Source organism: Streptacidiphilus sp. EB103A (assembly GCF_041261405.1).
Lineage (GTDB): Bacteria > Actinomycetota > Actinomycetes > Streptomycetales > Streptomycetaceae > Streptacidiphilus.
The window spans coordinates 335,763-390,499 of sequence record NZ_JBGCAQ010000005.1 but is presented as its reverse complement, the minus strand read 5'-3'; the positions used below and the strand labels follow the sequence as shown (position 1 = coordinate 390,499).

At 71.8% G+C, this 54,737-nt stretch carries 59 protein-coding genes (2 of these 59 cut by a window edge); 27 read left to right on the top strand and 32 right to left on the bottom strand.

Annotation, left to right across the window (positions count from 1 at the left end; genetic code table 11):
* The 18 genes from ABH941_RS11020 to ABH941_RS10935 form a co-directional block, all read right to left on the bottom strand.
* Positions 1 to 1,032: the 5' portion of a methyltransferase gene (locus ABH941_RS11020; protein ID WP_370128672.1), read on the bottom strand. Its footprint begins 51 nt before the window's first position; 1,032 of the gene's 1,083 nt are visible here — the first part of the coding sequence; the start codon lies at positions 1,030 to 1,032; its stop codon lies beyond the left edge, outside the window.
* Positions 1,033 to 1,236: 204 nt separating this feature from the next.
* Complete coding sequence (locus tag ABH941_RS11015; protein ID WP_370128670.1) at positions 1,237 to 1,566, bottom strand: TcmI family type II polyketide cyclase; 330 nt, start codon at positions 1,564 to 1,566, stop codon at positions 1,237 to 1,239.
* 22 nt (positions 1,567 to 1,588) lie between these two features.
* Positions 1,589 to 2,719, bottom strand: coding sequence for an acyl-CoA dehydrogenase family protein (locus ABH941_RS11010; RefSeq protein WP_370128668.1), 1,131 nt, complete (start codon positions 2,717 to 2,719; stop codon positions 1,589 to 1,591).
* A gap of 59 nt (positions 2,720 to 2,778) precedes the next feature.
* Positions 2,779 to 3,975: an acyl-CoA dehydrogenase family protein gene (locus tag ABH941_RS11005; RefSeq protein WP_370128665.1), complete on the bottom strand. Its 1,197-nt coding sequence runs from the start codon at positions 3,973 to 3,975 to the stop codon at positions 2,779 to 2,781.
* Entirely contained in the window at positions 3,972 to 4,454 is a 483-nt protein-coding gene (locus tag ABH941_RS11000; protein WP_370128663.1) for an SRPBCC family protein, read from the bottom strand. Before ABH941_RS11000 ends, ABH941_RS11005 begins: the two co-directional genes overlap by 4 nt.
* 2 nt (positions 4,455 to 4,456) lie before the next feature.
* Positions 4,457 to 4,714, bottom strand: coding sequence for an acyl carrier protein (locus ABH941_RS10995; RefSeq protein WP_133996024.1), 258 nt, complete (start codon positions 4,712 to 4,714; stop codon positions 4,457 to 4,459).
* A gap of 54 nt (positions 4,715 to 4,768) precedes the next feature.
* On the bottom strand, positions 4,769 to 5,989 hold the full coding sequence (locus tag ABH941_RS10990; protein ID WP_370128660.1) for a beta-ketoacyl synthase N-terminal-like domain-containing protein: 1,221 nt from the start codon (positions 5,987 to 5,989) through the stop codon (positions 4,769 to 4,771).
* The gene (locus ABH941_RS10985) at positions 5,986 to 7,248 is read right to left on the bottom strand and encodes a beta-ketoacyl synthase (protein ID WP_370128658.1); all 1,263 of its coding nucleotides are present in this window, start codon (positions 7,246 to 7,248) and stop codon (positions 5,986 to 5,988) included. Before ABH941_RS10985 ends, ABH941_RS10990 begins: the two co-directional genes overlap by 4 nt.
* Positions 7,245 to 7,634, bottom strand: coding sequence for a cupin domain-containing protein (locus ABH941_RS10980; protein ID WP_370128656.1), 390 nt, complete (start codon positions 7,632 to 7,634; stop codon positions 7,245 to 7,247). The genes ABH941_RS10985 and ABH941_RS10980 overlap by 4 nt, the downstream gene beginning before the upstream one ends.
* A 47-nt stretch (positions 7,635 to 7,681) precedes the next feature.
* Positions 7,682 to 8,680, bottom strand: coding sequence for an amidohydrolase family protein (locus tag ABH941_RS10975; RefSeq protein ID WP_370128654.1), 999 nt, complete (start codon positions 8,678 to 8,680; stop codon positions 7,682 to 7,684).
* Positions 8,677 to 9,561 (bottom strand): NAD(P)-dependent oxidoreductase, encoded by an 885-nt coding sequence (locus tag ABH941_RS10970; protein WP_370128652.1) that lies wholly within the window; start codon positions 9,559 to 9,561, stop codon positions 8,677 to 8,679. Before ABH941_RS10970 ends, ABH941_RS10975 begins: the two co-directional genes overlap by 4 nt.
* Positions 9,558 to 10,289 carry a SchA/CurD-like domain-containing protein gene (locus ABH941_RS10965; RefSeq protein WP_370128650.1) on the bottom strand — a complete coding sequence of 244 codons (732 nt, stop codon included), beginning with the start codon at positions 10,287 to 10,289 and terminating at the stop codon, positions 9,558 to 9,560. Before ABH941_RS10965 ends, ABH941_RS10970 begins: the two co-directional genes overlap by 4 nt.
* Positions 10,289 to 11,494 (bottom strand): FAD-dependent oxidoreductase, encoded by a 1,206-nt coding sequence (locus ABH941_RS10960; RefSeq protein WP_370128648.1) that lies wholly within the window; start codon positions 11,492 to 11,494, stop codon positions 10,289 to 10,291. Before ABH941_RS10960 ends, ABH941_RS10965 begins: the two co-directional genes overlap by 1 nt.
* Entirely contained in the window at positions 11,494 to 11,838 is a 345-nt protein-coding gene (locus tag ABH941_RS10955; protein WP_370128646.1) for an antibiotic biosynthesis monooxygenase family protein, read from the bottom strand. The genes ABH941_RS10960 and ABH941_RS10955 overlap by 1 nt, the downstream gene beginning before the upstream one ends.
* Positions 11,835 to 12,950 carry a Gfo/Idh/MocA family protein gene (locus ABH941_RS10950; RefSeq protein WP_370128644.1) on the bottom strand — a complete coding sequence of 372 codons (1,116 nt, stop codon included), beginning with the start codon at positions 12,948 to 12,950 and terminating at the stop codon, positions 11,835 to 11,837. The genes ABH941_RS10955 and ABH941_RS10950 overlap by 4 nt, the downstream gene beginning before the upstream one ends.
* Positions 12,947 to 13,654, bottom strand: coding sequence for a flavodoxin family protein (locus tag ABH941_RS10945; RefSeq protein WP_370128642.1), 708 nt, complete (start codon positions 13,652 to 13,654; stop codon positions 12,947 to 12,949). The genes ABH941_RS10950 and ABH941_RS10945 overlap by 4 nt, the downstream gene beginning before the upstream one ends.
* A gap of 179 nt (positions 13,655 to 13,833) precedes the next feature.
* Positions 13,834 to 14,622, bottom strand: a complete 789-nt coding sequence (locus ABH941_RS10940; protein WP_370128640.1) for an SDR family NAD(P)-dependent oxidoreductase — start codon at positions 14,620 to 14,622, stop codon at positions 13,834 to 13,836.
* 51 nt (positions 14,623 to 14,673) lie between these two features.
* Entirely contained in the window at positions 14,674 to 15,342 is a 669-nt protein-coding gene (locus tag ABH941_RS10935; protein WP_370128638.1) for an FMN-dependent NADH-azoreductase, read from the bottom strand.
* A gap of 99 nt (positions 15,343 to 15,441) precedes the next feature.
* On the opposite strand from ABH941_RS10935, the gene ABH941_RS10930 reads away from it, so the two are divergent.
* Positions 15,442 to 15,948, top strand: a complete 507-nt coding sequence (locus ABH941_RS10930) for a MarR family winged helix-turn-helix transcriptional regulator (RefSeq protein WP_370128636.1) — start codon at positions 15,442 to 15,444, stop codon at positions 15,946 to 15,948.
* An 8-nt stretch (positions 15,949 to 15,956) separates the two neighbouring features.
* Here ABH941_RS10930 and ABH941_RS10925 read toward each other — a convergent pair whose 3' ends face one another.
* The 3 genes from ABH941_RS10925 to ABH941_RS10915 form a co-directional block, all read right to left on the bottom strand.
* On the bottom strand, positions 15,957 to 18,755 hold the full coding sequence (locus ABH941_RS10925; RefSeq protein WP_370128634.1) for an AAA family ATPase: 2,799 nt from the start codon (positions 18,753 to 18,755) through the stop codon (positions 15,957 to 15,959).
* Positions 18,756 to 18,861: 106 nt separating this feature from the next.
* Positions 18,862 to 20,394 (bottom strand): FAD-binding oxidoreductase, encoded by a 1,533-nt coding sequence (locus ABH941_RS10920; protein ID WP_370128632.1) that lies wholly within the window; start codon positions 20,392 to 20,394, stop codon positions 18,862 to 18,864.
* Between the two features lie 69 nt (positions 20,395 to 20,463).
* A complete protein-coding gene (locus tag ABH941_RS10915) occupies positions 20,464 to 21,498 on the bottom strand; it encodes a methyltransferase (RefSeq protein ID WP_370128630.1) in 1,035 nt (344 codons plus the stop codon).
* A 512-nt stretch (positions 21,499 to 22,010) separates the two neighbouring features.
* Between ABH941_RS10915 and ABH941_RS10910 the strand changes: the two genes are divergently transcribed.
* Positions 22,011 to 23,045, top strand: a complete 1,035-nt coding sequence (locus ABH941_RS10910) for a methyltransferase (RefSeq protein ID WP_370128628.1) — start codon at positions 22,011 to 22,013, stop codon at positions 23,043 to 23,045.
* A gap of 18 nt (positions 23,046 to 23,063) precedes the next feature.
* Here ABH941_RS10910 and ABH941_RS10905 read toward each other — a convergent pair whose 3' ends face one another.
* The 3 genes from ABH941_RS10905 to ABH941_RS10895 form a co-directional block, all read right to left on the bottom strand.
* Entirely contained in the window at positions 23,064 to 23,288 is a 225-nt protein-coding gene (locus ABH941_RS10905; protein WP_370128626.1) for a hypothetical protein, read from the bottom strand.
* Between the two features lie 62 nt (positions 23,289 to 23,350).
* Entirely contained in the window at positions 23,351 to 23,599 is a 249-nt protein-coding gene (locus ABH941_RS10900; RefSeq protein WP_133996060.1) for an SCO4226 family nickel-binding protein, read from the bottom strand.
* A 128-nt stretch (positions 23,600 to 23,727) separates the two neighbouring features.
* On the bottom strand, positions 23,728 to 24,294 hold the full coding sequence (locus ABH941_RS10895) for a TetR family transcriptional regulator (protein ID WP_370128623.1): 567 nt from the start codon (positions 24,292 to 24,294) through the stop codon (positions 23,728 to 23,730).
* A gap of 84 nt (positions 24,295 to 24,378) precedes the next feature.
* Here ABH941_RS10895 and ABH941_RS10890 point away from each other — a divergent pair, with 84 nt between their 5' ends.
* A complete protein-coding gene (locus tag ABH941_RS10890) occupies positions 24,379 to 25,311 on the top strand; it encodes an SDR family oxidoreductase (protein ID WP_370128621.1) in 933 nt (310 codons plus the stop codon).
* A gap of 120 nt (positions 25,312 to 25,431) precedes the next feature.
* Positions 25,432 to 26,685 carry an amidohydrolase gene (locus tag ABH941_RS10885; RefSeq protein WP_370128619.1) on the top strand — a complete coding sequence of 418 codons (1,254 nt, stop codon included), beginning with the start codon at positions 25,432 to 25,434 and terminating at the stop codon, positions 26,683 to 26,685.
* A 27-nt stretch (positions 26,686 to 26,712) separates the two neighbouring features.
* Here ABH941_RS10885 and ABH941_RS10880 read toward each other — a convergent pair whose 3' ends face one another.
* Positions 26,713 to 28,104 (bottom strand): CoA transferase, encoded by a 1,392-nt coding sequence (locus tag ABH941_RS10880; RefSeq protein ID WP_370128617.1) that lies wholly within the window; start codon positions 28,102 to 28,104, stop codon positions 26,713 to 26,715.
* Positions 28,105 to 28,146: 42 nt separating this feature from the next.
* Positions 28,147 to 28,671, bottom strand: a complete 525-nt coding sequence (locus ABH941_RS10875; RefSeq protein ID WP_370128615.1) for a cysteine hydrolase family protein — start codon at positions 28,669 to 28,671, stop codon at positions 28,147 to 28,149.
* A gap of 143 nt (positions 28,672 to 28,814) precedes the next feature.
* Between ABH941_RS10875 and ABH941_RS10870 the strand changes: the two genes are divergently transcribed.
* Entirely contained in the window at positions 28,815 to 29,417 is a 603-nt protein-coding gene (locus ABH941_RS10870; protein ID WP_370128613.1) for a TetR/AcrR family transcriptional regulator, read from the top strand.
* Here ABH941_RS10870 and ABH941_RS10865 read toward each other — a convergent pair.
* Positions 29,383 to 30,189 carry a hypothetical protein gene (locus ABH941_RS10865; RefSeq protein WP_370128611.1) on the bottom strand — a complete coding sequence of 269 codons (807 nt, stop codon included), beginning with the start codon at positions 30,187 to 30,189 and terminating at the stop codon, positions 29,383 to 29,385. The genes ABH941_RS10870 and ABH941_RS10865 overlap by 35 nt on opposite strands.
* Before the next feature lie 225 nt (positions 30,190 to 30,414).
* On the opposite strand from ABH941_RS10865, the gene ABH941_RS10860 reads away from it, so the two are divergent.
* From ABH941_RS10860 to ABH941_RS10845, 4 genes are all read left to right on the top strand, one after another.
* The gene (locus tag ABH941_RS10860; protein ID WP_370128609.1) at positions 30,415 to 31,608 is read left to right on the top strand and encodes a sensor histidine kinase; all 1,194 of its coding nucleotides are present in this window, start codon (positions 30,415 to 30,417) and stop codon (positions 31,606 to 31,608) included.
* Entirely contained in the window at positions 31,605 to 32,267 is a 663-nt protein-coding gene (locus tag ABH941_RS10855) for a response regulator (RefSeq protein ID WP_370128607.1), read from the top strand. Before ABH941_RS10860 ends, ABH941_RS10855 begins: the two co-directional genes overlap by 4 nt.
* 78 nt (positions 32,268 to 32,345) lie before the next feature.
* Positions 32,346 to 32,819: a carboxymuconolactone decarboxylase family protein gene (locus ABH941_RS10850; RefSeq protein ID WP_370128605.1), complete on the top strand. Its 474-nt coding sequence runs from the start codon at positions 32,346 to 32,348 to the stop codon at positions 32,817 to 32,819.
* A gap of 188 nt (positions 32,820 to 33,007) precedes the next feature.
* On the top strand, positions 33,008 to 33,727 hold the full coding sequence (locus tag ABH941_RS10845) for a TetR family transcriptional regulator (RefSeq protein WP_370128603.1): 720 nt from the start codon (positions 33,008 to 33,010) through the stop codon (positions 33,725 to 33,727).
* Here ABH941_RS10845 and ABH941_RS10840 read toward each other — a convergent pair.
* Positions 33,636 to 34,271 (bottom strand): TetR family transcriptional regulator, encoded by a 636-nt coding sequence (locus tag ABH941_RS10840; RefSeq protein WP_370128601.1) that lies wholly within the window; start codon positions 34,269 to 34,271, stop codon positions 33,636 to 33,638. The two genes, ABH941_RS10845 and ABH941_RS10840, sit on opposite strands and share 92 nt — an antisense overlap.
* Positions 34,272 to 34,514: 243 nt before the next feature.
* On the opposite strand from ABH941_RS10840, the gene ABH941_RS10835 reads away from it, so the two are divergent.
* Positions 34,515 to 35,444 carry a ScbA/BarX family gamma-butyrolactone biosynthesis protein gene (locus ABH941_RS10835; RefSeq protein WP_370128599.1) on the top strand — a complete coding sequence of 310 codons (930 nt, stop codon included), beginning with the start codon at positions 34,515 to 34,517 and terminating at the stop codon, positions 35,442 to 35,444.
* Positions 35,445 to 35,466: 22 nt separating this feature from the next.
* Positions 35,467 to 36,441, top strand: coding sequence for an NAD-dependent epimerase/dehydratase family protein (locus tag ABH941_RS10830; RefSeq protein ID WP_370128597.1), 975 nt, complete (start codon positions 35,467 to 35,469; stop codon positions 36,439 to 36,441).
* A 1-nt stretch (position 36,442) separates the two neighbouring features.
* Here the strand turns inward: ABH941_RS10830 and ABH941_RS10825 are convergent, their stop codons facing one another.
* Positions 36,443 to 37,099, bottom strand: a complete 657-nt coding sequence (locus ABH941_RS10825) for an adenylate kinase (protein WP_370128595.1) — start codon at positions 37,097 to 37,099, stop codon at positions 36,443 to 36,445.
* Between the two features lie 80 nt (positions 37,100 to 37,179).
* Positions 37,180 to 38,604: an MFS transporter gene (locus ABH941_RS10820; protein ID WP_370128593.1), complete on the bottom strand. Its 1,425-nt coding sequence runs from the start codon at positions 38,602 to 38,604 to the stop codon at positions 37,180 to 37,182.
* Positions 38,605 to 38,984: 380 nt separating this feature from the next.
* Between ABH941_RS10820 and leuC the strand changes: the two genes are divergently transcribed.
* The 15 genes from leuC to ABH941_RS10745 all read left to right on the top strand — a co-directional run bounded on the left by leuC (position 38,985) and on the right by ABH941_RS10745 (position 51,242).
* Positions 38,985 to 40,424: a 3-isopropylmalate dehydratase large subunit gene (gene leuC, locus ABH941_RS10815; protein ID WP_370128591.1), complete on the top strand. Its 1,440-nt coding sequence runs from the start codon at positions 38,985 to 38,987 to the stop codon at positions 40,422 to 40,424.
* 2 nt (positions 40,425 to 40,426) lie between these two features.
* Positions 40,427 to 41,020 (top strand): 3-isopropylmalate dehydratase small subunit, encoded by a 594-nt coding sequence (leuD, locus tag ABH941_RS10810; protein WP_370128589.1) that lies wholly within the window; start codon positions 40,427 to 40,429, stop codon positions 41,018 to 41,020.
* 33 nt (positions 41,021 to 41,053) lie between these two features.
* On the top strand, positions 41,054 to 42,298 hold the full coding sequence (locus tag ABH941_RS10805; RefSeq protein ID WP_370128587.1) for a hypothetical protein: 1,245 nt from the start codon (positions 41,054 to 41,056) through the stop codon (positions 42,296 to 42,298).
* 66 nt (positions 42,299 to 42,364) lie between these two features.
* On the top strand, positions 42,365 to 42,787 hold the full coding sequence (locus ABH941_RS10800) for a heme-binding protein (RefSeq protein ID WP_370128585.1): 423 nt from the start codon (positions 42,365 to 42,367) through the stop codon (positions 42,785 to 42,787).
* 117 nt (positions 42,788 to 42,904) lie between these two features.
* A complete protein-coding gene (locus ABH941_RS10795) occupies positions 42,905 to 43,201 on the top strand; it encodes an acyl carrier protein (protein WP_370128583.1) in 297 nt (98 codons plus the stop codon).
* Positions 43,202 to 43,227: 26 nt separating this feature from the next.
* Positions 43,228 to 43,683, top strand: coding sequence for an acyl-CoA thioesterase (locus ABH941_RS10790; RefSeq protein ID WP_370128581.1), 456 nt, complete (start codon positions 43,228 to 43,230; stop codon positions 43,681 to 43,683).
* The gene (locus ABH941_RS10785) at positions 43,680 to 44,846 is read left to right on the top strand and encodes a beta-ketoacyl synthase N-terminal-like domain-containing protein (protein ID WP_370128579.1); all 1,167 of its coding nucleotides are present in this window, start codon (positions 43,680 to 43,682) and stop codon (positions 44,844 to 44,846) included. The genes ABH941_RS10790 and ABH941_RS10785 overlap by 4 nt, the downstream gene beginning before the upstream one ends.
* Positions 44,843 to 45,919, top strand: a complete 1,077-nt coding sequence (locus ABH941_RS10780; protein WP_370128577.1) for an NAD-dependent epimerase/dehydratase family protein — start codon at positions 44,843 to 44,845, stop codon at positions 45,917 to 45,919. The genes ABH941_RS10785 and ABH941_RS10780 overlap by 4 nt, the downstream gene beginning before the upstream one ends.
* Positions 45,916 to 46,320 carry a hypothetical protein gene (locus ABH941_RS10775; RefSeq protein ID WP_370128575.1) on the top strand — a complete coding sequence of 135 codons (405 nt, stop codon included), beginning with the start codon at positions 45,916 to 45,918 and terminating at the stop codon, positions 46,318 to 46,320. The genes ABH941_RS10780 and ABH941_RS10775 overlap by 4 nt, the downstream gene beginning before the upstream one ends.
* Positions 46,313 to 47,083, top strand: a complete 771-nt coding sequence (locus tag ABH941_RS10770; protein ID WP_370128573.1) for an SDR family NAD(P)-dependent oxidoreductase — start codon at positions 46,313 to 46,315, stop codon at positions 47,081 to 47,083. Before ABH941_RS10775 ends, ABH941_RS10770 begins: the two co-directional genes overlap by 8 nt.
* Before the next feature lie 37 nt (positions 47,084 to 47,120).
* Positions 47,121 to 47,972, top strand: coding sequence for an enoyl-ACP reductase (locus ABH941_RS10765; protein ID WP_370128571.1), 852 nt, complete (start codon positions 47,121 to 47,123; stop codon positions 47,970 to 47,972).
* Positions 47,965 to 48,345 carry a hypothetical protein gene (locus tag ABH941_RS10760; RefSeq protein WP_370128569.1) on the top strand — a complete coding sequence of 127 codons (381 nt, stop codon included), beginning with the start codon at positions 47,965 to 47,967 and terminating at the stop codon, positions 48,343 to 48,345. Before ABH941_RS10765 ends, ABH941_RS10760 begins: the two co-directional genes overlap by 8 nt.
* A gap of 8 nt (positions 48,346 to 48,353) precedes the next feature.
* Positions 48,354 to 49,103 carry a hypothetical protein gene (locus ABH941_RS10755; RefSeq protein ID WP_370128567.1) on the top strand — a complete coding sequence of 250 codons (750 nt, stop codon included), beginning with the start codon at positions 48,354 to 48,356 and terminating at the stop codon, positions 49,101 to 49,103.
* Positions 49,100 to 50,494 carry a class I adenylate-forming enzyme family protein gene (locus ABH941_RS10750; protein ID WP_370128565.1) on the top strand — a complete coding sequence of 465 codons (1,395 nt, stop codon included), beginning with the start codon at positions 49,100 to 49,102 and terminating at the stop codon, positions 50,492 to 50,494. Before ABH941_RS10755 ends, ABH941_RS10750 begins: the two co-directional genes overlap by 4 nt.
* 55 nt (positions 50,495 to 50,549) lie before the next feature.
* Positions 50,550 to 51,242 carry an L-threonylcarbamoyladenylate synthase gene (locus ABH941_RS10745; RefSeq protein WP_370128563.1) on the top strand — a complete coding sequence of 231 codons (693 nt, stop codon included), beginning with the start codon at positions 50,550 to 50,552 and terminating at the stop codon, positions 51,240 to 51,242.
* Between the two features lie 92 nt (positions 51,243 to 51,334).
* On the opposite strand, the gene ABH941_RS10740 is transcribed toward ABH941_RS10745, so the two are convergent.
* Both ABH941_RS10740 and ABH941_RS10735 read right to left on the bottom strand, forming a co-directional pair.
* Entirely contained in the window at positions 51,335 to 51,958 is a 624-nt protein-coding gene (locus ABH941_RS10740) for a ScbR family autoregulator-binding transcription factor (protein WP_370128561.1), read from the bottom strand.
* Positions 51,959 to 52,090: 132 nt separating this feature from the next.
* On the bottom strand, positions 52,091 to 53,041 hold the full coding sequence (locus tag ABH941_RS10735; protein ID WP_370128559.1) for an ornithine cyclodeaminase family protein: 951 nt from the start codon (positions 53,039 to 53,041) through the stop codon (positions 52,091 to 52,093).
* A gap of 212 nt (positions 53,042 to 53,253) precedes the next feature.
* Between ABH941_RS10735 and ABH941_RS10730 the strand changes: the two genes are divergently transcribed.
* Positions 53,254 to 54,737: the 5' portion of an ABC transporter ATP-binding protein gene (locus ABH941_RS10730; RefSeq protein WP_370128557.1), read on the top strand. 286 nt of this gene lie beyond the right edge of the window; only the first 1,484 of its 1,770 coding nucleotides appear in the window; the start codon lies at positions 53,254 to 53,256; the stop codon falls past the right edge of the window.

Below are 54,737 nucleotides of genomic sequence, written 5' to 3'. Positions count from 1 at the left end.
GGATCCGGGGCCGACCTCGGGCATCTGTACGTCGGTTGCGCTGAAGCCGGCCGCCTCCAGGAGCGCGGTGAGCTCCGCGAGGGTGCGCTCGCGGCCCCCGAGGACGACGAGCATCTGCAGGTCGGAGAACTTTCCGGGGTGGAACCCGGCAACCTGGGGAATGGCCTTGTCGATGAGAAGCAGCCTGGAACGCGGCCCCATGGCCACGCGGACCGTGTTCAGGATCCGCAGGGCATCGTCGTCATCCCAGTCGTGGATGACCCGCGACAGGATGTAGCAGTCTCCCCCCTGGGGGACGGACTCGAAGAAGCTGCCGCCGAGTACTTCGGCCCGGTCGAGAACGTTCCGCGCGGCAAGGAGGTCACGGGCCTGGGCCACGCCTGCGGGTGTGTCCAGGAGGATTCCCCTGAGGTGCTGGTGTCGCTCCAGCAGGTGCGCCAGGAGACCGCCCATGCCTCCCCCGACGTCCACCACCGTCCGGTCGCCGCTGAAGTCGTGGTGGGCGAGTACGTGTGCGGGTGCTCCCGTGCCGGCCATGGCGTTGAACGCGGCGCTCGGAGCCGCCTCCTTCGCGAGGAAGGCGAAGTGCGACATCCCGTAGACATGGTCGAAGGCTGCCTCTCCGGTGCGCACGGTGTGCATCACCTGGGCCCAGGCGCTGAAGCTCTCCTCCCCGTTGACGATGATGAAGTAGCGCAGGCCCCCCGGGGCGTCGGAACGAAGGGCCGCGCCGACGGGCGTGGTGGCGAAGGTGCGCCCGGGAAGCTCCTGCAGTACTCCCAGGGCCTCCAGCGCCCGGCAGAACCGGTAGAGGGCTCCGGGATGCGCGTTGCTCTCCTGCGCCAGGTCCTCGCTGGTCCGCGGGCCGTGGGCGAGCGCGTCGGCGAGGCCGAGCTTGGCGGCGACGTACAGGCTCTGGAACGCCCAGGGCGCCGTGGTGACCACCAGTTCGTTGAGTGCGGCGGTGTCGGGGGGCGGGGAGGGAGCCGCCTCGGGCGCGACTGCCGCTGCGGATGTGGTGGGGCTGTTCATGACTGGCCTTCCTCGGGAACAGGCTCTGGGGCCGCGGAATGGGGTATGGCCAGGCCGTACCACCAGCCCAGGTGGATGAGGCCGTGGGTCACGGCATGTCCGATACGTCGCAGGAATCCGCTCTGCGGAGCGGGGCTGAGGTAGTACCAGGGCGAATCCCCTGACGCGGGCGGGCCCATGGGGTGACGGGTGTCCCGCAGGTGCCTAGGCATTGCGTTCCCAGCGGTAGAACTCCTGTGCCATGGCGTCCTTGGGCTCGCGCCAGGTCGTCGGGTCGTAGGCCGCGACGAAGGGACGCAGTTCCTCGCTGATGCGCCGGAACTCCGGGTGGTGCCGCGCGTCGGTGACCGCGGACTCCACCGGCGCCTCCCCTTCGACCAGGTGCAGGTAGACCTCGCCGAACTGGAAGAGGCTGCGGGACCGGACGCCGATGGTCTGCGGCAGGTCCGTGGTCCGGTCGGAGTTCGCGAAGATCTCCGCGATGTCGGGCGCGGCGTCCGGCAGCATCCGGGCGACGATGAGGCTTCGGTACATCCGTCTCTCCTGTGGTCGTGGGTCAGATGAGGAAGTCGGGGACGTCCTGGCCGAGCAGGACGGATCCGGCCCGGCGCTGTGCCTCCAGGCCGAAGGCGATGTGCTGCGCGGCTGTCTGGACGTCGCGGAAGAACCGCTGGAGCGGCGCGCGGTCGTAGAGCTGGCTCGCCCCGCAGGCCCGCATCGCCGAGTCCGCCACGTCGATCGTCGTACGCATGGCGTGCTGCACCGAAGCGGTCAGCAACGCCCGGGTCCTGGGCGACGCGATGCCGTCCTGCGTCTCGGCCCAGACCTGTCGCACCGCGTCGTGGACAAAGGACCGGGCCGAACGGACGGCCGCCTCGCAGCGCACGATCTCGGCCTGAATGATCGGGGTCTGCGCGAGCAGGGTCCGTTCGGTGTTCCGCTTGACCAGGACGATGTCGCGGTACTCATCGACGATGCGCCGCGCCGTGCCCAGCGGGAAGCCGGCCATGGCGACCAGCAGATAGCTCATGTAGGGCAGGCGGTAGAGCGGACCGTCCTCCCGTGCGGGCCCGAACGGGTCGAACGTGAAGCGCTGGGGGACGACGACGTCGGTGGCCTCGATGTCGTGGCTGCCGGTGCCGCGCAGGCCGGCGACGTGCCAGGTGTCGTGTATCCGGACGTCGGCGCTGGGCAGCAGCGCGAACCGGGGCGCCCCGGCGTCCTGCCGGAACCCCGCCACCAGGTAGTCGGCGACCGAGCATCCGCTGGTGTACGGCCAGCGGCCGGTCAGTCGGATCGCATCGTCCCCGCTGGGCACCGCGCTTCCGTGCGGTGCCATCGACCCGGTGATCAGGGGTGCGGGCCGGGTGCCCACGACCTCCTCGGCCGCGTCCCGGTCCAGCCAGGCCAGGTAGCCGGCGCCCTGCCCGATCAGGACGGTCCAGCCGGTGGCGGCGTCGCCTCGGCTCAACTCCTCCACCACCCCGATCAGGGTCAGCGGGTCGGCTTCCAGGCCGCCGAGGGAGGCCGGGGCCATGAGGCCGAACAGGCCCGCATCACGCAGTTCCGCGACCAGGTCCGCGGGGACGGTGCGGCCGGATTCCACCTCCAGCGCCCGGCCCGGCAGGTCGGCCGCTATGCGGACGGCTGATTCGAGCGGGGAGCTCTGTGTCGTGGTGACGGACATGACGCCCTCTCTCTGCTTCATTGCTGCGGGGAAGTTGGCGGTGCGGGACGGGCAGCGACTCACACGCCGAAGAAGGCAGGGGCCGTCTGCAGACCGAGCCGGGCGTTGGCGATGCGTTTGCGCGAGTCGAAGGAGAACGCCACATGCTGCGAGCCGGCGACGAGGTCGCGCATACAGCGCTGCAGCGGGTTGGTGTTCAGGACCCCGGCGGTGCCGACGAGCCGGAACAGGGCCTGTACGGCTTCGCGGCCCACGTCGTAGGCGTGGATGACCGAGGCGGCGAGCCTGGCGCGCTCCGCGTAGTCGCCCTGGTCCTCGGCCAGTGAGCCGATCAGTTCCTCCACCGTCTCCAGGACGTGCCTGCGCGCAGCCGCCAGCGCCGTCTCGTGCCTGAGCAGCGTCACCTGGACCGCTGGGTCGTGGATCCACGGCCGGCCGGTCGACTGCTGGACGCGCTCGCGCAGTTGCGCGTCGGCCTCCTCCAGTGCCCGCTTGGCCACGCCCAGGGGAAAGCCGGCCATGACGGTGAGCAGGAGGTTGTAGGCGGTCAGCCGGTAGAGGGGGTCGGGGTGGGCCGCGCGGTCGAAGTAGGGGACGGACGTGTGGGCGGCGGGCAGGTCGAGGTCCTCCGCGACGATGTCGTGGCTTCCGGTTCCGCCCAGGCCGGCGACGTGCCAGGTGTCGTCCACCCGGGCCTCGGAGGCCGGGAAGTAGGCCACGCCCATGACCGGCATGCCCCAGTCGTTCGTCTTGGGCTGTCCGTCCTGCATGACGATGAAGCCGCCCATGAACCAGTGCGCGTGCAGGCTTCCGCTCCCGAAGGGCCACCGCCCGGTGAGCCGGTAGCCGGTGCCGTCGGGCCGCGGGACCGCCTGTCCCAGTGGGGCCTGGCCGCCTGCCACGACGAGGTCGGGAGTCCCCGCCAGGATGCTCTCGGCGACCTCGGGTTCGAGCCAGGCCAGGAAGGCGTTGCCGATGTTGCCGATGAGCAGCGACCAGCCGGTGGCGCCGTCACCTCGGGAGACCTCCTCGACGATCTCGATGATCGTCCGGGGTGCGACCGCCATCCCGCCCAGGTCCAGCGGCATGGCGAGGCGGAAGAGGTTGTTCTCGGTGAACTCCGCGACGAGGTCGGCCGGCATGGTGCCGGCGGACTCGATCTCCAGGGAGCGGGCGGGCAGGGTCGCGGAGATCCTGCGCGCGGCGTCGGACAGTGCCTGGTCGGATCCGGCCCGGGTGGGGACGTCGATGCTCATGACCGGTTCTCCTTCGGGGACACGAGCTGCTCCTGGGCCCGGCGTTCGAGCCGCTCCCGGATCAGCTCCATCTGCACGATGCTGTTGCGGTTGATGTTGTCGGTCATCCAGGCGTCGTCCACGGGCGCCTCCGGTTTCATCGCGAAGTCCTGAGTCCAGTCCATCCGCACGCCGCCGGGTGTCTCGGTGTAGGACCAGCGGATGTGCATGTGCGCGAAGGGCCCCGTCTCGATGCGGCGGGCGCGGACGGTGCGGGTCAGCGGGTCGGCCTCCCGTTCGGAGACCCAGCTCCAGACCTTTCCCTGCTCGTCCGGGTGCATGGTCAGCCGGAACCGCACACGCTGACCCTCACGCTCGAGGATCTCCACCGACGCGTACTCGCTGAACAGCTGCGGCCAGTTCTCCACGTCGTTGGTCACCTCCCAGACGGTGTCCAGGGGTGCCGCGATGACGACGGAGTTGCTCGTGTGCCCGCTCATGGTCATCCCGCCGATCCGTGTCGGGAGTTGACGAGGTCCCGCAGTTCGCCCGGGGACTCGCACTGCTCGGCGTCGGTGCCGAGGCGGACGCCGAGCAGCCTTTCCAGTTCGGCGACGATCCCCAGCACGCCGAGCGAGTCGACGTCGAGGTGGTCGAACGTGGGCTTCTCGGAGCTGAGGACGACTGCCTCGACCTGTGCCCCGGCGCACTGGGCGATGACACCGGCCAGTACCTCGTAGCTCAGAAGTGGATCGGACATGGTTCTCCTCCCGGATGGGTTCGTCGGTCGGTGGTGTGGGGCGATGACGACGGATCAGGTCGGCCGCCGGACCAGAAGCGCGGAGTTGCCGCCGGAGATCCCACGGGCGAGGACCAGGGCCGTCTGTGCGTCCGTCGCCCGGGGGGCCGCGGTGACCAGGTCGATGTCGAAGCAGGACCCGGTGGCGTACGGAGTGGGTGGGACAAGCCCGTCGCGCAGGGCCAGCACCGCCAGTGAGACGTCCAGCGCCGCGGCTCCCGCGTACGCGCGGCCGAACCCGGCCTTGGGGACGGTCACCGGGATTCCGCGCAGCCCGGAACCGAAGACCTCTTCCAGGGCTGCCACTTCCGCTCGGTCGGCGGCCGGGACGCCGAGCCCGTCGGCGAACACCATGCCGACCTCCTCGGGCGGGCACTGTGCCTCGTCGAGGGCGGCCAGGATCGCCTTCGCCAGACCCTGTGCGCTCTCCTCGTGCCTCAGCATGCCGGTGTACGTCGCTCCGTGGCCGGCGATCCTGGCCTGCGGCGCCGCTCCGCGGCGGACTGCGGCCTGCTCCTCCTCGAGCACGAGCACGGCACCGCCTTCGGCGGGGACATATCCGCAGGCGCCCGCACTGAACGGGAGGTACGCGTCGGCGGGGTCCTCCTTCGAGCTCAGCAGTCCGTGGCCGTACTGGCAGGCCATGGCGAACGGGGCGAACGGGGCCTCTGCCCCGCCTGCCAGCATCGCCGTCGTTCCGTAACGGATGTCCCGGGCGGCGTGGGCCAGCGCGTCCAGCCCCCCCGCCTCGTCGGCGACCAGGACCCCGCAGGGGCCCTTCAGGCCATGACGGATCGACAGTTGGCCGGTGCTGGCGGCATAGAACCAGGCGATGGACTGGTAGGGGCCCACGTGGCTGGGCCCACGGCTCCACAGCAGTTCGATCTCGCGCTGCCCGAATTCCACTCCCCCGGCGGCGCTCGCCGTGACCGCGCCGAAGGAGTAGGGCGGTAGGTCCTGGGGACGCAGCGCCGCGTCCTGCAGCGCCAGATCGGCCGCGGCCAGCGCGAACTGGGTGAACCTGTCGGTCTGTACGGCGACCCGGGGATCGATCACCTCGGTCGGCCGGAATCCGGGGACCTCCCCGGCGACCTTGAGCGGGTACGTTCCGGTCGGGTAGCGGGTGAGCGGGCCGAGGGCACCCCTGCCCGCGAGCACCGCCGTCCACAGTTCCCCGGTCCCGGTGCCGCTGGGCGCGATCACGCCGATGCCGGTGACGACGGTGTGCCGGCTCATCGCCTGCTCCCTTCCCGGGTGAGCACGACGGCGGACTGGAATCCGCCGAAGCCGCTGCCCACCGACAGCACATGGTCCAGCCGCGCCTGCCGCGCGTGGATCGGGACGTAGTCCAGGTCGCACTCGGGGTCGGGGATTTCAAGATTCGCGGTCGGCGGTATGGTCTCGTTCTCGATCGCCAGCACGGAGGCGGCGAGTTCTATCGCACCGATGGCGCCGAGAGAGTGGCCGACCATCGACTTGATGGAACTGACACTGGTCGCGTAGGCGTGGGAGCCCAGCGCCCGCTTGATCGCCGCGGTCTCGTGGCGGTCGTTCTGCTTGGTTCCGGAACCGTGGGCGTTGACGTAGTCGATGTCGTGCGGATCCACCCGGGCATGGTGCAGGGCCTGTTCGGCCGCCTCCGCCATCTCCAGCCCCTCCCTGGTCAACCCGGTCATGTGATAGGCGTTTCCGCGGGTCGCGAATCCGCTGACCTCGCAGCGGATCCTCGCGCCCCGGCGGCGCGCGTGGTCGGCCTCCTCCAGGACGAGGACGGCGGCGCCCTCCCCCATGACGAAGCCGTCACGGGTGAGGTCGAAGGGCCGGGAGGCGTGGGCCGGATCGTCGTTCCGGGTGGACGTCGCCCGGATGGCGTCGAAGCAGGCCACCGTGATCGGCGAGATGGGGGACTCGGCCGCCCCGGTGATCACCACGTCGGCCTTTCCCTCCTCGATCAGTCGCAGGCCGTACCCGACCGCGTCCAGCCCCGAGGTACAGCCGGTGGAGACGGTGTGCACCACGCCGCGGGCCCCGGCCAGGTCGGCGATCTCACCGGCCAGCGGCGCCGGCGAGAAGACCCGGAATAGGTCGCGTGAGACGCTGCGGTGGTCGACCGCCCATGATCTGCCCCGGTCGCTGGCCGCCACGTATTCGGTCTCCAGCCGGGTGGTGCCACCCACCGCGCTGCCCATGGAGACCGCCGTGCGCCAGGACCCGCTCTCGTCCAGGTCGAGTTCCGCGTCGGCCAGCGCCTCCGCCGCGGCGACCACGCCGAACTGCACATACCGGTCCATACGGGCGATCTGCGCCGGCTGCAGAGCACTGTCGGCGTCGAACCGGCACTCGGCGGCGATGCGGGACCGGAATCCGGTCGCGTCGAACAGGGTGATGGCGCGGGTGGCCGTACGGCCGGAGGTGAGCAGCTCCCAGAACGCCTTGGTCCCCGTCCCGCCGGGTGCCACCACACCGACTCCGGTCACCACCGCGCGCCGGGTCACGCCGGCTCCTCGGTGTCCACATGCCCGAGCTCGGGCTGCGGGGCCAACGGACCCAGGTGGAAGACGATGCGTGCCTCCTGCTCCCCGGTGTTGCGGACCCGGTGGCGGACGTTCACCGGCACCAGGAGCCCCTGACCGGCGCGGGCCCGGTGCGGCTGACCGTCCAGGTCGACCGTGACCTCACCACTCGTCAGGTACAGGAACTCCTCGGAGTAGGGGTGGTAGTGCTCGACCACCCGTTCTCCGGGCTGCAGGATGGCGACCCCCATGAACCCGGAGGTGCTGCCGACGGTGGCCGGGCTCAACAGGGTGCGCAGATCGCCACCGCGTTTGCGGTTGGCGGGGACCTCGTCGATGTCGACGACTCGGACGGGCTTGCTGGTCACGTGGGCTCCAGATCGCGAAGGGGTGTTGACGGTGCCGTGTCCTGCGTTCACACACGCGCCCGGACGGCGGCCGGGAGCTTGGATCCGAACAGCTTTCGGGCGTTGTCCTCACGTACGGCCTGCCGCTGCGGCTCCGCGACGTCGAGGCGACCGACGAGCTGCAGCCCCTCCTGAACCGCCGTTCCCGGCAACGGCGGGGAGTCACTGCCGTAGAGCACCTTGTCGGGGCCGAAGACCTTCAGTGCGAGTTCCAGCGCGGCCGCGCTGGGCGTGGCCGTGTCCACCCACAATCGGGGGAGGTAGCTGCTCGGCGGCGCCTTGAGCACCGGGGTGCGGTGACCGGCGGGGCCGTTTCCCGGCCGGCCCGGGCCGGCGCCGGCCCAGTGCTCGGGCGACCAGGCCCGGTCCAGTTTCTCGCCGAGCAGGGCCAGCGCCCCACCGGCGCCCTGGCCGATGAGCCGCAGGTCGGGGTGGTGGTCGAGCCAGCCGCCCAGGATGCAGCAGGCGAGGCCGATGGTGACGTCGCTGAACCTGCCGAGCTGCTCCACCGCCATCAGGTCCGCGAGTCCTGTCCCGGCTGCCGGAGCTGCGGGAGCATGCATGAGCACCGGAGCGGCGGCCTCTGCGGCCAGAGCGAAGAAGTCCTTGGCGTCGGGGTGGTCCAGATAGCGTCCCGCGACGCTGGTGTTCGCGATCAGGCCGACGAACTCGGCCTGATCGAGCCGTCGGGCTGCCGCGGCCAGGTGGGCGTCCCCCCCGAACGGGTTGACGTAGACGTAGGCGCGCAGCCGCTGGGGGTACCGTGCGACCAGTTCACTCGTCCAGTCGTGGAACCGGGCGAGGTCGTCCTCGCTCTGCGCGTAGTTGTCCACACCGGGCAGCGGGACCATCGCCCCGGCTCCCACCGGGCTTCCGATCACGGTCAGCTCCACCCCCGCGGCGAGCTTGGCCTCGATCATGCCTTCGGCGTCACCGAGCGATCGCGGCATGGGGAACCTGCGCAGCGACTCCGGCGGGCTGAGATGACCGTGCACGTCGATGGTCACAGCCGGGGGCCCTTCTCGTCCGCGCCGCCGACGGTGCGTGAGATCGCGGCGCAGTCCAGGTCTCCGTCGCCGCGCCGAACCGCTTCCGCATGGGTGGCCAGGGCGGCCTCGACCAGGGGAAGTCCCAGGCCGCCGGATTGCGCCTCGGCGACCGCGAGAGCGAGGTCCTTGGTCATCAGGCGCAGCCGGAAGTCCGGATCGCCGTACCTGCGCGAGACGAGGCGGCGCGCCTTGTACCCCATGACCGGGGTGGCGAAGCCGCCGGCGGTGATGGCGTCGAGTACCACCCCGCGGTCCAGGCCGGCGCTCTCGCCCAGGGCCGTGGCCTCGGCCATGGCCTGGACCTGGATCCCCATCAGCGTGTTCATCAGGAGCTTGAGGCGCATCCCGTCACCGGGGCCCCCGACGTGGAGCACCTCCTTCGCGAGCAGGTCCAGGGTGCCGCGCACTCGGGCGAGGTCCTCGGCCGAGCCGCCCACGTAGATCCGCAGTGCCCCGGTCCTGGCGTGCTCGCCGTTGCCCAGCAGGCCCAGGTCGAGCACGCGGGGTGTGCGTTCGCGGACGACCGCGAGCGACTGCGGCGCGATCGTGCTCGCCGAGGCGAGAACGGCGTCGACGGGACCCGCGGTCAGCACTCCGTTCGGGCCCAGCAGGACCTCCTCGGTCGCCGCGCCGTCGGCGACCGAGACCAGGACCAGGTCCGCCCCCTGGGCGGCGGCCCGCGGTGTCCTGGCGTGGACGGCGCCCCGCTGCTCCAGAGCCGCGCCGCGCTGGGCGGTACGGTTCCAGACGCGTACCCGGACCCCGCCGTCCAGCAGCCGGCCGGCGATGCCCCCGCCCATCACGCCGAGTCCCAGCACCGCCACAGTGGTCGCGCTCACGCGGGCACCCCCAGTCGACGGTCCGTCAGCATCCGCACGGTGATCCGCTGCAGGAAGGCCCGGAACCCCTGTGGGTCCTCCAGGTCCTCGTCCGCGGTCACCAGGGGGGCCAGCTTCGCGCCGCCTCCCGAGCGGACGGCTGCGAGGGCGATTCGGTCGAGTGCCTCGTCGGTGTCGCCGTGCACCTCGACCAGCCGGAGCACGACATCCATGCGCTGGAAGATCGTCGTGCGGGCGAGGATGGTGGCGGCGTCGGGCCGCAGCACACGGGTGGCCGCCAGAAGCTGCGCCACCTCGGCGCCGGCCCCCTGCCGCACCGGGTACAGCAACGCCAGCCGGCGCTCGTGCAGGTGCTCCGGGACCTCGGGGAGGAGCCCGGGGGGCGTTCGACGATCGTGCACCAGCGGCAGGACCGACCGCTCCTGGAACGCACGGATGCTCTGCGCGTCGGCCAGGTTCCGCGGGATCTCCAGGTGCGGGTTCAGTGCCTGCTCGACCGCCTGGATCTGGGGCTGTCCGGCGAGGTGGGCCAGGGCCTCGTGCAGGTCCCCCTCGACATCGATCACCCGGATCACCCGATTGCCCGCGAGGAACACCGAGGTACGCCTGAGCAGAGCCGGGCCGCCGGGGCGCCGACCGGCTGCCGGCCGGCCGTAGCTGGAGAGGATCTCGGCCACCTGCGGCTCGCTGCCCGGCTTGACCGTGAACGAGAGTGCGTGTCGTTCCATCAGGCGCTCCTGCGTGCGGTGTCGGATACGGGACTCAGCCCCATACGGCTGAGCCATTCGGCCTCAGAGGTCGCCTGGAAGCGGCGGTTGCGCAGCTCGACCTGCTCCGGATCCAGCTCGTGGTGCAGGCGCCCGGAATGCCAGGCCGCCTGTGCCGCTGCCGTCACCACGGGAAAGCGCTGTTCCTCGAAGGCCCGCAGTCGCCGGGCCAGATCGCCGCGGTCGCCCAGGTCGGCGTCCTGCAGCAGGTCCGCCAGCGCGACGGCGTCCAACAGCGCCTGGCCGGCGCCCTGACCGGTGGTGGGCACCATGGGATGCGCGGCGTCGCCCACCAGCAGCGTGCGTGCCGTGGCCCAGCCGGGGGTGGGCAGCCGGTCCAGGATCGGGGTGCGGACCACCTGGTCCGGCGGTGTGGCCGCCACGAGTTCCGCCGTCGGCTCCGGTGCGCCCTGGAAAGCGGACAGCAACCCGGCGTGCTCCGCTGCTCCGTGCACCCGCGTGCGGTCGTCGGCCCCGGGTGCCGACGCCAACTCGTCGGCCAGAGTGGCGACCCAGTAGGTCCGGCCACCGGTGAGCGGCCATGAGCCGAAGGTGGCTCCGGTGCCGAGCACCTGGCGAGCGGTGGACGGGCGCAGGCCCGCCGGCGCCACGTTGCTGACAGCACGCCAGGAAGTGAATCCGGCACGGCGCAAGGGGGCGTCCCCCAACGTCTGGCGACGCACGACCGAGTGGAGTCCGTCCGCGGCGATCAGCAACTGGGCCCGGTCCCGGGTACCGTCGGCGAGCAGCAACTCGACGCCGTCCGCTCCCTCGCGGTATCCGGTGGCGATCGACCCCAACCGCAGGTCCTCCGGTCGCACGGCCGCGTGCAGCGCCCGTTGGAGCTGTGACCGCAGCACGGTCACGCTCGGGGCCCCCATGGCCTCGGACACCTTCGACTGCGGCCACCCGCCGATGCGCTCACCCTCCCAGGACAGGAACTCCCAGGTCCGCACCTCTTCGCCGGCGGCCACGACCTGACGGTCCAGACCCAGGCGCCGCAGTGCCAGCACCGCTCCCGGATGCAGACCCAGGGCGGATCCGGCCGCGTCGAGCCGGCGCTCGCGCTCGTGGACGGCGACCTCGAAACCGGCCTCCCTCAGCGCGATGGCTGCGGCCATTCCGGCGATGCCGCCGCCCGCGACGGCGATCCGTCCGCGGACCATCACAGCGCCCCGGCGTGCTTGCGGGTTTCCCTGCGCACGGTGAAGCGCCGCGACTCGCGTGCGGTGGTCTCGGCCACCAGCGGGCCGGCGAGCTCGTGGTGCCCGGCACCCGATTCCCAGGCGAGGAAGTCCGCGCCGGAACGCCACTCACTGGTGATCACCCATTCCCGGGGATCGGTGAGCGACTGGCACACCTGGTCCACCAGGTGCCCCTCGACGGTGGCGACGTCGGCACAGATGCGGTCGTAGGCGGCCAGGAACCGGTCCCGGGCCTCCTCCTCGACCGTGAGGAAGAACATCACCCGCAGGTGGTCCGTCTCGACGGTGGGTTCCTGGACGCTCATACTGCCTCCCAGTGCCGGGTCCGATGACTGCGCTTGACGGCGTCGACGATGCGCGCCACGCGCCAGCCGTCGTCGAGGGTGGGGTACTCCACGGGCCGACCGGTGCGGATGGTGTCCAGGAAGCTCGACGCCAGCTGTTCCCAGCGCTGGAGGCCGACCTCATGGCGGGTGTTGGCACCGGAGCCGGACATCTCGTCGACCGCGAGCCGTTCGGCCGCTTTGCCCGGCCTGATGACCGAGAGTCCGGCCGTGCCGTTCCAGATCAGGGCGCCGTCGTCACCGATCACCGCGATCTCGTCCTCGGCCGGGCCGGTGAGGTGCGTCGACTCCCAGAACCGCGCCCGTGGCCCGGTGCTCGTCTCGGCGAGGAAGTCGTAGCCGACGTCTGCGGTGACGTCGTGGTGGGCGACGCCACCCGGATCCCGGCCCTGGTTCTCGCGGGCCCAGGCGAACGCGTCCAGGGTGTGGTGGAAGTCGGGGCCGACCTGCGCCCGGTTCACATCGTGGGACAGACGCCCGGAGACGGCGGTGAGCTCCGTGTCCAGGAGCCAGCGCACGCGGTCGACGACATGAGTACCGTGCTGCATCAGGCCGCCGCCGCCGGCCTGCTCGTCGTAGATCCAGTTCATGGCCATCAGCGGGGCTCCCAGGGCACAGGTGCTGTGCACCTCGCGCACCCGTCCCAGGCAGCCGGCTGCGATCAGCTCCCGCATGCGGACCAGGCCGGGGTCCCCGCGCCAGATGAATCCGGTCGCGTGGCGGACGCCCTGCTTGTCCGCGGCGAGCAGCATCTCCTGCGCCTGTCCTGCGGTCATGGCCACCGGCTTGTCGCACAGCACGTGGCAGCCGGCCGCAACGGCCGCCAGGACCTGCTCGTGGTGAGCGGCGGGAAGCGAGGCGACGGACACCACCTCAGGTCCGGTGGCTCGCAGGAGTTCGTCGAAGGTGTCGGCCACCACCGGAACTCCGTGGCGGGCGGCCAGGTCGTCGGCCCGGCCACGGGTGCGGCTGAAGATGCCGACCACTTCGGCGCCTGCGCGCCGGAATCCTTCGAGGTGCAGCTCAGCGGCCCATCCTGCGCCGATCACCGCCACTCGTGTGGGTGTGCTCATGGGAGCCTCTCGCCTCGGTCGTGCAGGGACGGGCCGTGCAGGGACGGGTCGTGCAGGGACGGGCCGTGCAGGGACGGAGCGTGCAGGGCGGGAGCGCTCAACCAGGGGTCGAGCTGCTGGGACAGCCGGGCCGCCTCGCGCCACCCGGCCAGCCGGGTGATCCGGCAGCCGACGAAGTGCGCCGCCTCGATCTGATCCGGCGTCAGGGCCCCGTTGCTCGGGGCTGTCACCGAGAGGCCGTAGGGGTTGCCGCCGATCCGGCGCAGCGCGGGGTGTGTGTATCCGGTCGGCACGATCAGCGAGCCCCAGTGGAACATCGTGTGATAGAGGGCCAGCAGGGCGGCTTCCTGCCCGCCGTTGGGGAGTGAGGCACTGGTGAATCCGGTGACCGGTTTGTCGGCGAGCCGGCCGTTGAGCGCGAGCGGACTGCTGGTGTCCAGGAACTGCTTGAGCCTGGCGGCGATGTTGCCGAACCGGGTCGGTGTCCCCAGGAGCAGTCCGTCGGCCCAGTCGAGGTCCTCGAGGCCCGGCTCGGGGAGTCCCCGATCGGCGGCCCGCGGCGCTTCGCCTGGCTCGGCCTCCTCGCGCAGAGCGAGCACCCGAACCTGTGCGCCCTCCGTGCGGGCCCCGTCGGCCAGGTGCCGGGCGATCTCGGCTATCACCCCACTGGAACTGAAGTAGATGACGGCGATGCGAGGTTGCATGTCCCTGATCCCTTCTGCCGTGATCCATCCTCACGTGCAGGCCCCCGCAGGAGCGTCAGGGCAGTACCGTCACAATCACCCGGCCCCGGCGGTTTCCGGTGAACGCAGAAGTGGGGTCCAGGGTGGTGCCGACGTGCGTCGGCACCACCCTGGACCCCACGATTCCGGGGAGTCCCCCGCTACCCGCCGATATGGGGGGCACGGGCGGCGGAGGACCCGTCCCGCACCACCTCGCCGGTGAGGTTCCCGTTGGCGCCCGAGCCGAGGAAGACGATGATCCTGGCGACGTCGTCCGAGTCGGAGAGCCTGCGGCTCGGCGTGGCGGCCGCCAGGGCGTCGGTGACGAACTGGGGGATGTTCGGGCGGCTGTCGGTGAGGGTGAACCCGGGGGCGACCACATTGACCAGGATCCCGTCCCGGCCCCCTTCCCAGGCAAGGCTGCGGGCCATGCCGTACAGGCCCGACTTGGCAGTTCCGTAGGGACCGGGTCCGGGTACGCCCTCCTCGGCGACGCTGGAGGAGATCAGCACGATGCGGCCCCAGCCGCGGGCGCGCATGCTCGGCAGGACCGCGCGGACCTGGGCGGCGGCCCCGACGAGGTTGGCGTTGATCATCGCCTCCCACTCCGACAGCGGGACGTCCTCGAAGCGGATGCTGGGGTCGGGAGGCCCGTCACCGCCCCAGCGCACCGCATTGGCCACCAGGACGTCGATGCCGCCCCAGTGCTCGATCACCGTCGTCGCGGCCTGCTCCACGGTGGACAGCTCCTCGAGGTCGAGCCGCACGACGAGCGCCTGCCCCCCGGCGGCCTCGACCTCTGCGGCGACCTTCTCAGCCTTCTGCGGGTTGTTGCGGTACGTGATGGCCACTCGGGCGCCCTCGGCGCCGTAGGCACGCGCGGTGGCGGCCCCGATCCCGGTCGATGCGCCGGTGACCAGGACCACGCGGTCCTTGAGTCCAGTGTCCATGGTGGGAACGTCCTCTCGTCATGCGGAACAGGGTGCGGTCCTATGCGCAGGTCAGGCAGCCGACGGGGCCGGCGTCGGGGTCCGGGCCGCCAGGGCGCGGACCGCGTCCAGCGCGGCGGCCTGCGAAGCGTCGTGCGTCTCGCGGAACTGGGCCAGGAAGGGCATCACGGTGGCGTGCGTGAGCTCGGTGTGCACGAACTCCACGTCCTCCAGCCCCAGTGCGGAGAAGTACGCGCGCAGGTAGGGCTCCTGGAAGTCGAAGGGCTCCCGGGGCGCACCCGGTCCGTAGGCCCCGCCGCGTGCGCTGAGCACGACGGCCGACTTGCCCCCCAGCGGCAGCCAGGGGAGGGTGACCCGGTCGATCCAGGCCTTGAGGGCGGCCGGTACCGAGAAGTTGTACATCGGAGTACCGAGCACCAGGACGTCCGCGGCCAGGAGCTGCTCGATCAGCGGCCGGGTGGCCGCCCAGGCGGCGGCCAGCTCCGGCGCGGCGGCGACCGCGTCCATCGCGTCGAGGTCACGCACGCCGTTGACCGAGGACTGGGTGGCGAGCCGGACGCGTGCTTCGTCGATCGGTGCCACCGGATCCGCGACCAGGTCACGGTAGACGTAGGCGCCGTCCGGGTTCGCGGCCTGCCATTCCGTGGCGAAGACCTGCCCCAGCCGGCGGGAGAAGGAGTCGCCGCGCGCGCTGGCGTCCAGATGCAGCAGAGAGGCCATGCCGTTGATCTCCAATCGAGATGATTTTGATTCGAGACCAGAGTATTCAGAAATAGTTTCAAGTCAAGATGATATTGGTTGTTTGCTAGTCTGTGGACTATGGCTGCCCCCTACACCACCGGCGTCCCCGCCGGCCGACTCCACGAGGATCTGCACTGGCTCTTCGCCCGGCTCAAGCAGGGACTCGCGACCGCCGAGGCCGCGGCGGTGCGCCCGCACGGGCTCAACCTGTGGGGGTACACGGTGCTCATGGCCATCGTGGAGGCCCCTGCGCGCAGTCAGTTGGCCCTGGCGCAGGCCGTGTCCGTCGACAAGAGCAAGCTGGTGGCCATCCTCGACGAGCTCGAGGACGCCGGCCTGGTGCGCCGCCGTCCCGACGCCGCGGACCGCAGGGCCCGCATCATCGAGGTCACCGAGCAGGGCCACCGCGCCCTGGACTCCGCCCGCGCCGATGTCGAAGCGATCGAGAGCCGGCTGCTGGCCGACCTGGACCGCCCCGCGCAGACCATACTCAGGGACGCGCTGCGCCGGCTTGCCGGGGAACCCATCGTCCGCATCGAGGAAGGGCGCCCGCCCACCACCGCCTGCGCGCCCCCGGAGGCCTGAGCACCCGTTCATGCCTGCAGCGCGCGGCCCAGTTCGGCGCGACCGCGAATACCCAGCTTGCGGTAGGCCCGCGTCAGATGGGTCTCGACGGTACGCCGGGTGACGAACAGCTCCCGGGCGATGGATCCGTTGGTGCATCCGGTGGCGGCCAGCGCAGCCACCCGGCGCTCGCTGCCGGTGAGTGCCCCGGTCCCGAACTGATCGCTCCGCCTCGGCAGGGCTCCTGCGGTGAGCAGTTCCGAGAGCACCCGCTCGGAGAGCGTGGCCGCGCCGATTCTCTGCGCGAGACGCAGTGCGCGCTTCAGCGTCTCCCTCGCCTCACGCTTGGCGTTGCCCCGGCACTGCACCACGCCCAGGGCAGTGAGCGTATAGGCCAACTCCAGCTGCGTGTCGCTGGGTTCAAGGATCTCCACGGCCCGTTTCAGGGCCGACTCCCCCTCCGGTCCCTGCAGGACCAGGCCCTGTGCGCGCAGCGCCACCGCGACCGTGCGCGGGCTTCCCCACAGGTACGCCGCCCGCAGTTCCTCCTCGGCCAGGCGCCCGGCCTCCTCGGTGTCCCCGAGCTTGTTCCACATCAGCGCGGCCTCGGAGCGCCACCGCAGCACCGCCGGATTGCTCACCCCCCACTCCTCCAACTGGCGTCCGCTGCGGGTCAGATCCTCCGCCGCGCCGTGGAAGTCCCCCTGCGCGGCACGGACCCTGGCGCGCATCGCCGCCAGCAACGGGTACGGCCACAACTCGGGGAGCGTTCCCGAGTATCCGCGGGACTCCAGCAGGACGGACGCCTCCTCGGCCCGGCCGGTCTCCACCAGGGTGGCCACCAACGGCACCAGCACCAGTGCCTGCAGGGGATCGGAGTAGCCCGGGTCCCCGAGGAACTCAAGGGCGTGCCGCGCGTCCTGCTCCGCGTCGCACAGCCGGCCCGCCTCGAAGCGGGCGCCGGCCCTCGCGACCAGTGCGACGACGGCGGTGAGCAGACCTCCGGCTTCGAGCGGCGCTGCCAGGACCGTGCTGCACCAGCGGTCCACCAGGCCGAGTTCGTCCGCCCACAGCAAGGTCAGGAGAGCGAGCAGCAGAGCCGTCCAGTCCTGGCAGCCGCGGGCGCCGTCCGTGAGCAGCCTGCGGATCCGGGAGACGGCATTCTTCGCCGTCGTCTCGCCCCTCGCCGCCGCCCGGGCGGTGTGCACCGCCGTCACCAGAAAGCCGTCGCCGGCCGGTCCGGCTGCGACACCCTCCAGCAGTTCCGGCTCCAGCGTGGACGTGGCGCGCCCGAGCCGGGCCACCAGGACCGCTCCCGCGTCCAGCCGATGCACGAGGCCGTCGCGCGACTGCGAGGGTGGATGCGCCAGCAGACGCGCCCGGCCCTGCGCAATGACCTCGCCGGCCTCCTCGGCCCGGTTCACCCGCACGAGCGCCTGCGCGCAGGTGAGGGCGACAGCGACCTGACGCTCGGGCGAACGCGCGGCGGACAGGCCGGGCCGCAGTCGTTGGGCCAGGCGCAGCGGGTCCGTGATCAACTCGATGTGGTCGAGATCCGTCTGCAGCTCCTCACGCAGCGGGCCCTCCATCGGCTCGCCCAGCGCGCGCAGCAGCAACTCCCTGGCTTCGTCCAGGCGGCGAGCGCGGACGGCCCCGGCCGCAGCCGCGCGCAGGACCTGCGGGGCCCACTCCGTGTCCGCGGGTTGCGACCGCAGCAGGTGGTGGGCGATGTCGTCGGGCGGTGCGTTGCGCTCGTGCAGCGTCCGGGAGATGCGGCCGTGCACCTCCTGCGGGTCGATGCTCGCCGGCATCCTGTGCAGAGCACCACCGACGACCGGATGCACGAAGGTCCACGGTTCGGACGCGGTGAGCAGGCCCATCCCGCAGAGCATGTCCAGCACGGTGGCCAGTTCCGACTCGGAGACCTCGGCGGCCTGCGCGACGAGCGCCCGGTCCTGGCGGCCCCCCAGCAGCGCGACGGTCTCCGCCACCCGCAGCACGCACGCGGGAAGGTGCGCCAGCCGGGCGCGCACCGCCCGGCCCACCACCTGGTCCAGCTCACCCGGGGGCTGCTGACCCGCCACGTCCGTGGCCGCGGTCAGCAGCCGTCCCTCCAGCAGGGTCGCGAGCAGCAGCGGATTGCCCCCCGTGAGTTCGTGGATGCCCAGCACGAGCGAGGCCGGAGTGGGGCCGAGCGTGCGATCGGCGAGCTCCTGGGTCCCGGCGACACTCAGCGCCGCGCACCGCAGGACGGTCCACACCCCGGCACCCCGAAGTCCGGCCGTCACCAGCGGGGCGGTGTCCGGCTCACCCGCTCTACGCGTGACGGCGATCAGCACCGGCAGTCCCTGAAGCCTGCGAGCCACGTAGGCCAGGGCCTGCAGGGAGGCCGCGTCGCAGAAGTTGAGGTCGTCCACGGCCAGGATGACCGGCGCCCGGCGGGCCAGCCGGCGGATCAGGCGCAGCACTCCGTCCAGCAGGTGCAGGCCGACCGGCAGTTCGCGGTTCCCGCGGTCGCCGGCGACCGCTGCCGGGCCGAGCGCCCGCAGTACGCTCGCGTCGCCCGGCTCCAGGGCCGGGAGTTCGGGCTCCAGCAGCTGGCGCAGCACACCGTAGGGGAACTCCGATTCGAGCACACTGCTGCGGGCGGTGCACACGGTGAGCTGACGGCCGCAGGCCAGTCTGGCGAGTTCGAAGAGGAGTTCGGTGCGGCCGGTTCCGCACTGCCCCTCGATGAGCAGGAGACCCCCGACGCCACGGCAGAGGCCGTCGATGAGGCGGTTCAGTGTGAGTGTCTGGGACCAACGTTCTGTCAGGATGTGGTTCACAGTTTCCCCCTGTGGTTGTGCTGCACCCTCTGTCCTCGGGTGGAGGCCCGGGCACGGTCGACCGCCCGGGCCTCCAGCACCGGATCACTGCAAGGTGCCCCTCCCGTCAGTTGATGCTCTGGGCGAAGCGGAAGAAGTTGGTGGGGTCGTAGCAGGCCTTCACCCGCTGCAGCCTGGGGTAGTTCTCCGCGTAGTAGGCGGAGGACCAGTCCGCCAGCAGCGGATCGAGGTAGTTCACATAGCTTTCCCTGTTGGAGTAGGGGTCGACGGCGTTGAAGCCCCCCGTGGCCCAGGCCTGGGCGGCGGACTGGTCGGACACGCTGGGAGTGGCGCTGGGCAGCCCGATGTCGAAGCTCACGATGAACTGCGAATCGCGGTGCACGTAGGCGGTGTCCGTACGCCCGAGGTCGTTCGCCCTGCCTCCCAGGACGATCGCGCGCATGAAGCGGGACTGCCCACTGGTTCGGTTGGCGTCGAAAGCGGCCAGCAGCGCATCGATCCCCGCCGCGGGCAGCGGGTCGCTGAACAGCCGGCTGCGGTCCAGCGACCATCCGAACCGGCCGAGCTGTCCGTCGCCGGTCGTCCCCACGCGGTGGCACTGCGACACCGTCAGGTTGCTGCAGCCGTACCAGTTCAGCATGCCGTTCGTGTAGGTGAAGTCGGCGGAGGTCCGGCTCGCGGGAGCATGGCCGACCAGCGCGACCAGGGCATCCAGAAGCGGCCCGGCCGCCGCCGGGTTCCCCATCCACACGCCGGCCACGCTCACCAGGGGCACATTGCCCGCCGCCGCGTCGAACAACGCGATGGCCGGCCCGGAGCTGAGCTGCCGGGGCCCGTCCAGCGCCCACTCCTGCCAGCCGGCCAGGACGTCGGCCGCCTGGTCCCAGGTCCAGGTGAGGGTGAAGTTGGTCATGGTGGTCACTGCGGTCGGCGCCATGCTGTACGAGGTGACGACCCCGAAGTTCCCGCCGCCGCCGCCGCGCAGCGCCCAGAACAGGTCGGCGTCATGCTTCGGCGAACAGGTCACCACCGTTCCGTCGGCGAGGACCACCTGGGCGGAGAGGAGGGTGTCGCAGGCCATGCCCAGCAGACGGGTCTCCCAGCCCAGGCCGCCACCTTGGATGAAACCGCCCGACCCGACCGTCGGGTAGAGGCCGCCGGGCAGGGCCAGCCCGGAGCCTGACAGGCCGTTCAGGACGTCGATCTGCAGCGCGCCGCCGCCGACGGTAGCCGTGCCGCCGCTCAGCTGGACGCCGTTGATCTGCGACACGTCCATGACAAGACCGGGGCCCAGAGAGAAGCCCGAGAAGCTGTGACCGCCGCTGCGCGGCGTCGCCGGCAGGCCGTTGGCACGGGCGAACACCAGACACGCGCTCACATCCGCGGCCGAACGGCAGTACGCGATGGCCGCCGGGTTGACGGAGTCGAACTGGGACCACTGGATCTGCTTGGCCGTCGCATAGTTCGTGTCCGAGGGCAGCACCAGCGGCCCGCTCAGCCGTCCCGCCAACCCCGCCCAGTCGGGCCCCGCGGCCTGCGCGAACACAGCGGGCAGCGCACCCGACGCGCTCACCGCCGTCGCCGCTGCGGTCGCCGCCGCGGTCGCCCCCAGGCGGATGAACGATCTCCTGCTGACCATGAATTCAAGCCTCTCGCTCAGGACGTGACAAGCGGTCGCCTGTCACGCAGTGCAGGGTGTGCGCGGGTGTCACACCCGTACTGCCTCGACCAGGCCGTGAACCAGGGTCCCGCCGGTGTTCTCGGCCTGGACGACCTTGGTCAGCCGGAAGCCCGCGCTTGCGAGCAGCACGCCCCAGTCGCCCTCCGTGCGCTCCTTGCCCCCGAGGATCACCAGCATGAACAGGTCGGCGAGCATGCTCGGATGCAAGCCGCCCCCCTCGGGGACCACGCTGTCGATGACCACGAGCCTGCCGTGCGGCGGCATCGCCTCGTGCACACGCCGCAGGATCCGCCGCGAGTCGTCATCGTTCCAGTTGTGCAGGACCCGGGAGAGGATGTAGGCGTCCCCTCCGGAGGGGACCGAGTCGAAGAAGCTTCCGCTGACCACCTCCACCCGGTCCGCCACGCCCAGTTCGGCAAGATGCTCCGGGGCCTCGGCGGTGACCACCGAAAGGTCGTGCAGCACCCCGGTCATGCCCGGGCGCCCCTGCAGGACGGCGGCGAGCAGCGTCCCGATCCCGCCACCCACATCGACCACCCGCCGGACACCGGCGAAGTCGTACCGTTCCAGGGCGGCGACCGCGGGCGCCAGCGACGTCACGCCCATGGCCCTGTTGAACAGTTCGTTCTGCGCGGGGTTCGCGTCCAGGAAGTCGTAGTACGCGGCACCGTGGACCCGGTCGAAGGCCGGCTGCCCCGTGCGGACGCTGTGCAGGACCTCGGTCCAGGCGCCGAAACAGGCTCCGCTCTGCAGCATCACGCCGTAGCGGAACCCGCCGGGCGCATCGCTGCGCAACAGGCTGCCGGCCTCGGTGAGCGAGAAGCGCCGGCCGGGATGGCTCGCGAGGACACCCAGCGCGGCCAGGACCCGGCAGAAGCGGTACAACGCGTCCTCGTCGGCCTCGACAGCGGCGGCGAGGTCGGTGACGGACATGGGCTCGGAGCTCAGGAGATCGGCCAGCCCGAGCTCGGCCGCCACATAGATGGTCTGGCCGATCCACGGTCCGCCCATCTGGTACAGCTGCATCAGGTCCAGGCTCATCGAAGGGGCTTCGGTCGACACAGGGTTCCTCCTCGGGTTACGGATCATTCCGGGACTCACGAACAGGGAACTCATCCGGGCCAGAAGTCGGACGTACGCGCAACGGATGGACTGCCCAGTGAAGCGGTTCGGACGAAATGTCGGTACCGATCGCATATATAAGATCCCCCCGGAAATCGCACAAAGCTAATCACCAAAGGTGGCGGGACGCCAGATAGCTGGCTCGAAATATGCCCAAGACGGCGAGAAATGGTTGCGAGTCGAACAGTGATGCACCTGAAGTGCAAATTTGCCCCGATTCGCCCGGCCCTGCCCATGCAAGAGTTCTTACCGAGTGCCGTTCGGACCTTCGGCCGAAGCGGAACGGACCGGTGCACTCCTGTCACCCCGGAGGCACCAGTACAAAGACCACGATATTTCTGTCCGAACCATCGTTACGGCCCTATCCAATTGCCGTGTCTAGCATTCGCTGGATTCCCGGCGCATACTGGATCGGCAGCTGCGAGATATCCGCCCCCCATTCAGGAGGACCCATGTCGGCCGGCAATCGCGAAACACCCGATCTGATGGCGCTTTACCACGCCTCGGGCCCGTGGATCAGCCAAACCCTGTTCGTGGCCGCTCAGCTGGGGCTCGCCGACCTTCTCAGCGACAAGCCCAGGCGCGTGAGCGAGATCGCCCAGGCGACCGACAGCAACGAGGATGCCCTCTACCGCTTCTGCCGGGCACTGACCGTCTTCGGCATGCTGACCGAGCACCCCCAGCGGTCGTTCGCACTCACCCCTTCGGGCGCGGTGCTCGCACGGGACGCGCCCAACGGCTTCCGGGACGGAGTGCTCCTGCAGAGCGGCGCGGTGTTCCGCGCCTGGGGCGACGTGCTGCACACCGTCAGAACCGGGCTCCCCGCCTTCGACAAGACCTTCGGCATGGACTACTTCGAGTTCCTCGCCTCGCACCCCGAGGAAGCCGCCCTGTTCAACCGGGCCATGGGCGCCACCATGGCCGGCGCGGTAGCCGCGATCCAGCGCTACGAGTTCGCCGGATGCAACACCGTCGTCGACGTCGGTGGGGGCGACGGCAGGCTCATCGCCTCCGTCCTGGCCCGCCACCCCCAGATGAAGGGCATCCTGCAGGACCTCCCCGAAACCGTCGAGCAGGCCCACCAACAGCTGGTCCCCGCCGGAGTCGCCGACCGTTGCGCACTCCTCGGCCAGGACTTCTTCGAAGCGGTCGCCCCCGGCGGCGACGCGTACCTGCTCTCCCGGGTCCTGCACGACTGGAACGACGACAAGGCCCTGCAGATACTGCGGCAGGTCCGCACCTCCATGCCCCCGCATGCCCGCCTCGTCATCGTCGACAGCGTCCTGCGCCCGACGGACGACGAACAACTGAGCGTGCTCGGCGACCTCCTGATGCTCGTCATCCTCGGGGGGAAGGAACGCAGCGAGGCCGACTGGACCGCTCTCCTGGACTCGGCCGGATTCGACATCCGGCACATCACCGACGACCCCGGAACGGAGACGACCCGCGGGCACAGCATCATCGAAGCCGTACCGCAGCCACGCTGACGACGCCGCGTGCCCGGTTCACTCCTCCCACTGGTGCGGGCCGCCGCCGATCCACTGGACGCTTCCCTCAAGCTCCAGGTCGAGGTCCTCCAGGCCGGCGCGGCGGCAGAACTCGACGACGTCCCGCAGCGAGTGGGCCTTGCCGACCTGCACGCCCAGGATGTCGACGCGCCGGAACGGCGGAGTGGCGTCGACGACGGGGTGGACGACGACATGCGGGTGGTGGTGCTGCGGGTCGCTCATGTGCCCAGCGTGGCGGCAACGGCGCAGCTCGGCATCCCGAGGCCGGTCAGGACCGGGACGGCTCAGATGCTGAGCGCCACCGGGTGGATCTCGCTGGCCGGGTGGCCGCTCCTGGCGTGGATGCGCTGGACCGCTTCCGCGGAGGGGGCCTCGGACAGGCAGTACACGGTGCCCGAGACCGGGTCGGCCCAGGCCTTCTCGAAGTGGACGCCCTCCTCGCCCTCGATCGCGAGGTCCGCGTTGTGTGCCTCCTTGAGCTGCTCGGCCGTGATCCCGACCATCCCGTGATGGACATCCATGAACGTGGTCATCGCTCTGCACCTCCGGTATCGGGACGGGGCTCGGCGGAACCCCGCCGAGCATTCCCGTCAAGAATTCCCGCCAAGAACCATGGTCCGCCTGATGCAGGACCGTCGCCATGCAGTGGCGTCGGCCTCGCTCACCCCGCTGTCGCGGTCGCCGCCAGCTCCTCCATCGACTCCCTGACGACCTTCGTCAGCGGCCCCTCCGCGGAGTCCGCGATCCAGCGGGCGAACGCCACCCGGAAGGCGGCCATGCCCGTCTCCGCGACCAGGCGCGCGGGCCAGAGGCCGAGACCGCGCTCGCCCAGCGCCGCGGCGATGTCCCCGGCCATCGCGGCGAGCTTGACCAGCTCGCGTTCCTGCAGCTCAAGGTGGGCGTCGATGACAGCCTGACGCAGTTTCACGTCCTCGGGCCGTTCCTGGACCATCCCTGCCGCCGCCTCCAGCCCGAGCGAGACCACCGCGAAGGGAGGCAGCGAGGCCGGCGCCTCGGCGATCGCTCGCACGACCACCTCCCGCAGCAGGTCCGTGCCGGCGAACAGCACATCGCGCTTGTCGGCGTAGTGCCGGAAGAAGGTGCGTTTCGTCAGGCCGGCGCGTTCGGCGATCTCCGCGACCGTGGTCTGGTCGAAGCCGCGCTCGCGGTACAGCTCCATCGCGGCCCGCCCCAGGCGGCCACGCGCGTCCGGCTCCCATCGTCCCATCCCCCCATCATAGTGATGACATCTGGTGTCATCATGGGTAGAGTGATGACACCAAGTGTCATTGACTCTCCGGAGGTTTCCCTCATGCACGTTCTCGTCACCGGCGCTTCCGGTCACCTGGGCTCCGCGGTCCTCCCGGAACTGCTCACGGCCGGCCACCGCGTCGTCGGCCTGGCCCGTTCGGACGCCTCGGCCGCCGCGACAGCCGCGCTCGGCGCGGAGGTCCGTCGCGGCGACCTGGACGACCTCGACGGCCTGCGCGAGGCCGCCGCGGCAGCGGACGGCGTCATCCACCTCGCGTTCAAGCACGAGGCGATGCGCAGCGGCGCCTTCGCCGACGCCGTGGACGCCGACCTGCGCGCCGTCCAGGCCATGGGCGACGCCCTGGCCGGCTCCGGCACCGGCAAGCCGCTGGTCATCACCGCGGGCACGCTGATGCTCGCCCTCGGCGGCATCAGCGGACGGCTCGGCACCGAGGCCGACACCCTGCCGTCCGGGCCGCGGGTCGACACCGAGAACGCGGTGATCGCCATGGCCGAGCGGGGTGTACGGTCCTCGGTCGTGCGGCTGCCCCCGCTGGTGCACAGCGACCTCGACCACCACGGTTTCACCCCCGCGCTGATCGGCTTCGCCCGCGCCAACGGCTACTCCGGCTACCCCGGCGAGGGCGACAACCGCTGGCCGGCCGGCCACACCCTGGACGCCGCCCGGCTGTTCCGCCTCGCCCTGGAACAGGCCCCCGCGGGCACCCGGCTGCACGCCGTCGGCGACGAAGGCGTGCCGATCCGCCGGATCGCCGAGGCCATCGCCCGCAATCTCGACCTCCCCGCCAAGTCCGTTCCCACCGAGGAGGTTCCCGACTACTTCCAGTTCCTTGCCGCCTTCATCCCCCTGGACAACCCCGCCTCCAGCGCTCGCACCCGCGAGCTGCTCGGCTGGGAGCCGGCCCACCCCGGCCTGATCGCCGACATCGACGCGGGCCACTACTTCGCCCCCACGGGCGGGCAGGAGCGCTGACGGACTCCGCCACCCTGCTGAACAGGCGGCGCATTCGGGGGACGCCGCTGCCGCCGGAAACCGGACCGCACCAGCGCTGGGTACGGTGCGCCGCGGGGACATGACCTGAGGAGGCGGCGCATGGACCGGACCGTGATCGCGAACCTCGCGGACCTGCGCGAGGACCTGGCCGCGCTGTACCGGGACCTGCACCGGCACCCGGAGCTGTCCCTGCAGGAGACCCGCTCGGCCGGCCTGCTCGCACAGCGTCTGCGCGACGCCGGCTTCGACGAGGTCGCCGAGCGGGTCGGCACCACCGGCGTGGTCGGCGTGCTGCGCAACGGGGACGGCCCGGTGGTCATGCTGCGCGCCGACTTCGACGCCCTCCCGGTGCAGGAGAAGACCGGCCTGCCCTACGCCAGCCGGGCGCGCGGGGTGGACCCGGAGGGCCGCGACGTCCCGGTGATGCACGCCTGCGGACACGACATGCACGCCGCCTGCCTGGTCGGTTCGGCCACCCTGCTGGCCGGGGCGCGCGACCGCTGGCGCGGAACGCTGCTGGTGGTGTTCCAACCCGCCGAGGAACTGGCCTGCGGCGCCCGCGGCATGGTCGACGACGGCCTGTTCGAGCGATTCCCCGCACCGCAGATCGTGCTGGGACAGCATGTGGCACCGCTGCCGGCCGGTGTCATCGGCTACGGCACCGGCCCGGTGATGGCGGCCGCCGACTCGCTCAGCGTCACCCTGCACGGCCGCGGTGCGCACGGCTCCCGTCCGGAGGCCTCCATCGACCCGGTGGTGATGGCCGCGAGCGTGGTCACCCGGCTCCAGGGCATCGTGGCGCGCGAGGTGCCGCCGGCCGAGTCCGCCGTGGTCACCGTGGGTCGCCTGCAGGCGGGGACCAAGGACAACATCATCCCCGACACCGCCGAACTCGGCGTCAACATCCGCACCTACACCCCGCAGACCCGCGACCTGGTCCGTGCGGCGATCGAACGCATCGTCCGCGCGGAGTCCGCCGCCAGCGGCGCCGATACCGAACCGACCCTGACCTGGTTCGCCAGTGCCCCGGCCCTGGTCAGCGAACCCGACTCGACGAGGGCCACGATGGCCGCCTTCACCGAGCACTTCGGCGAGCAGCGGATCCAGACGATGCCGCTGGTGAACGCGAGCGAGGACGTCGGCGTCTTCGGCGAGGTGCTCGGGGTCCCGACCGTCTTCTGGTTCTGGGGCGGCCTGGAGCCGGAGACCGTCGTCGCCGCGATGCGGGAGGACCGGTTCGACCAACTTCCCGGCAACCACTCGCCCTTCTTCGCTCCGCTGATCGAACCCACCCTCAGCACCGGCGTCGAAGCCCTCACCCTCGCCGCCCTGACCTGGCTCGGCACACCCTGAACCGACACACCCTGAACTGACGCGGCCTCAGTTCGAGCCGGTCCAGCGCGGTAGGTCGCTGCCCCAGCGGGTCGACGGCCGGGCCCAGGTTCTGGGTGCTCCCTCGTAGTGGACGGGCGGGAGGGCGTACCGCAGCCGCCCGTAGTCGGAATCGGTTTCGGCCAGCCACAGTTCCGGCTCTGCGTCTCCGGCCGACACCGCAGCGCTCTTGACGCTCCGCACCAGCCAGGCCGCCGTCCCCGCCAGCGAGAAACCCAACTCCGCTCCCCCTCCGCCCGACTGACGCTCGCTCAGAGCCCGCAGTACACCGGCGGCGAGCAGGTAGCCGGTGCCGTGGTCCAGGGCCTGGGCGGGCAGGACGCCGGGGCGGCCGTCGCGGCCGCGCTCGATCGCGGCGATGCCGGTCGCGGCCTGGACCAGGCTGTCGAAACCGCGCCGCCGCGACCACGGTTCCGACCCGCCCCAGGCCCGGAGGTGGGCGACGACCAGGCCGGGGCGGCGCGCCAGCAGGGCCTCGGGCGAGAGCCCGTGCCGATCGAGCGCGCCCGGACGGTAGCCCGTCACCACGACGTCCGCGGTGTCCAGGAGGGCTTCGAAGGTCTGCCGGTCCTCCGCCGCGGTGAGGTCCAGCAGAGTGGAGCGCTTGCCCATACCGGTGTCCGTGTGGGCGTCCGCGGCCTCACCGGGCGACGGCGGGTCGACGCGCAGCACGTCCGCGCCGAGCAGCGCGAGTGTGCGGGTCGCGACCGGGCCCGCGATCACGCGGGTCAGGTCGAGCACCCGCACCCCGCTCGCGGGCAGCGGTCCCGGCGGCAGCGCCCGGGGCGCGCCCCCCGTCGCCGGGGTCCGACGCATCGTCACCAGCGGGCGGCCGTCCAGCAGATGGGCTCCGTCGCCGGGCCACTGTGCCACCGCGACGGCCAGTCCGCCCCGGGCGTAGACGGACTCCTGGACCGACCGCGCCGGCCGGGACGCCAGAGTTCGCGCCAGCGCCTGTGCCAACTCCTGGTCGTCGCCGGTGTCCTGGATGCCCAGGGCGTCCAGCAGCCGGGCCCGGTGGTGCGGGTAGTTGGCGTGGGTGCGGACCCAGCCGTCGTCCGCGCGCCAGAAGCCGGACAGCGGCGCGAAGGACGTGGGAGCCCTGCCGTCGATCCGCAGATGGCGTTCGCTGACGAACGCGGTCGCCACCGCCGCCTCGTTCACCCGTACCGCGGGGAGCGGAACCCCGTCGCGCAGGGCCAGCAGCTCCGCCGCCGCCAGCGAGCAGACGCCCACGCAGGCGCGGGCCAGCTCGCGCACGGGCAGACGGGCCGGCAGGACGTCCCCCGCGCCGTCGTAACGGACCCCCGCCGCGAGCTCGGCGCGGCCTCCCAGCGCGGTCCAGGCGTCAACGGTCGCCGCATCGTCTGTGTACGTCATCCCGCAATTCTGGCGGACGGCGGCGAGACGGAGCGAGCCCGGTCAGCCGCGCAGGTCGGCGAGCTCGGACAAGTCCAGCACCCGGGCGATGCGCCAGAGCCCGATCCAACTCTCCGGGAAGACGGACGCGTCGATCAGCGCGGCGTGCGCCCGCGCGTCGGGATCGGCGCAGGCGTCGGCGCAGACGGCGACCTCGTAGCCGGTGTCGTACGCCCACCGGGCGGTGGACAGCACCGTACCGGAGGTGGCCACACCGGCGATGACGACCCGTTCGACGCCGGACGCGCGCAGCCGGGCGTCCAGGTCGGTGCCGGCGAAGGCTCCCATGGTGGACTTGGCCAGCACCGGTTCGTCCCCCACGGGCCCCAGCAACGGGTGCAGTTGACCGCGCATCGCCTCGTGGACGATGTGGAACACCGGCAGCCCGGCGGCCCTCGCCGACTCCAGTGCCTTGGCGGCGTTCGCCGCGACATCGTGGTCATGGCTGAAGTTCTCGACGATGTAGGTCGCGAAGTCCAGCGCGAGAAATGCCGTCCGCGCGGGTGTCGTCCGATCAGCCGTGGTCATGCGTTCTCCCTCAGCGAGCACGTCGGGGCAGCCAATCGGAGAGTGCGCCCCGGTTACCCGGTTACGCTAGCATAATCGGAGACAGCGCCCCGGTTGATGCCCAGGGGACCGAACCGCAGCCGGACCCAGGGACGGAGACCCGCGTGCAGGCCGAGCAGAGACCGCTGCGTGCCGACGCGCGCCGCAACCGGGAGCGGCTGCTGGAGGTGGCCCGGCAGGCCTTCGCCGCCGAGGGGCTGTCCGTCCCGCTGGACGAGATCGCGCGCCGGGCCGGGGTGGGTCCGGGCACCCTCTACCGGCACTTCCCCACCAAGGAGGCGCTGTTCGAGGCCGTCGTCCATGCGCGGCTGCGGCACCTCGTCGACCAGGCCCGGGCCCTGCGCGACAGCGAGGACCCGGGAGCGGCGCTGTTCCTGATGCTCGACCGCATCGTCGCCGACGCCGCCGCCAAGGCCGACCTGGTCGACGCCCTGGCCGGGGCGGGCGTCGAGGTCCGGACCGCGGTGGCCGCGTCGGCTGCGGACCTCCGCGGCGAGATCGGCCATCTCCTCGCCGCGGCCCAGAAGGCCGGCACGCTGCGCGACGACATCGACATCGCCGACCTGATGACCGTCCTGTCCGGCGTGCTGCTGGCCCTGCGCCACCCGGCCACCCGGGTCACCGACCCCCGGCGCACCCTGGCGATCCTGCGCGACGGCCTGCGCGCCCCGGTCAGTCCACCGCGGGGAGCGGGTTCTGCCGACTGACCTCCGCCCGGTGCCGGACGACGACCAGGGCGAGGACGGCGAGCAGCACCAGCCCGGTGGCCAGGCTCATCGGCCCCGTCCCGAGCTGGAGGCCGTCGCCGTAGGGGGCCGGGACGCCGAGCCAGTCGGCGAAGGAGGCGCCGAGCGGGCGGGTGATGGTGTAGGCGAACCAGAAGGCGAACACCTCGTTGAACCGCAGCCACGTGTAGCCCGCCGCCGGCAGCAGGATGACCGCGAGGAACACGAACGTGGAGTCGAGCGTGCCCAGGCCGAGCGGCCCGGCCACGAAGTCACCGGCAGCGGTGCCGAGGGCGAAGGTGAAGATGACGGTGAGCCAGTAGTACACCTCGCGCTGCCTGGTGGTGATGGAGTGCATGTCCAGGGTCTTCTGACTGCGGTACCAGGAGATGAACACCGCTCCCTGCAGACCCAGCAGCATCACCGTGGACCCCCACAGCGGCATCCCCAGGTTCTTGTTCAGGTAGTCGGCCGACATGGTGCCGAAGATGCTGACGGCGGTTACCGTCAGCCAGTAGACGGCCGGGATGTACTTCCTGGTGGCCACCTGCCAGACCAGGCAGACGGCCAGCAGGCCCATGGCTCCCAGGATGGCCACGTTCCTGCCGATGTAGTCGTTGAAGAAGACGTAGTCGGAGAGCGCCTCTCCGAACGCCGTCGTCCCCAGTTTCGCCACCCAGAAGATCAGCGTGACTTCCGGAACCTTGACCAGGAGGTCCGTTCGGACCCCGGGTACGACCGTGCTCTGTCCCATGCGACACCTTCTCCTTCATCCGCTTCATCCGCCCAGGGCTCCGCCTGCCTCCGGGGTGCACCGAAGAGTACGAACCCACCCCTGTTGTGTGGATCGGACGATCGTCGTCATTTCGCACGGGCCGTACGACCTTTGGATGACCCGGCCGCCCACCTGCGCCTTCCCGGGGTGCGGGCGGAGCCGGGCCCCGGGGCCCGGAGTTGACGTCCCTGTAGGATCCCGACGGTGATTCCCCTCAGCCCGCCACCGCGCCCCGCCGCCGGCCGGCCGCACCCGGCACTCACTCTGGCTGTGCTGGTCGGGCCACCGCTGGTCGTCGCCGTCGCCGCGACGCACGCACTGCTCTACGACGACTCCGACCCGCTGTGCTGGACCCTGGCGATGGCGACGATCTGGCCGCTGCTGCTGCGCCACCGCGCGCCCGTCCCGGTGTTCTGGCTCTGCTGGGCGGCAGCGGTGGGGTCATGGGCGCTCGGGTCCATCGAGGTCCCGGCGTTCGCGGTGCTGGTCGCCTTCTACACCGTGGTCGCCCTGCGCGGGGCGCGGTACGCCGCCGCAGCGGCGGTGGCCGTCGAGGCCGGGGTCGTCCTGGTGGCCCTCCAGGTCGCCCCGCCCGGCAGCCTGAACGACGCTGTGATCATCCTCACCGGCCTGGCCGCCGCGGTGTTCCTGCTGGGCACCACCATGCGCAACCAGCGCCGGTACCTGGCCTCCGTCGAGGACCGGGCGCAGCGCCTGGAGCAGGAACGGCTCCAGCAGCAGCAGCTCGCCGCCGCGACCGAGCGGGCCCGGATCGCGCGGGAGATGCACGACATCGTCGCCCATGGCCTGGTGGTCGTCATCGCCCTGTCCGAGGCGGCGGCCGCGACGGCCGGGACCGACCCGGAAGCCGCCCGCGGGCAGATGCTCCAGTCCGCGTCCGCCGGGCGGCAGTCCCTGGCCGGCATGCGCCGGCTGCTGGGCATGCTGCGTGCGGACGACGGGGCGGACGACGGTGTGGACCTCGCCCCGCAGCCGGACCTGGACGCGCTGCCGCCGCTGGTCGAGGAGACCCGCCGCACCGGCCTGGACGTGCGCCTCACCGAGACCGGCAGCCGGGAGGCCCTGAGCGCGGCGGCGCAGACCACGGTCTACCGGATCGTCCAGGAGTCGCTCACCAATGTGGTCAAGCACGCCCCCGAGGCGTCCAGGGCCGATGTGGTGCTGCACTGCGGCCGCGACCTGGTGCGCTTCTGTATCACCGACGACGGTTGGCGAGTAGCCTCCCTCCGCGGGGAGCACCGCATCGCGATCGGCGCCGGGGACGGGCTCACCGGGATGCGGGAGCGGGCGGCGATGTTCGACGGTGAGCTGTACGCGGGTCCCACCGCGGACGGGTGGGCGGTCGCCGGTGAGCTGAGACTGGAGGATCCGCGGTGACGATCTCGGTTCTGCTCGCCGACGACCAGGCGCTGGTGCGGATGGCCTTCCGCGCCCTGTTGGACACGATGCCGGGGATCACCGTGGTCGGCGAGGCCGCCGACGGCGACCAGGCGGTGGACCTAACCCGAAAGACCTGCCCCGACGTGGTGCTGATGGACATCCGGATGCCCGGCACGGACGGCATCGAGGCGACCCGGCGGATCGCCTCGGAGACGGCCTCGCGCGTGCTCCTGCTCACCACCTTCGACCTGGACGACTACGCCTTCGGCGGGCTGCGCGCGGGCGCCTGCGGCTTTCTGCTCAAGGACGCGGTCCCGGCCACGCTCGGCGAGGCGATCCGCGCCGTCGCCTGCGGGGACGCCGTGCTCACCCCGCGGATCACCCGCGGCCTGGTGGACCGCTTCGCCCGGATCGCCCCCTGGCCCCGCGACGAGCACGCCGGCACCCGCTTCGCCCAGCTGACCCCGCGCGAGCAGGAGGTCTTCCGCCTGATCGCGGCAGGACTGAGCAATGCCGAGATCGCCGAGCGGCTGTTCCTGACCGAAGCCACCGTCAAGACCCACATCACCCGCATCCTCGCCAAGCTGCAGCTCCGCGACCGGGTCCAGGCCGTCATCTTCGCCTACGAGCACCAACTGCGCGGCCGAGCGGGCTGAGCCCCCATGTCACATCCGGTCGGGCTGTTCTGTCCTAGGGGTGTAGCAACCACCACCAAGGCATGGGAGTTCACCACCATGGATGCTCGCCTCAACCTCTTCACCAGCACCGTCGGGGCCCAGGCCCTGAAGTACGTCAACTCGGCGGGGAAGGTGATCTCGGACTCGACCCTGCCGGCCGCGACGCAGGAGCTGGTGAAGCTCCGCGCCAGCCAGATCAACGGCTGCGGGTTCTGCACGGACATGCACTCCAAGGAGGCCGCGCACGCCGGGGAGACCTCGGTACGCCTCAACCTGGTCGCGGCCTGGCGGGAGGCCACGGTCTTCACCGACGCCGAGCGCGCCGCGCTGGAGCTGACGGAGCAGGGCACCCGTATCGCCGACGCCGCCGGCGGCGTCACGGACGAGGCCTGGGCCAGCGCCGCCAAGTACTACGACGAGGAGCAGCTCGCGGCCCTGGTGTCGCTGATCGCGCTCATCAACACCTACAACCGCGTGAACGTCATCGTCCGGCAGCCGGCCGGCGACTACCAGGTCGGCATGTTCGGCTGAGCCGTACCTGAACGAGGTCCCGCACCGTCGTTCCGGGCGCCGTCCCCACGGGGGCGGCGCCCGCGTGCGTGGCGGTCAGCGCAAGGGTCGACGCCCGAGGAACAAACCGCTCAGATGGTTTGTATACTGTCGAGCGTCGAGCCGACGAAACCAAGCACAAGGGGTGGTGGAGGATGCAGGAGCGGGCCTTGCGTACGCGGATGTTCCTGGTGGAAAAGGCCGCCGAGGTGTTCGCCCGGCGTGGCTACCGGGGCGCCTCACTCGACGAGATCGCCACGGCGGCCGGGGTCTCCACCGGGGCACTGCACTTCCACTTCCCGACCAAGGTGCAGCTCAGCGATGCCGTCCGCGCGGCCGGGCAGCCGGCCCTGCGCCTTCTCGTCCAGAGTCTCGACACCCGTCGCCCGGCACCGGTGCAGCAACTGATCAATCTGTCGCAGCTGGTGCTGGAGTGGCTCGCCAGAGACGTGAAGGTGCGGATCGCCGTCCGGATGCACCATGAACTGCCACCGGCCCCGGAGTCGGGGCCCGACTTCTGCACGGACTGGCTGTACGAGATGCGCGTGCTCACCGCCCTGGCGGCCCGGAGGGGGAACCTGCTCCCCGGGCTCGGCCTCCCGGAGGTCGACGCGACGATCGCCGCGGCGACCGCGGGCGCGGAGCTGCTCGCCGGGCGACAGGGACGCTGCCGCGGCGTCTCCGAGATGGCGGCGACCTGGCGGCTCATCCTCCCCGGACTGGTGGGCGAGACGGCGGCCCGCGGCCTCGATCCGTACGGCGGCCTGCATCTGGGAAACGGATCCCGGCCCTCGCCGATCAGCCGGACGGCGCCGCCGGCGGTCCCCCGGCTTCCGGCGCCTGCGCTCCCCGCGCGTGTGCCCGCGCCCGTGCCTGCGCCCCGGCGATGAGCAGTTCGCAGGAGCGCTCCGCCTTCGCCCGTGCACGGTCCGGTCGGCCGAAGGTCCGAGCCATCGCCTGAGCTCCGAGCAACGCGCCCATCAGGGCGAAGGCGAGGGCGTCGGCCTCCGCCCCGGCAGCGGGCGACGGTGGGCGGCCGCGCTCCCCCCGGGCGGCCAACTGCCCTGCGAGCGCGTCGATCAGGAGCCGGTACCGCGGGGCCGGAGGATTCGGGCAGCCCTCGACGATCAGCCGCAGCCCGGCCTGCACGATCAGGTCACCGTCCGACAGCGCCGCCAGCTCGCGGGCGAGGCCGTGCGCGCTCGTCTCGGCCGCGGCCCGGACGAATCCGCTCACCAGCTGCGCCTCGCAGGCGTCGACCACCACTTCGGCGAGTTCCTCCTTGGCCGCGAAGTGGAAGTACAGCGCGCCCCGGGCCGTACCGGACCTGCGTACGATCTCGGCCACCCCCGCGCCGACGTAACCGCGCTCGCCGAACGTCGACGCGGCGCCGGCGATGATCGCACCCCTCGTACGCTCCGCCCGCTCCTGCACCGTCGGGTACCTCCCTGTCAGCGCTGGGAACGATTGCCCCGACTGTAGCCCCAGCAAATCCTTGACCCAAATAAAAACCGGATGGTAGGTTTTTTTTATGGCCACGGAAGCCGTGCTTCAGCCAGAGGGGGACCATCCATGTCGCTCAAGGAAATCGCCTTACCGTCCGCTGTCGCGGACCACCGGACAGCAGGCCGATCAGCCGACCGCACAGCGTCCGAGCCCAGTGGGCCGGGGGGCACGATGGTCGAGGACTTCTTCGCCCGCACGGTACCGCGCAAGCTGGTGCACCGCTCGGCGATATCCGAAGTTCTCGTCACCGCCTGCCGGGCGGTCGCATCCGACAGCTTCACGGTGGGGGCCCAACTCCCGCGCGCACACAGTTTCTACGGTCCGGTCGCGGCCCGCTGGCACGATCCGCTGCTGGTGGCCGAGGCCATCCGCCAGGCCGGCCTGGTCGTCTGCCACCAGGAGCTCGGTATTCCCCTGGACCACCAGTTCCTCATGCACGAGCTGGCCTACGACATCGACCTGAACGGGCTGCTGGTCGCGGACCGGCCGGCCGACCTGGTACTCGCCGTCGAGGTCCGCGATCTGCGACACCGGGCCCGGACCGTGTCGGGCGCCCGCCTGGAGATGACGGTCCACCGGGACGGGCGCTGGCTGGGTACCGGCGGAGCGCGCTTCGACTGCGTCTCCCCCGCCGCGTACAGCCGGATGCGCTCGATCGGGGGTTGTCCTCCCGAAGCCGCAGACCCACCGGCCGAAACGCCAGCCCCGGCCCTGCCGACACCCGTCGCGCCGGCCGCGGTCGGCCGCGACCGTCATATGGACGTGGTCCTCTCCCCGGCCACCGGGCCGGCCGCCTGGCTGCTGCGGGCCGATCGGTCGCACCCCGTGCTGTTCGACCACCCGGTCGACCACGCCCCCGGCATGCTGCTCGCCGAGGCGGCGCGCCAGGCGAGCGCCGCGCTGCTCGGCCGGCCCGAGGCCCTTCCGGCCGCCTTCCGGATCGACTACCTGAGCTACGTCGAGCTGGACGCCCCCTGCGTGGTGCGTGCACAGGTCCTGGAGCAGGCCGGCGACCTCGCGCAGGTGCGGGTGACCGTCGCCCAGGGCGGGGAGGTGGCGGTCCGCGGCCAGGTCACCGTCGTGACCGGGACCGGTGCCTGACCGGACGTCCCGTCCCCTGCTCGTGACGGGGGCCACCGGGTTCGTCGGCAGCGCGGTGGTCCGGGAACTCCTCGCCCGGCAGGACCGCGCGACTGCCGGCGCTGCCGCCGTCGCCGGATCGTCCGGGCACAGGTTTCTGGCCCGCCGCGTTCCGGCGGGCCGCCCGGCCGGGGTCGGTGAGTGGCGCACGGCCGACCTCGACGACCCGACCACGCTGCGGGGTTGCTGCGACGGGATCGACACGGTGCTGCATCTGGCCTCCCGGATAGGAGGCGACCCGGAGCAGTGCCGGCGCACCAACCTGCTGGGAACCGAGGCCCTGCTCGCCGAGGCGCACCGGGCGGGGGTCCGCCGGGTGGTCATGCTGAGCACCGCCGCCGTGTACGGCGACGGCCCTCACCGCGGCTGCCGGGAGGGCGAGTTGACGCCGGCCCCGGTGTCCGCGACGAGCCGCAGCAGGCTCGCTGCGGAGCGCGTGGTGCTCGCGCACGGCGGAACCGTGGTCAGGCCGCATCTGATTCACGGGCCGGGGGACCGCTGGGTGCTGCCGGGCATCGCCGACCTGGTCCGCAAGGTGCCCGCCTGGCCCGGCGGAGGACGGGCCAGGCTGTCGCTCGTCGCGGTCGAGGACCTCGCCAGGGCCCTGCTGGCGCTGGCGCTCGACGACGGGCGCCCGCTCCTGTCCGGACGCGTGCTGCACGCCGTCCATCCGGAGCCCGTGAGCGTACGGGAGCTGATCGGAGCGGTCTGCGGACTGCTCGAACTTCCGCTTCCCGGAACGGAGCTGGACCGCGACCGGTTGACGCGTCGTCTGGTCGCGGCGGGCGCGGATCCCGCGGACCGACGGCCCGCCCTGCTGACCGTCGACCGTTGGTACGACGGCGACGCCTTGTGGCGCTGCACCGGAGTCGAGCCGGGGCCGGGATTCGCGCACCGGCTCGGGGAGCATTCCGGCTGGTACCGGGCGGCGCTCGGCGTGGGAGCCCGATCGGGCTGAGTCAGCGCCGGCTCGCCGCCAGCGCCCGCTGCACCCGGTTCCCGACCTCGGCGACCGGGCCCAGCGCGTCCACCCGGCGCAGCAGGCCCGCCCTCAGGTAGTAGTCCACCAACGGGGCGGTCTCGCTCCGGTACAGCTCCTGACGGCGCAGCACGGTCGCCGGTTCGTCGTCGGTCCGCCGATGGAGCGCGCCGCCGCAGTAGTCGCACTCCCCCGCCCGCAGCGGGGGTGCCGTGTCCTGGTGGAAGGTGTGGGACGGGTCGCGGCCGCACACCCGCCGACCGGCGATCCGCCGGACCACCTCGTCGTCGGGGAGGTCGAGGAGCACCGCTGCGCTCAACTCCTGTGCGCGGGAGGCGAGAATCCGGTCCAGGGCCTCGGCCTGCACGGTGCTGCGGGGGAAGCCGTCCAGCAGGAAACCGTCGGCGGCGTCGCCGTGGGAGAGCCGTTCTTCGACCACGGCCACGGTCAGCGCCGTGGGCACCAGCCCGCCGGTGGTCATGATGGCGCGCACCTGTTCGCCCAGGGCCGTCCCCCGTTCCACATGACCCCGGAACAGGTCCCCGGTGGAGATGTGCGGAACGTCCAGGGACGCGGCCAGGAGCACGGACTGGGTGCCCTTGCCGGCACCCGGCGGGCCGAGCAGAACGAGGCGCATGGTGAACCTTTCCGAGTGGGTGCCGGCCAGGCTGTCCGTCCGGCGCCGGACGGACAGCCCCCTGGCTGGTGGACGGGCGGTCAGCGGGTGGAGGCCTGCTGCGGCGTCTCCGGTGCGGCGATGCGTACCGGTGCCACCGGTGCGGTCACCGCGACCGCGGAGTCCTCCACCCGCCCGGGTCGGCTGCGACTCAGCATCGCGACCAGCCCTGCGGAGAGGATCATCATGGCACCGGCCAGCCACAGGCCGGGCCTGGTCGAGCCGCTGTATTCCTTCAGCCAGCCGGTGACGTACGGTGCGGCGAATCCGCTGAGGCTGCCCACCGTGTTGACCAGCGCTATCCCGCCCGCCGCCGCCCGCCGGCTGAGCATCTCGGTCGGCAGCGCCCAGAACACCGGGATCGCGGACAGCACGGCCACCGCGCACACCGAGATGGCGGCCATGGTGGGCAGCGGACCGCCGAGGTAGAGCGCGCACGGGATGACCGCGCCGGCGACCAGCGCGGGTACGGCGACGTACGGGGCGCGCGACGGCGCCCGCTGGGCCCGCTTCGCCCAGCCCACCATGGCGGCCGCCGCCAGCACGTACGGAACCGCGTTGATCAGCCCCCGCTGGATGATAGAGAAGTGGCCGCCGGACTGCGTCTCGAAGCCCTTGATGATGGTGGGCAGGAAGAAGCCGAGGGCGTACTGACCGTAGATGATGCCGAAGTAGGCCAGCGCCAGCCCCCACACCCGGGGTGCCAGCCACTCCCTGGAGGCGCTGCGGTCCGCCGGTGCCGCTGCTCTGGACGACGCGGCGGCGTCCTGGTCCAGCCGGGCCGTGAGCAGGGTCCGCTCCTCCCCGGTCAGCCAGCGCGCGTCGCGCGGTCCGTTGGGCAGGAGTCTCCAGACCGCGACGGCCAGGAGCAGCGCGGGCGCTCCTTCGAGCAGGAACATCGCCCGCCAGCCGGCCACCCCGAACAGGCTGTCGCTCCACTGGATCAGCATCCCGGACAGGGGCGCCCCCAGGGCCGTGGACAGGGGCAGGGCCAGGAAGAACCACGCCGTCAGCCGGGTGCGCACGTCGTCGGGGAACCACAGCGTCAGGTAGAGCACGATGCCGGGCAGGCACCCCGCCTCGGCGGTGCCGAGCAGGAACCGGGCGACCTCCAGCTCGGTCGCGTTCTGGACGAAGGCGGTGAGCGTGGCGACCACGCCCCAGACCACCAGGATCCGCGCCAGCCAGGAGCCGGCGCCGAATCTGTGCAGGGCCAGGTTGCTCGGCACTCCCAGCAGCGAGTAGCCGAGGAAGAAGATCCCCGAGGCCAGGCCGAAGGCGGTGGAGGTCAGGCCGAGGTCGTGGTTCATGCCGTTGGGCCCGGCGAAGGCGATGTTGCTGCGGTCCAGATAGCTGATCAGGTAGAGCAGGCCGAGCAGCGGAAGCAGCCGCTTGGCGGCCTTGCGGTGGAGGGCGGCGAGCAGCCGGCCGTCGTCGGTGGGCAGGGGTGTGCTCAGGTGCGTCATTGATCGTCTCCAGACAAGCATGCGGACGATGGGTTGCGCGAGAAGAGCGAAAGAACGGAATGCGCCGACAGGGCACCCGGGAGAAGTCCGGTCGTCGTCGACCGGCACGGAACTCGAATGACAACTGCTTCCGGAGCGGCCGGGTGAAGATCACGGCAAGTCTCCGCAGTATGTCCGATCGAAAATGACCGTAAATGGCGTGAGCGGCCATTGGCAAGCCTTTTCTTGAATCCGTCGGCGGGCGGTGCGAAAGTTATGAAGAGTCCTTTTTGTCTGCTATGCGATGAAATGTAAGCTGGTTGACAACAGACCGCGTATGCGGTTTTCTTTGACTGTCAGGCGAAATCGCGGTGCCCGCAATACGAGACAGGAACTGTGAAGTGACTGGTCAGACCCTTGCCGAGAAGGTGTGGGACGCACACCTGGTGAGCCGGCAGCCCGGAGAGCCGGACATCCTCTACATCGACATGCACCTTCTCCACGAGGTGACGAGCCCTCAGGCGTTCGACGGACTCGGGCTTCGCGGGCGGCAGGTCCGCCGCCCCGGACTCACCCTCGCCACCGAGGACCACAACACCCCGACCCTGAATATCCTCAAGCCCATCGAGGATCCTTTTTCACGGGCTCAGGTCGAGGCCATTCGGGAGAACTGCAAGAAATTCGGTGTACGAATTCATGAACTCGGCGACCCCGGCCAGGGAATTGTTCACGTCATCGGCCCGGAGACCGGTCTCACCCAGCCCGGAATGACCGTGGTCTGCGGCGACTCGCACACCTCGACGCACGGGGCCTTCGGCGCGCTGGCGTTCGGCATCGGCACCAGCGAGGTCGAGCACGTGCTCGCCACCCAGACCCTGCGGCTGCGCCCGTTCCGCACCATGGCCGTCAACCTGGTCGGCACCCCGCGGCCCGGCGTCACCGCGAAGGACATCATCCTCGCGGTGATCGGCCGCATCGGCACCGGGGGCGGCCAGGGGCACGTCATCGAATACCGCGGCGAGGTGCTCGCGGGGATGACCATGGAGGCCCGGATGACGATCTGCAACATGTCGATCGAGGCCGGCGCGCGGGCCGGGATGATCGCGCCGGACGAGACCACCTTCGCCTACCTGCACGGTCGCCGCTACGCCCCGGGCGGCGCGCTCTGGGACCAGGCCGTCGCGCACTGGCGCACGCTGCGCACCGACGAGGACGCGGTGTTCGACAAGGCGGTCGACATCGATCTGACCGAACTCACCCCCTACGTCAGCTGGGGCACCAACCCGAGCCAGGTGCTGCCGCTGTCCGCCGCCGTCCCCGCCCCGGAGGACGTCGCCGACCCGGACCAGCGTGCCGCCTGCGAACGCGCGCTGGAGTACATGGGCCTGAAGCCCGGTCAGGAGCTGACCGGCATTCCGGTCGACGCCGTCTTCCTCGGCTCCTGCACCAACGGCCGGCTGGAGGACCTGCGCGCCGCGGCGGCGGTACTGCGCGGCCGCTCGGTCGCCCCGGGCCTGCGCATGCTGGTGGTCCCCGGGTCCGACCGGGTCCGCGAGGCAGCGGAGAGCGAAGGGCTGCACCACGTCTTCCGGGACGCCGGCGCCGAGTGGCGCAATGCCGGCTGCTCGATGTGCATGGCGATGAACCCCGACTTCCTCCAGCCGGGCCAGCGCGCGGCCTCCACCTCCAACCGCAACTTCGAGGGCCGTCAGGGAGCGGGGTCCCGCACCCACCTGGTCTCGCCCGCCGTCGCCGCGGCCACCGCGGTGGCCGGGGCGCTCAGCTCCCCCGCCGACCTGCCCGCACCCCCTGCCGCCCGCTCCGTCACCGACGAGGTCTGACCATGCAAGCCTTCCGTATCCACACCGGCCGCGTCCTGCCGATGCGACGCAGCAACGTCGACACCGACCAGTTGATCCCGGTCCGCTTCCTCAAACGGCTCACCCGGACCGGCTACGCCGACGGGCTGTTCGCCGCCTGGCGTGAAGACTCGGAGTTTGAACTCAACCGTCCCGAGTACGCCGGCGCGAGCGTGCTGGTGGCCGGCCCCGAGTTCGGCACCGGCTCCTCCCGCGAGCACGCGGTGTGGGCACTGCTCGACAGCGGCTTCCGCGCGGTGATCTCCTCCCGGTTCGCGGACATCTTCCGTGGCAACTCGCTGAAGAACGGTCTGCTGACGATCCAGCTCGACCAGGGCACCGTGGAGGCGCTCTGGCGCCGGGCCGAGGAGTTCCCCGCCGAGGCCGTCACGATCGACCTGGAGTCGCTGGAGGTACGGGCGGGCGACCTGCGGGTCGGCTTCGAACTCGACCCCTACCACCGGATGCGGCTGCTCGAAGGGCTCGACGAGGTGGACGCCACGCTTCGGCACGAGGCCGCGGTCAGCGCCTACGAGGCAGGTCGTCCGGCGTGGATGCCCACGGTCGGGGCCGTCTGAGCCATCCGCCACCAACTCGGAACGGAGGACCCGATGTCCAGCGCCGTACGGAGATTCACCGCGTACCGAATCCTGTCCCGGAGCTACTTCCACCTGACGATCCTCTTCGTCTTCTTCTACGACCGGGGGCTGTCCCTGCCCGGTGTCGAGGCCGTCCTCGCGGTCTACGGGGCCACCCTGGCACTGGCCGGGCCCGTGGTCCGGCCCATCGCCGCACGGCTCAGTCTCACCGCCGCGGTCTCCCTCGGGGAGGTGCTCAAGGCCGTCGGGCTGCTGCTGCTCGCCGCTCCGGGCGGCATACCGGTGGCCGTGGTCGCCCAGGTGGTCGCGGCACTCGGCTTCTCTCTGGCCAGCGGCACCGACTCGGCGCTGCTCGCCGAGATCTGCCGCCGCGACGGCGAGGACGCACGCGCCTGGGAGAGCCGCAGCGGTTCGCTCACCTTCATCGCGGCCCTGGTCGCCGGGGTCGCCGGAGCCGTCCTCTACCAGGTGAGCCACAACGGCCCGTTCGTGCTCTCCGCGCTCATGTCGGCGCTGGCCGCCGCCATGGCCGTGAGCGCGGGCCGCGGCCTGGACCGCGGCACCGCCTCGGCGGCACCGCGGCCCACCGGCGCGGCCCCGGCCGCCCCGGCCGCCGCCGGCCGGGCCGGAACCGGTCCGCACGCCGGAGCGCTCCGCCGCTGGGCCGCCTTCTACACGATCGTCCGCGGCTTCGTCCTCGCTCTCTTCATCGGCTTCCTGCCCTACCTGCTGTACGTCCGGCTGCACGCCGCGCTTCCGGTCTTCGGGCTGATCCTCGGCTCGTACACGCTCAGCGGCTACTTCAGCGCCCGCTACGCCAAGCTCCTGACCGAGCGGATCGGCGCCAGGGGGACGGCTCTCGCCGCCATCGTGCTGACCGGTGCCGGGCTGCTGATCCTGCTCTGGCAGGAGAACGTCGCCGGCGCGGCCGTCGCCACCGTGGCCCTCGGCCTCGGCGTCGGCGGGGTACGGCCGATGGTGGTGGGCGCGGTGAACGACATCCTGGCCGATCGCCCGGCCACCGAGCGGGCGGCGGCGCTGCGTGCCAACGAGGCCAGGTTCGCGGCCTTCAACACCGTTCTGATCCTGCTGGCCGGACTGGCCCTGGACCGGATCCCCTTCTCCCATCTGCTCGCCGGGCTCGCCCTGGGCTACCTGCCGGTGGCCGGTCTGGTCCTGGCGGCGCTGCCGCGCGGCAACGACGCGGCGGCGGAACCGGCGGAGGCCGCGCCTGCTCCGGCCGCCACGGCCCGCTGATCCGCCCCACACACCGACCATCTCCCCCGCTGTCGACACCACATCTCCACCGAAAGGCACACCATCATGGCCGACATCCGCCAGCGCGCCGCCATCACCAACTCCCTCGCCCAGAAGATCCTGGCCGCCGCCCTCAAGGCCGCGGAGGAACTGGGCATCCCCTCCTCCGTGGCCGTGGCCGACGAGTCCGGGCACCTCAACGCCTTCGCCCGGATGGACGGAGCGGCCCTGCTCACCATCGACATCGCCCAGGACAAGGCCTACACGGCCGCGGGCTTCGGCCTGGCCACCGACGCCTGGCACGAGTTCATCAAGGGCGACGCGCCCCTGGCCGCCGGCGCCCCGACCGGCATCCGCCGGCTGATCGTCTTCGGCGGCGGCCTCCCCATCACGGTGGACGGCCAGCTGGTCGGCGGCATCGGCGTCAGCGGAGGCCACTGGTCCGACGACGTGAAGATCGCTCAGGCCGGGCTCGCCGTCCTCGACTGAACCGCACGGGGCGAGCCCTGTGCACGGGAACGGATCCGCCGGCCCTCCCACGCCGACGGATCCGCGTCCCGACCCTTCCCCGCACCCCTCTCCGACAGCCGAAGGAAACCGATCGACATGACAGTCGCCGCGAACGACACCACCAGCGAAGCCATCAGCGCCCACCTGAAGACCTTCATCGTGGACGCGCTCTTCATCGACATCGATCCCGCCGCCATCGCGGACGACTCCCTCCTCGGCACCGAGATCGGCGTCGACTCGCTCGGCTTCGCCGAGCTCATGGCCCATCTGGAGGACGAGTACGCGATCACCGTCTCGGACGGCGAGTTCCTGCCCGAGAACTTCGCCACCGTCGAGCGCATCGTGCACCTGGTCCGCAGCAAGCTCTCCGGCTCCGCGCCGCAGGCCGGCTGACACCACTTCAGCAGGGGGAGCAACGAATGATCGTCAATCTGGAACACTCGGTCCTCGACGCCGAGGTGGACGAGTTCGACGTGGTCCACTTCTCCAACTACGTCCGCTGGTACGGCGCGGCGCTCAAGGAGTTCCTTGCCCGCTACAGCGAGCCCGCCGGATTCTTCGGGGACGGTGTGGAGGTCCGGGTCGCCAGGGTTCGCGCCTCCTACAGCAACTCCGCCCGACGCGACGACGTCGTGTCGGTCTCCATCCGCCGGGTGGAGAACCTCGGCCGCTCCCTGCGGCTGTACTTCAGGGCCGAGGCCAACGGCGAACTGCTGGCCCGGGCCGAACTGAACCTGGTGTTCGTCCGCACCGAACCGTACGGCCTGGTGCGGGTGCCGGCGGCGCTGGCCGCCCGGCTGGCCGCGGACCAGGCCGAGAAGACCGCCGCCGAGCACGAGCTCGCCGAACAGCCGACGGTCGGGAGCGCGGCGTGAACGCCGCGACCGGGCCCCTGACCCGGCCCCAGGTCGCCGTGGCGGCCGCGGGCGCGGTGACCTGCCTGGGCGGGTCCGTCGAGGCGACCTGGGAGGGACTGCTCGCAGGCCGCAGCGGCCTGGGCCCGGTCGGGCTCTTCCCGGTCGAGGGGATCCGCAGCGCCATCGGCGGCGTCGTCGACGGGCTCCCCGGCCTGCGCGGCGGGGAGCGCCTCGTCCGGCTCGCGGTGCAGGCGCTCCGGCCCGCCCTGGCGCGGGCCGAACAGCAGGGCCTGACCCGGGACCAACTGCGCGACGCCTGGGTCGTGCTGGGCGTGAGCCTCGGGGACATCTTCGAACAGGGCGGCCCCGATGTGGAGCTCGACCACTTCTGGGAGGACATCGCCCGGGAACTGGGCCTCACCGGTCCGGTCGTCCCGCTGAGTTCGGCCTGTTCCTCGGGCACGGACGCCGTGGCCTACGGGGCGGAACTGATCGCGACCGGAATCGCCGACGTGGTGCTGGCCGTGGGCCTGGACTCGCTGGAGCCCAACAAGTTCTCCGGCCACGCCGGACTGAAGACCATGTCCCCGGACCGCTGCCGCCCCTATGACGCGGAGTCCGACGGCACCACCCTCGCCGAGGCCGCCTGTTGCCTCGTGCTGGCCGGCGAAGGGCTGGTGGCCGGTGCCGGTCGGCCGCTCGGCTGGGTCAGGGGGTGGGCGGCGAGCACCGACGTGGACTCGCTGACCTCGCCCGACATGTCGGGTCGCAATGCCTCGCGCATGATCGGCGAGGCGCTGGCGATGGCCGGGGGCAGCGTCGGCCAGGTCGGATACCTCAACGGCCACGGCTCCGGAACTCCCGTCAACGACGAGATGGAGGCGGCCGTGTACCGGGCCGCCTTCCCCGCGGGCGACGTCCCGGTCTCGGCCACCAAGGGCGCCCTGGGCCACACCCTCGGCGCCACCGGCACGGTCGAGGCGCTGGCGACCCTGCTCGCCCTGCGCGACCGGACCGTCCCGCCGACCGCCGGGCTGCGCGGCACCCATCCGCGCTGGGACGGCATCCCGGTGGTGATCGACCGTCAGGTATCGCTGGACGAACGCCCGTTGGGCGTCAGCGTCACCTATGGATTCGGCGGGGCCAACTCCTGCCTGGTGCTGAGCGGCGGTGCCCGATGACCCGCACCGCCGTGATCACCGGCGCCGGCGGGCTGGTCGGCTCCGAACTCACCGCGGCCCTGCTGCCGCACTTCGACCGGGTGCTCGCGCTGACCCGGGGCGAACCGGACCTGCCCGGTCTGCGGGCCGCCGTCGCCTCGGCCCGGCCGGCCACCGATCCCGGGGAGCTCCGCCTGGAGCGGCTGGACGCGCTGCGCGCCGACGCGATCACCGAAGCGAGTCTCGCCGCGCACGGCGCCGGCACGGTGGCCCAGGTCTGGAACGTCGCGGCCGAGCTCTCCTACGACAGCCGACGGCTGCGCGAGACGGTGGACGCCAACACGGCGGCGCCGCTGCGGCTGCTGGAGCTCTGCCGTCCGAAGGAACGATTCTTCCAGGTGTCGACGGTCGGCGTCACCGGCCCCGGACAGCGCGGACTGCGACGGGTCGTCAGAGAGGAACCACTCTGGGAGATCGACGCGGTGAACCCCTATGTCGCCTCCAAGCTCTTCGCCGAACACCTGCTGAAGGCCCGGGGGGAGCAGCTCGGGCACCCGGTCAGCTGCCTGCGGATCGGCTCCGTCCTCGGGCCGAGGAACCGGGCGACCGGGCGCCGCAACAAGGCCGGCTACTTCACCCTCGCCGAGATGGCCACCCGTGCGCTGCGCACCGGACGGCCGCTCTCGCTCGACATCGACCCGGACGGCACCCCGCCGCTGGCCCACGTCGAGGAACTGGCCGGGGCCTGCGCGGAACTCGCCCGGCGAGCGGCCGCCGGCGCCGCCGTCCACACCCACTACCACCTCGGCGACCAGCAGCTCAGCAATATTCGGGCGGTCGAGGCCGTCAACGCCGAACTGGGCCAGGAGGTCCTGCGGATCGGCGCTCCCGTCACCGCGCTGGACCGGGCCCACGCCACGGTCAACGGCGACAACCTCGCCTTCATGGACTGCGCGTTCCGCTTCGACCGCACCGTGCTGGAATCCCATCTGCCCGCTGCCGCCGCACCACGTGTCGACGCGCCGTCCTACGCGGGCTTCCTGGCCCGCGAGGTGCGCGCCGGAAGCGTCCGAAGCCCGAGGAGGGCGGTATGAGCAGCCCGTACACGGAGACGGCGGCACCCTGTGTGCTCGGCGCTCCACTGACGCTGGACCCGGTGCCCGACGGGACCGGCGGCTGCTCGGCCGAGCTGGAGCTCGACCCCGGCTGGCCGATCTTCGCCGAGCACTTCCCCGGCCGGCCGATGCTGCCCGGATCGCTCACCGCCCACCTGATGGCCACCGTGGCGGCGGCCGTGCCCGGGGCGGAGCCGGGACCACGACCCGCCTCGCTGCGCGGGGTCCGGTTCCAGGCTCCGCTGGTGCCGCCCGCCCGGATCCGGGTGACCGCGGCTCCGGACCCGGCCCACGGGGACACCGTGCGGTGCCTCGTCCTGCTGCTCGGACCCGCCGGGGACACCGTCGCGGCTCGTGGAGAGGTGGTCCGACATGGCTGAGCCGACCGCTGCCGGTCCCCCGGCATCCGATGCTCCCGGGACACGCCCGGTCGCCATCGTCACCGGCGGCGCCCGCGGCATCGGCCGCGCCGTTGTCGAGCAGCTGGTGGGATCCGGATTCGACGTCGAGTTCACCTATCTGACGTCGAGTGATCCGGCCGAGAAGCTGGTCGCGGCGATGGGCGGAAGGGCCCGCGCCTCCCGGGTGGACGGACGCGACCCCGACCAGGTCGCCCGGTTCGTCACCGACGTCGCCGGCCGCGGCCGGCTGCAGGCGCTGGTCAACAACCAGGGCCTGACCGTGGACCGGCTGGTCTCCAAGGTGACCTGGACCGATCTGGAGGATCTGCTCGACTCCAACGTCGGCAGCGCGGTGACCTTCACCCACGCCGTCCTTCCGCACCTGATGCGCGGACGCCGGGGCGACGTGGTCTTCGTCTCGTCCCAGGCCCGGCGCAACGCCCGGGTCGGGAACACGATGTACGGCGTCTCCAAGGCGGCCCTCACCCGTTACGCCGCCAACCTCGCCCTGGAGGGCGCCAGGTTCAATGTGCTGGCCAACGTGGTCGAACCCGGCTTCGTGGAGACCGACCTGACCCGAAGCGTCCTGGAGGGCGCGGCCCGGCAGAAGTACCTGCTGGAGATCCCGCTGCGCCGGCTCACCCGGCCGCGGGACGTCGCCGAGGTCGTCGCGGCTCTGCTGCTGCGCCGCCCGTCCCTGGTCGGCGCCGTGATCCCGGTCGCCGGAGGGGCACAGCTGTGAGCGTCCGACCGCGATCGTCCGACGAGGGGAAGCAGAGATGACCACCGCAGAACAGACCGCGGCCGTCCGGTCGACCGGACTGCTCGCAGGCCGCCGCGGGCTGGTGCTCGGTGTGGTGAACCAGCGCTCCATCGCCTGGGGAATCGCCGAGCGACTGGCCGCGGAGGGCGCCGAACTGGGGTTCACCTACCGGAGCAGATCGGCCGGGCTGTGGCTGGAGCGGGCCACGCCCCGGCTCGGCGGCGACCCCTGGCTCGGCCGCTGCGACGTCACCGACGACGCCGAACTGGCCGGACTCGGAACCGACTTCGCCCGCAGCGCGGCGGCCGGCGCGGACTCCGCCCCGAAGATCGACTTCATTGTGCACGCCGTCGCCCACGGCAACCGGGAGGAGCTCGCCGGCGGGCTGGCCGCGACCAGCCGCAAGGGGTTCACCGAGTGCATGGAGTCCTCGGTGTACTCGCTGATCGGGGTCGTCCAGGCGCTTCGCCCCCATCTGTCGGAGCGGGCGAGCATCCTCACCCTCTCCTACCTCGGATCCGAGCGGGTGTGCCACGGCTACAACGTGCTGGGGGTGGCGAAGGCCGCGCTGGAGTCCTCCGCACGCTACCTGGCCGCCGAACTCGGTCCGCACGGAACCAGAGTGAACGTCCTGTCGGCCGGGCCGATGCGGACCCTGGCCACCTTCGGCCTGCCCAACTTCTCGGCGTCGCTGGCCCAGCGTGCGGAACGGAGTCCGCTGGGACGGTCCATCAACACGGCGGACGTCGCCGGAACCGCACTGTACCTGCTGAGCGACCTGTCGTCGGGCGTGACCGGGGAGACCGTGTACGTCGACGCGGGCTACCACATCATGGGCACCTGGCCGGGTGATCCCGGCGATGAGTGAACGCGACGAGCCGGGGACCGGCTGGTTCCTGGGGCTGTGCGGTCCGCTCGCGCTGGGGGCGGACGGCGACGGCACCGCGTCGGCGCGGTACCTCCCACCGCCGGGCTGTCCGGCGGACGCCGGAGCGGCGCTGGCCCTGGAGGCCCTGCACCAGATCGCCTGCCGACTGGCCGCCGCCGAACGCGGGGTGGACCGCTGCGTGCCCGCCCGGCTGGTGGAGTACCGCCCGGCCGCTGCGGATACCGGTGCCGCAGGGTCCGGGGTGCTCCGGGCCAGGATCCTGCGATCCGGGCGCCTCTCGACGGTGGAGGCCTCGCTCGAGCTCGGCTCCACGACCGCTCACGCAACCCTCTGCACCCAGGAAGTGAGGTGAAGGTGACCATGAGCGCACTCGTCTTCAGCGGCGTGCCCGGCGTCTACCGGCTGGACCGGATCGCGGTGCTCGCCACCCCGGGCCGGTCGGACGCGGTACGCACCGCCGTGCCGGGAACGCCGGTCACCGAGGTGCCGCCGGCCACGCTCCGGGCACGACTCGACCCGGCGTCACGTCTGGCCGAGCTGGCGGCGACCGCGCTCACCGCGGAGCACCCGCTCACCGGCGATCCCGGCCGGCGGGGGGTCTTCGTCGCCTCCCGCCGCGGGAACCAGGAGTCGGTCCGTCGTTTCGCCGGGTCGCTGTCGAGCGGCAGGCGCAGCCCCGTCACCTTCTCGGTGGCCGGGTACAACATCGTCGCGCAGAGCGTGGCCAGGGCGCTGCCCGCGAACGGACCCTCGGTGGTGCTGGCCGGCCGGCGGGCGAGCCTCGACGGCGCGCTGCTGCTCGGTGCGCTGCGGCTCTGCTCCCGGGCGATCGACACCGCCGTGGTGGGCGTGTGCAGTTGGGAGCCGGGCGGCGACGGCGTGCTGAGCGGGGAGGGTGTGAGCGTGATGGTCACCCTGGTCCGGGCGGCCGCACTGCCGGAGGCCGAGGAGCCGCAACGGATCGACCCACGGGCCTCCTTCGCCGCCGTCCCGGCCGGGCCGCCCGGGCGGGACGGGCTCTCCTCCGAGGACGCCGCCGCGCTGCGCCGGATCCGCTCGGCCCCGGGCGATGCCGCGCCGGGCCGGACCGTCCTGACCGGTGTGCGATGACGGCCCACTGGATCCACCCCGACGCCGAGCTGGTCGAGCACCGGGACGGCCGGACCCGCACCCTGGGCAGCGCCGACCTGCTGGAACTGGTCCGGCTGCGTGCCGAGGAGTGGAACCGGCTCGACCTCACCCCCGGCGCGCGCGTGATCGTGGCCACCGGCAGCCGCCTCGGCACCCTGCTGGACGTCGCCGCCGCCTGGGAGGCCGGGCTGGTCCCGGTTCTGCTCTCCGACTCGCTGGCGCCGGAGAGTTGTCGCATCCTCAGCGCGCACACCGCTGCCGCCGCCGTCCGGGCGACTCCCGCGGCGGCCCGGAGCTGGGCCGGCGCGGCCGCACGAACCGTCGGCAGGGATCCGGGGGCGGTGCTGCTCGACCTCCGGGGTCACCGGGCGCTCCCGGAGCAGCCCGAACCCGACCCGTTGGGCGAACCGGCTCTCGTGCTGGCCACCTCCGGCAGCACCGGCCTGCCCAAGGCGGTCGTGCACCGCCGGTCGAGCCTGCTGCGCAACGCCGCGATGCACTGGTCGAGCGTCGGCGAGCCCGAGCCGGGCGAGCGCTATCTGCTCTCCCAGTCCCTCTACTTCTCCTCCGCGTTCGTCTGCGGCGTGCTGGGCGTACTCGCCAGGGGTATGCAACTCTCGCTGCTGGAACCGCCGTTCTCGGTGGCGGCGTGGCGCGACGCGGCCGCGCACAGCGAGGTCACCCACACCGCGCTCACGCCGCATCTGCTGCTGCGCATCCTCTCCGCCGGGTCGGGCATGCCGGGCAGTCTCCGTCAGGTCACCGTCGGGGGCGACCGGCTGGGGCGCACCGCCGCCGGTGAGCTGCGCCGCAGCGGTGTGCGGGAGGTCTTCGCCACCTACGGACTCACCGAGGCGGGTCCCCGGGTCGCCACCAACCATCTCGACGGGGACCCCGACGGTTGGGACACGCTCGGCGAACCCCTGCCGGGCGTGCGACTACGGCTGGCGGATCGCTCCGACGGACCGGGAGAACTCCTGGTCAGCACCCCCACGGCGCAGGCCGGCCGGTATCGGGACGGTGCGTTCAGTGCCTGGCCGGAGGGGGTCGACGTCCCCACCGGCGACCTCGCTGAGCCGACCGCGGACGGCAGCGTCCGACTGGTCGGACGGGCGCGCCGGGTGGCCTCGGTCTCCGGCGAGAAGGTCTACCTCGGACTGGTCGAGCGCGTGCTCGCCGAACACCCCGCGGTGGGCGCGGTCCGGGTCGACACCGACCCGGACGGCCTGCTCGCGGCCCAGGTGCTGCCCCGGAACGGCATCGACCTCGACACGGCGGAACTGCGGCGGTGGTGCCGCGGGCGGCTCCGCGCCGTCGAGATCCCGCACCGGCTCACGGCCGTGAGCGCGGCCGTCCAACTGACCAAGTGACCCGCCCGCAGAGCCCGTAGAGCCCGCAGAACCCGTACAGAGAGCAGAGGATCCCATGAGCATCGCCGACTCGCCCGCCTCCACCGCGAAGCAGCCCAACGTCGTCAGCCCGACCCACCTCAACCTGCGGAAGGCCGCAGGACTGATCCGCAACGGCGGCGTGGTGGTGGCCCCGTCCGACACCAATCTGGCGCTCACCCTGGACCCCTGGAACCGCGCCGCGGTGGAGCGGGCCTTCGCCATCAAGCGCCGCCCGCCGACGTCCCCGCTCACCCTGTTCGTCCGCACCCCTCAGGAGTGGCGCGACTACACCGTCGTCCCCGATTCCCTGGTCGTCCCGGTGGAGCGGCTGACCGAGGCGTTCTGGCCCGGGCCCTTCAACATCATCCTGCCCCGCAACACCCGGGTCCCCGACCATCTGGTCTGCGGGGGCCCGACGGTGGCCATCGGCTGCCTGTCGAACCCGACCATGCAGAGCCTGCTGGAGCACACCGGCGGGCCGGTCGCGATGACCTCGGCCAACCTGTCGGGCCAGGCCGACGGGGTGCTGGTGGACCTGGACCTGGCCGTGGCACAGATCGGCGACTCGGTGGACATGGTCATCCGCGGCGGGAGCCAGGGGACGACGGCCTCCTCCACCATCGTCACGCTCGTCGACGACCGCTTCCGGATCCAGCGGGCCGGTGACATCACCGCGGACCAGGTGCGCGCGGCTCTGGGGGACCGGGCCGAGCTGCTGGCGGACTGAACTCTGCGCCGGGCCGACACGGTGACGGGGCGGGAGGACCTGGTCCTCCCGCCCCGTCACCGTGTCGGCCCGGCCATCGGGTTGACGGCTGTTCAGCCGACCGCGAGCCGGGAGCCCTCGAGCCGCAGCCCGGCCATGGCCTCCGGGACCAGCAGGCTCGGCAGCAGCAGCTCCCACAGCGAGGTGATCCGGCGACCGAGGTCCGCCCGGCCGCTGAGCACCTCGGAGATCAGCTGGATGCCGGTGAACATCCCGACCACGGCCTCGGCGGTGGAGTCGATGTCCACCTCCGCACGCAGCTGCCCGATCTCCCGCGCCTGCGCGAGAGGTCCGCGCACCGCCTCGATCCACTGCAGGTACGGCGTCGGGTCCGGACTGGAGAAGGAACCGTACTCGATCACCAGTCGTACCGCGCCGCGTGCCACCGGATCGGTGCGCAGCCCCTCCGCGAACATGTGCGACATGTCGATGAGCGCCTGAATCCCCGGGGCGGCGTCGAAGGCCCCCTCGGTCAGCAGGTGCGCCTGCTCCGCCACCACGGCCTTGGCCAGGTGCTCCTTGGAGGGGAAGTGGAAGTAGAGGGCGCCCTTGGTCACCCCGGCGGAAGCCAGGATCTGGGCCATGCTGGCGCTGGAGTACCCGTGTTCGGCGAAGACGGCGGCTGCGGCCTGGAGCACGGTCCACCTGGTCTGGATGGCTCTCTCCTGCTGTGCCATGATGCCGCCCTCTCCGTGGTAGTTGGCGTTGGAGCGGCCCATTAGAAAACCGCACGGTAGGTACATTACCCCATTGTTACTGGCCCATTACCCGAAGCGGAGGATATTCCTCGCCATCTCTCCCGGTCGTTTTCAGCCCCGCTCGCAGCGCTCCGCGAGAGTCTGCGCCAGCACGACCTCGGTCCCGGCCAGGCCGACCGAGCAGAACAGCGTCACCTGGTCGTCGGCGGTGCGGCCCGGGTGCGCGCCGGCCGCGGCCGCACCCAGTTCCACCGTCCGCGACGGGTCGAACAGCGAGCCGCCGTCCAGGGCGGCCAACTGCGCCCGGGAGTCCGTGCACACCAGGTCGGTCCGGGCCGACTCCAGCCGGACGGCGAGATCGAACGGCACCTCACTCCGCTCGGGACCCTTCGCCCCGAGGGTGTTCACATGGGTGCCGGGCGAGAGCCAGGACGCCTCGATCACGGGCACCGCACTGCTGGTCGCCAGGATCACCACATCGCGACCGAGCACCGCCTCCCTCGCGACCGACGCCACCCGCACCGGTATGCCGAAAGCGCGTTCGGCGCGAGCCGCGAAGAGCCGCGCACGACTCTGCCGGCGCGAGAACACCACCGCCTCGGCCAGTTCCCTGACCGAGCGGATCGCCCAGAGCTGCGCCCAGGCCTGGGTTCCCGCCCCGACCAGTCCGATGGTTCGCGCGTCGGGCCGTGCCCAGAGGTCCGCGGCGACCGCACCGATCGCCCCGGTCCGCCGCACCCCCAACTCATGACCGGTCACCAGTGCCCGCACCCTGCCACCGGCCGAGTCCCAGAGCGCCACCAGCTGCTCCGAGCCCGCATCGGGCCCGTAGACCCGGAAGCCGTGGCACTCACCCGCCAACTGTCCTGCGGTGAAGACCAGTCCACTCCCCCGCCCGAGTTCCGCCGCGAGTCGGGCCGGGGCGACCAGGGCGCCCTCGTGGTGGGCCACCAGGGCGCGACGGACCGCGGCGAGAGCGGTGGGTGCGTCGAGGTGGATCCGGACATCGGCGTCGGAGAGCAGCAACGGCGAGGTGCCCGACCGCCCGTACGGGAGCTTCATGGGAATGCACCCAACCACAGCCCCGCCGAAAACGCTTGGACTGCGCGGGCGCCGCCGCGGGACACTTCGGTTTCGGCCTCCCCGTATCCCGCGCGGGGGCTTACTTGGCATGCCCTGCGACCGGAGCGGTATCCGGCGGGCTGCCGCACCACACCACGGGGGGTGGGATGAAATCGCCCGGAACGCGCGACGATTCACCGCGCAGGGGCTCGATGCTCCTCGCACTTCGATATTACGGACGGGAGTTGGCCCGACTGCGGTGGCTGACGGGGCCCGCGATGCTGCTGCCGGCGCTGGGCAACGTCGGCATCAACTACATCGCACCGCTGGTCGTCGCCAAGCTCGTCGGCCGCATCGCCGACCATGGCAGCATCACCGTGGGCGCGACGCTGCCCTACGTCCTCGGCTTCGGCGGTGTGCTGCTGCTCTCGGAGGCGCTGTGGCGGGTGGGCCTGCACTGCCTGAACCGCCTCGACGCCCTCGGCATTGAGCACCTGTACGTGATCGGCATGGACGAGCTGTTCGCCAAGGACGCCTCCTTCTTCCACGAGAACTTCGCCGGGTCGCTGACCAAGCGGATCCTCAGCTTCGCCTCCCGCTTCGAGGAGTTCATCGACACGCTGACGTTCTCGGTGGTGGGCAGTCTGGTGCCGCTGATCTTCGGGTCGGTGGTGCTGTGGAGCTACCAGCCGCTGCTGGTCGTCGGCCTGCTGGCGATGATCGTGGTGACGGCGCTCTGCGTGCTGCCGCTGATCCGTCGCCGCCAGCGGCTGGTCGACCAGCGCGAGGAGGCGATCGCCCGGGTGTCGGGCCATGTCGCCGACAGCCTGATGAACATGGACACGGTCCGGGCCTTCGCCGCCGAGGAGCGCGAGGCCGCCGAGCACCGGTCCCGCGTCGCCCAGTCGCGCAAGCTCTCGCTGCGGTCCTGGGACTACGGCAACCTGCGCATCGACACACTGGTCGCACCGATGTCCGTGCTGACCAACGCGCTGGGCCTGCTGCTCGCGGTCGCTCTCGGCGGGGGCCGGCACGGCGTGGAGGCGGTCGTGGTCGCCTTCACCTACTACAGCAACGCGACGCGGATCATGTTCGAGTTCAACCAGATCTACCGGCGGCTGGAGAGCTCGATGACCGAGGCCGCGCAGTTCACCGAGCTGCTGCTGACGCAGCCGACCGTGCTCGACCCGCCGTCGCCGCAGGCGCTGCCGTCCCGGGGCGCCGACGTCCGCTTCGAGCACGTGACCTTCGCCCACGTCGGCGCCCGGCCGCTGTTCGAGGACCTGGACCTGGCGGTGCCGAGCGGGTCCAGGATCGGCCTGGTCGGCCGGTCCGGCGGGGGCAAGACCACGCTCACCCGGCTGCTGCTGCGGATGACCGACATCGACACCGGCCGGATCCTGATCGGGGGTCAGGACATCAGCCGGCTCCGCCAGGCCGACCTGCGGAGCCTGATCGCCTATGTGCCGCAGGACCCGGCGATGTTCCACCGCAGCCTGCGGGACAACATCGCCTTCGCCCGGCCGGACGCCACCGACGCCGAGATCCGCCGGGCGGCGGAGGCGGCGCATGTCACCGAGTTCGCCGACGCGCTGCCGGAGGGCTTCGACACCATGGTCGGCGAACGCGGCGTCAAGCTGTCCGGCGGACAGCGCCAGCGGGTCGCCCTGGCCCGGGCGATCCTGCGCGACGCTCC

Excerpts from the sequence above, each read along its gene's own strand:
- ABH941_RS11015 (WP_370128670.1), bottom strand. The coding sequence starts at position 1,566 with ATGTACCGAAGCCTCATCGTCGCCCGGATGCTGCCGGACGCCGCGCCC.
- ABH941_RS11010 (WP_370128668.1), bottom strand. The coding sequence starts at position 2,719 with ATGTCCGTCACCACGACACAGAGCTCCCCGCTCGAATCAGCCGTCCGC.
- ABH941_RS11005 (WP_370128665.1), bottom strand. The coding sequence starts at position 3,975 with ATGAGCATCGACGTCCCCACCCGGGCCGGATCCGACCAGGCACTGTCC.
- ABH941_RS11000 (WP_370128663.1), bottom strand. The coding sequence starts at position 4,454 with ATGAGCGGGCACACGAGCAACTCCGTCGTCATCGCGGCACCCCTGGAC.
- ABH941_RS10995 (WP_133996024.1), bottom strand. The coding sequence starts at position 4,714 with ATGTCCGATCCACTTCTGAGCTACGAGGTACTGGCCGGTGTCATCGCC.
- ABH941_RS10990 (WP_370128660.1), bottom strand. The coding sequence starts at position 5,989 with ATGAGCCGGCACACCGTCGTCACCGGCATCGGCGTGATCGCGCCCAGC.
- ABH941_RS10965 (WP_370128650.1), bottom strand. The coding sequence starts at position 10,289 with ATGGAACGACACGCACTCTCGTTCACGGTCAAGCCGGGCAGCGAGCCG.
- ABH941_RS10960 (WP_370128648.1), bottom strand. The coding sequence starts at position 11,494 with ATGGTCCGCGGACGGATCGCCGTCGCGGGCGGCGGCATCGCCGGAATG.
- ABH941_RS10955 (WP_370128646.1), bottom strand. The coding sequence starts at position 11,838 with ATGAGCGTCCAGGAACCCACCGTCGAGACGGACCACCTGCGGGTGATG.
- ABH941_RS10950 (WP_370128644.1), bottom strand. The coding sequence starts at position 12,950 with ATGAGCACACCCACACGAGTGGCGGTGATCGGCGCAGGATGGGCCGCT.
- ABH941_RS10945 (WP_370128642.1), bottom strand. The coding sequence starts at position 13,654 with ATGCAACCTCGCATCGCCGTCATCTACTTCAGTTCCAGTGGGGTGATA.
- ABH941_RS10940 (WP_370128640.1), bottom strand. The coding sequence starts at position 14,622 with ATGGACACTGGACTCAAGGACCGCGTGGTCCTGGTCACCGGCGCATCG.
- ABH941_RS10935 (WP_370128638.1), bottom strand. The coding sequence starts at position 15,342 with ATGGCCTCTCTGCTGCATCTGGACGCCAGCGCGCGCGGCGACTCCTTC.
- ABH941_RS10930 (WP_370128636.1), top strand. The coding sequence starts at position 15,442 with ATGGCTGCCCCCTACACCACCGGCGTCCCCGCCGGCCGACTCCACGAG.
- ABH941_RS10920 (WP_370128632.1), bottom strand. The coding sequence starts at position 20,394 with ATGGTCAGCAGGAGATCGTTCATCCGCCTGGGGGCGACCGCGGCGGCG.
- ABH941_RS10910 (WP_370128628.1), top strand. The coding sequence starts at position 22,011 with ATGTCGGCCGGCAATCGCGAAACACCCGATCTGATGGCGCTTTACCAC.
- ABH941_RS10905 (WP_370128626.1), bottom strand. The coding sequence starts at position 23,288 with ATGAGCGACCCGCAGCACCACCACCCGCATGTCGTCGTCCACCCCGTC.
- ABH941_RS10900 (WP_133996060.1), bottom strand. The coding sequence starts at position 23,599 with ATGACCACGTTCATGGATGTCCATCACGGGATGGTCGGGATCACGGCC.
- ABH941_RS10895 (WP_370128623.1), bottom strand. The coding sequence starts at position 24,294 with ATGGGACGATGGGAGCCGGACGCGCGTGGCCGCCTGGGGCGGGCCGCG.
- ABH941_RS10890 (WP_370128621.1), top strand. The coding sequence starts at position 24,379 with ATGCACGTTCTCGTCACCGGCGCTTCCGGTCACCTGGGCTCCGCGGTC.
- ABH941_RS10885 (WP_370128619.1), top strand. The coding sequence starts at position 25,432 with ATGGACCGGACCGTGATCGCGAACCTCGCGGACCTGCGCGAGGACCTG.
- ABH941_RS10880 (WP_370128617.1), bottom strand. The coding sequence starts at position 28,104 with ATGACGTACACAGACGATGCGGCGACCGTTGACGCCTGGACCGCGCTG.
- ABH941_RS10875 (WP_370128615.1), bottom strand. The coding sequence starts at position 28,671 with ATGACCACGGCTGATCGGACGACACCCGCGCGGACGGCATTTCTCGCG.
- ABH941_RS10865 (WP_370128611.1), bottom strand. The coding sequence starts at position 30,189 with ATGGGACAGAGCACGGTCGTACCCGGGGTCCGAACGGACCTCCTGGTC.
- ABH941_RS10850 (WP_370128605.1), top strand. The coding sequence starts at position 32,346 with ATGGATGCTCGCCTCAACCTCTTCACCAGCACCGTCGGGGCCCAGGCC.
- ABH941_RS10835 (WP_370128599.1), top strand. The coding sequence starts at position 34,515 with ATGGTCGAGGACTTCTTCGCCCGCACGGTACCGCGCAAGCTGGTGCAC.
- ABH941_RS10825 (WP_370128595.1), bottom strand. The coding sequence starts at position 37,099 with ATGCGCCTCGTTCTGCTCGGCCCGCCGGGTGCCGGCAAGGGCACCCAG.
- ABH941_RS10820 (WP_370128593.1), bottom strand. The coding sequence starts at position 38,604 with ATGACGCACCTGAGCACACCCCTGCCCACCGACGACGGCCGGCTGCTC.
- leuD (WP_370128589.1), top strand. The coding sequence starts at position 40,427 with ATGCAAGCCTTCCGTATCCACACCGGCCGCGTCCTGCCGATGCGACGC.
- ABH941_RS10805 (WP_370128587.1), top strand. The coding sequence starts at position 41,054 with ATGTCCAGCGCCGTACGGAGATTCACCGCGTACCGAATCCTGTCCCGG.
- ABH941_RS10800 (WP_370128585.1), top strand. The coding sequence starts at position 42,365 with ATGGCCGACATCCGCCAGCGCGCCGCCATCACCAACTCCCTCGCCCAG.
- ABH941_RS10795 (WP_370128583.1), top strand. The coding sequence starts at position 42,905 with ATGACAGTCGCCGCGAACGACACCACCAGCGAAGCCATCAGCGCCCAC.
- ABH941_RS10790 (WP_370128581.1), top strand. The coding sequence starts at position 43,228 with ATGATCGTCAATCTGGAACACTCGGTCCTCGACGCCGAGGTGGACGAG.
- ABH941_RS10780 (WP_370128577.1), top strand. The coding sequence starts at position 44,843 with ATGACCCGCACCGCCGTGATCACCGGCGCCGGCGGGCTGGTCGGCTCC.
- ABH941_RS10775 (WP_370128575.1), top strand. The coding sequence starts at position 45,916 with ATGAGCAGCCCGTACACGGAGACGGCGGCACCCTGTGTGCTCGGCGCT.
- ABH941_RS10770 (WP_370128573.1), top strand. The coding sequence starts at position 46,313 with ATGGCTGAGCCGACCGCTGCCGGTCCCCCGGCATCCGATGCTCCCGGG.
- ABH941_RS10765 (WP_370128571.1), top strand. The coding sequence starts at position 47,121 with ATGACCACCGCAGAACAGACCGCGGCCGTCCGGTCGACCGGACTGCTC.
- ABH941_RS10760 (WP_370128569.1), top strand. The coding sequence starts at position 47,965 with ATGAGTGAACGCGACGAGCCGGGGACCGGCTGGTTCCTGGGGCTGTGC.
- ABH941_RS10755 (WP_370128567.1), top strand. The coding sequence starts at position 48,354 with ATGAGCGCACTCGTCTTCAGCGGCGTGCCCGGCGTCTACCGGCTGGAC.
- ABH941_RS10750 (WP_370128565.1), top strand. The coding sequence starts at position 49,100 with ATGACGGCCCACTGGATCCACCCCGACGCCGAGCTGGTCGAGCACCGG.
- ABH941_RS10745 (WP_370128563.1), top strand. The coding sequence starts at position 50,550 with ATGAGCATCGCCGACTCGCCCGCCTCCACCGCGAAGCAGCCCAACGTC.
- ABH941_RS10740 (WP_370128561.1), bottom strand. The coding sequence starts at position 51,958 with ATGGCACAGCAGGAGAGAGCCATCCAGACCAGGTGGACCGTGCTCCAG.
- ABH941_RS10735 (WP_370128559.1), bottom strand. The coding sequence starts at position 53,041 with ATGAAGCTCCCGTACGGGCGGTCGGGCACCTCGCCGTTGCTGCTCTCC.